Raw genomic sequence first — 57671 nt, forward strand, 5'->3', positions numbered from 1 at the left:
TCATCAGAGAATCAGTCTTCGCCGATCTTCGCAACAAAGATGTGTGCATTAGATAGCCGGTGAGACCGGGCTTGTTTGTCACCGTCCTCGCAAAGACGCGTTCGCGTCTTGCGAGGAGACACCAGCCACTGGGGCGTCAGGACCACACGACTTCGCCGTCCGCTATCCACGCGCACTCGTCAGTTGCGCGCTCAGCGTCCACCGCATCTCGACCCAACACTCGTGACGATCGCGAAGCGCCCCTCAAGCGGGTGAGACGGGCGGATTCATACACCGATTTCTGATTCCGAAAAACCGAAAAATTTTTGCCGCGACGGCTTGCGCGGTCGGGCAAATCAGTGGCAGGGGCCCGCCAGGCCGTAGGGTGGGCAAAGGCGCGTCAGCGCCGTGCCCACCATCAGCCGCTCTGCTTGTAATGGTGGGCACGCTGCGCTTTGCCCACCCTCCGGCGTCCTGCGCCTCACCACGCGTCGATGCACGGGCGCTTGCGGGTCGTGCGCGGCTCCGCCTTCGGCACCGAGCGCAGGCCCGCCATGATCCAGTGGCGGGTGTCGGCGGGGTCGATCACCTCGTCGATCTCGAGCACGGAGGCGATCGAGACCGCCTTGCCGTTGGCGTAGAGCTCGGCGACCTTGGTCTGGAAATATTTCTCGCGTTCGACCGGATCCTCGATCGCCTCCATCTCCTTGCGGAAGCCGAGCCGGACATAGCCTTCCAGCCCCATGCCGCCGAACTCGCCGGTCGGCCACGCCACCGTGAAGAACGAGGCGTGGAAGCCGCCGCCGATCATCGACTGCGCGCCGAGGCCATAGCCCTTGCGCAAGACGATGGCGAACAGCGGCACGGTGAGGCTCGCGCCGGTCACGAACATGCGCGCGACGTGGCGGACGATCGCGGTCTTCTCCGCTTCGGGGCCGACCATGAAGCCCGGCGTATCGCACAGCGACACGATCGGGATGTCGAAGGCGTCGCAGAGCTGCATGAAGCGCGCGGCCTTGTCGCCGGCCGGCGCGTCGATCGCGCCGCCAAGGTGCCGCGGATTGTTCGCGATCAGGCCGAACGGCTTGCCCTCGATGCGGATGAAGGCGGTGATCATGCCGACGCCGAAGTCGCGGCGGATCTCCAGCACCGAGCCCTCGTCGGCAATGAGATCGATGACGTTGCGGATGTCGTAGACCCGCAGGCGATTCTCCGGGATCGCGCGACGCAGCAGCCGCTGGTCCGGTGCTTTCCAGTCGGCGACGGCGCCCTGGAAATAGGACAGATATTTCTGCGCCACAGTCGTCGCCTCGGCCTCGTCCTCGACCAGGATGTCGATCACGCCGTTCGGCGACTGGAACGACACCGGCCCGACCTCGGCCGGATGATAGACGCCAAGCCCGCCGCCCTCGATCATCGCTGGGCCGCCCATGCCGATCGAGGCGTTCTTGGTCGCGATGATGACGTCGCAGACACCGAGCATCGCGGCGTTGCCGGCGAAGCAATAGCCGGAAACGATGCCGACCACGGGCACGAGGCCGGAGAGCTTTGCGAACTGTACGAAGGACGGCCCGTCGAGGCCGGTCATGCCGAGCCGATCGGTATCGCCGGGGCGGCCGCCGCCGCCTTCGGCGTAGAACACCAGCGGAAGGCGCCATTGCTCGGTCAGCGAGAGCATGCGGTCGATCTTCTTGTGGTTCATGTGGCCCTGCGTGCCGGCGAGCACGGTGTAGTCATAGGCGATCACCATGCAGCGCGCGCCTTCGGGGCCGAAATCCTTCGCATTGACGGTGGCGACACCGGTGATCAGACCGTCGGCCGGCGTGTTCCTGATGAGGTCATCGACCTTGCGGCGGCGGCGCTGGGCCGCGATCGCCAGCGAGCCGTATTCGACGAAGGAGCCCTCGTCGACGAGATGGGCGACATTCTCGCGCGCGGTGCGCTGGTTGGTCTTGCGCCTGCGCTCGACCGAGGCCGGGCGGTTCTCGTCCAGCGTGATGGCGTGGCGCTCGATCACCTCGGCGAGATCGGGCCGGATGTGATCGAGATCGACCTCGTCTTCCTCCGCGACGTGATGGCCGTCGACCTCGGCCGGCTCGATGAACAGGATGGCCTCGCCATGCATCAGCGTGACGCCGGGCGCGCCCGCAATCTTCGTCACCCGGCCGCCCTGCGCGGCGGTGACGAGGTGCTCCATCTTCATGGACTCCAGCACCGCGATCTGCTGGCCCGGGCGGACGAGATCGCCTTCACCGACGTCGATCGCAACGATGGTGCCTTGCAGCGGCGCCTGCACCGCGACCGAGCCGGCGGGCGCCGCGGCGTCCGCCGCCGGCTTCGCCGCGTCGGTCGCGCCGTTCACATCGAACAGCAGCGGCTCGTCGGCTTCCTTCGCGGCTGCCACCAGCGAACCGGCATGCGCATCGATGAACTTCGTGCTGATGCGATTGGCGACGAAATCGGGGTGCGCGAGCACCGCCGACAGGAACGGGATATTGGTGGCCACGCCGCCGATACGGAATTCGCGTAAACCGCGCAAGCCCTTCTGCACCACGTCGCCCCAGTTCGGGCTCGGCGAATGCACGATGACTTTCGCGAGCAGCGAGTCGAAAGCCGCGCTGGTCCGGTATCCGGTATAGCCGAACGTATCGACGCGGACGCCGGGGCCGGACGGCAAATCGAACACCGACAAGGTGCCGCCGGTCGGCTTGGTCTCGCCGTTCTCGTCCATCACCTCCATATTGACGCGAAGCTGCATGGCATAGCCCCGCGGCGACGGAACGGCGGCTTGCGCGAGCCCGAGCGAGGCCAGCGTCGCGCCGGCGGCGACCGCAAGCTGCGACCGCACCAGATCGACGCCGAGCGCCTCCTCGGTCACGGTGTGCTCGACCTGCAGCCGCGGATTGGCCTCGATGAAGGCGAACGCGCCCTGCTCCGACGTCGCCTCGTCATCAACCAGGAATTCGAAGGTGCCGAGATTGTCGTAGCGCGCGGCGGTCGCGAGCTGCCTCGCCGCCTCGATGATGCGGGAACGCAAGGCCTCGCTGAGCGAGGGGCTCGGCGCGACTTCGATGAGCTTCTGGTTGCGGCGCTGGATGGTGCATTCGCGCTCCCACAGATGGCTGACCGCGCCATGGCGGTCGCCGATGATCTGCACCTCGATATGGCGCGCTTTGCGGATCAGCCGCTCGACATAGACGCCGTCGCTGCCGAAGGCGGCCTTCGCCTCCGACTGGCAGCGCGCATAGGCCTCCTCGAGCTTGCCGGCATCATCGACGACGCGCATGCCGCGGCCGCCGCCGCCGGCGATCGCCTTGATCATGACGGCCGCACCGGCGCCGAGCGAGGCGAAGAACGCCTTTGTCTCCTCGAGCGTGGTCGCGCCGGAGGTGCCGGTAATGATCGGCACGCCGCATTGTTTCGCCAGCGCCTTTGCCTTCGCCTTGTCGCCGAACAGGTCCAGTGCCTCCGGCGACGGGCCGACGAAGGTGATGTTCTCCGCGGCGCAGCGCCGCGCAAGCGCCGTGTTCTCGCTGAGGAAGCCGTAACCCGGATGCAGCGCGTCGCACTCGGCCGCCTTCGCCGCCGCGATCACCGCCTCGATGTCGAGATAGGCCCGTGCGCCGCGACCCGGGATTTCGCGGCTCTCGTCGGCGGCGCGGACGTGCAGCGAGGCGGCATCGTCGGCCGGGTAGATCGCAACGGTGGCAAGGCCGGCCTCGCCGGCGGCACGCGCGATGCGGATGGCGATTTCACCACGATTGGCAATCAGCAATTTCTTGAACGACATGACTATCCCACCAAAGTTTTAGCGATCCTTCATGGTCGGATCGAGCACGATACGCAAGGATTCTCCGAGCGCGTTGAACGCCAGGGAGACGACGAGGATGGCAAGCCCAGGCGCGTACATCTGCTCCGGGGCGATTTCCATGTACTGGTAGGCGCGCGCCAGCATCGCGCCCCAGCTCGGGTTCGGCGGCTGGATGCCGAGGCCGAGGAAAGACAGGCTGGCTTCCGCCAGGAGCGCCGCGGCAAGCAGCAGCGTCACCTGCACGATGACCGGTTGCAGCGTGTTCGGCAGCACGTGGCGCAGCAGGATATGCCAGGTCGGCGCGCCAAAGCCCTTCGCGGCATCGACATAGAGCTCCTGCCGCACGATCAGCGTGCGGGCGCGGACGATGCGCGCCAGCGCCGGGAACATCACGATGCCGATCGCGATCATGCCGTTGGTCAGCCCGATGCCGAGCGCGCCGGTGACGGCGATCGCAAGCACGATCGCGGGGAATGACAGGAAGGTGTCGATGACGCGGCTGATGATGTCGTCGATCCAGCCGCCGAAATAGCCGGCGACGAGGCCGACCGGCAGCCCGATGGCAACAGCGACGGTGACCGCCAACACACTGGCATAGACGGTTGCCGGCGCGCCGTAGATCAGGCGGGAGAAGATATCGCGGCCGAGATCATCGGTGCCGAGCAGGTGCCCCGGGCCCGGCGGCACCAGCATGTTGTTGACGTCCTGCGCGGTCGGCGCGTATGGCGCGATCCACGGCGCGCCGATCGCGACGACGACGAGGACCAGCAGCACGAGGATCGACAGCGCGGCACGGAAGTCGCCGGCGAGCCAGCGCAGGAAGCGGCGCAACCGGGTCGGCTTGGCTGGGGATCTAAGCTGGGCGAGCGCGGTGTCGGTCATTGCTCGATCCTTGGATCGACGGCGGCGCAGAGCAAGTCGGTGACCAAATTCACCACGATGACGACGATGACCATGGTAAAGATGACGCCCTGCACAATCGGGAAATCGCGCTGGATCGCGCCGCGCACGATCAGGCTGCCGAGGCCGGGAATGGCGAACACGGCCTCGATCACGACGGTGGCCGCAAGCATGCGGTTGACCAGCAGGCTGATGATCGTGAGCAGGTTGACGCCGACATTCTTCAGGCCGTGCTGCCAGAGGATCCGCGACATCGAGAGGCCCTTGGCGTGCAAGGTGCGGACATATTGCGACGACAGCACCTCGAGCAGCGCGCCCCGGAGCTGGCGCGCGACCTCGGCCATGCCGTAGGCCGCGATCGCAATTCCCGGCAACAGCGCGTGCCGGATCGCCTCGACCGGCGAGACGCTGAAGGCCTTGGCCCCGGTCGCCGGCAGCCAGTTCAGCTTCAGCGAGATCTCGGCGACCAGGATCATGGCCAGCCAGAAGCCGGGAATGGCGACGCCAAGCGACGCGATCAGGCTGACCAGCCGGTCGATCCAGCCGTTCGGCTTGACCGCCGCGATCACGCCCATCGGAATTCCCGTGACGAGCGCCAGCACCAGCGCGATGATCACGATCAAGAGCGTGTTCGGGAACGCACGCCCGATCGAGTCCGCGACCTTCTCGCCGGTCAGAAGCGACTGCGAGAGGTCCCCCTGCGCCACCTTGCCGAGCCAGGCGCCGTATTGCACCAGGAACGGACGGTCGAGGCCGTAGAGTCTCCTGATCTCCTCGATGCGGGTGTCGGTGGCGTTGTCGCCCGCCAGGGTCACAGCGATGTCGCCGGGCACGAGCTTGAGCAGCGCAAACACCATGAAGGTCGCGAGCAGGATCACGGGCACCGCCTGCAACAGGCGGCTGCCGATGACCTTGACCGGGGACCGTCGCGCCATTGCTTCAGCTCTCCAGCCAGACGTCGTCGTATTTCGGCTTGCCGAGCAGGTTAGGCCTGTAGCCCTGCACCTTCTTGTTCATGGCGACCAGCTCGAACTGGAACGCCAGCGGTGCGACGAAGGCGTTCTCCATCACCAGCCGCTGCACGGTGGCGAAGGCCTTGCGCCTGACCTCGATATCCTCCGACGCGCGCGACTCCTTGATCGCGGCCTCGAGCTCCGGCGGCACCGGCGCGCGGCCGCCATTGTAATAGGCGTCCTTGGTGAACATCAGAGAATAGGTCAGGCTCGGATCGGGCCGTCCGGTCCAGGCCGCGAGGATGCCGGAGCCGCGCTTCTCGGCGCCGAAGAAGGCCGCGGAGGCTTCCGCGATCGGCGCGTTGGCGAAGCGCACGTTCATGCCGGCCTTGCGGAACTGCTCGATCAGGATCTCCTGGCGCTGCACCGAATCCTGGTCGGGATAACCGACGAGATCGATCTGCGTGCCCTCCTTGAAGCCGGCCTCGGCCAGCAGCTTGCGCGCCTTGTCGGGATTATACGGATAGAGCTTGGCGACCTCGGCGTCATAGGCCCAGTGCGCCTTCGGCAGGTTCATGTAGGCCGGTTCGGCAAGGCCGGCGAGCGCGGCCTTGACGAAGGTCTCTCGGTCGATCGCGTAATTGAAGGCCTGGCGCACCTTAGGATTGTCGAACGGCGGCTTCGCCCAGTTGAGGAAGATCTGGAACACATAGAGCGTCGGGCCGTGCACCACCTTGACGCTGGAGGCGCGCTCGAGGATCGCCTTCTGCCGCGGCGGCAATTGGTAGATCAAATCGTTCTGGCCCGCGGTGACCGAACGTGCGCCGGTGGTGAGCTCGGGGATGATCGCAAACTCGATGCCATCGGGATACGGCCGCTCCGGCTTCCAGTATTTCTCGTTGCGCTTGACCACGATCTTCTCGCCATCGGCCCAGCTCACGAACGCATAAGCACCGGCGCCGACCGGCTTGCGCGCGACATTGCCGCTCTCCGCGGCCTTCAGCGCCGTCGGCGACACCATCATGCCGGCGCGATCGGAGAGGATGCCGGGCAGCGCAGTGTCCGGCGTCGTCAGCTTCAGCGTCACCTGAAGCGGGCCCGAGACCTCGACCGACGCGACCGAAAGAAGGTCGGCCTTGATGTTGGACTTCGGATCGCTGCGGTTGCGCTCAAGATTGAACTTCACTGCCTCGGCATCGAGCGGCGTGCCGTCGTGGAAGGTGACGCCGGAGCGGATGTTGAGCACCAGCGTCGTGGGATCGGTGAACTTCCAGCTTTCGGCGAGCCCGGGCTTCGGCTTCAGCGTCTCGAACTCCCATTCGGTCAGCGTGTCGTACATCGTGAACAGGAAGGCATGGTCGGAGCCGGCGCCGCCGGTCGCGGGATCAAGGCTCGACGGATTGGCGGGGGCGGAGATCCGCAAGATACCGCCCTTCTTCGGGGCGCCTTGCGCGAACGCGCCGCCGCCGAACGTTGCGCCCGCCAGCGCGCCGGACAGCAGCGCCATGGCCTCGCGTCGCGTTGTAAGAGTCATGGCATGTCCTCCAGTACTTTTGAGCGGGATGAGGTCAGGTTGAATCAGTCCGGCAGCAGACTGGCTGCACCTCTCCCGCTTGCGGGGGAGGTCGCATCGCATCGCGATGCGGGTGGGGGCTCTCTCCACACGATGACTCGCGGCGAGACCTCCACCCCAGCCCTCCCCCGCAAGCGGGAGAGGGAGCGCGGTTCCTTCGCGGTTGTTGTTCGACCTAATCTCATCATGCTCTAGTTCGGTGAAAAGTTCGGGCGGTCAGCAAAATGGCACGCCACCCAGTGATCGGGCTTCAGCTCGCGCCAGTCCGGCGCCTTGTCGGCGCAGAGCGGCTGCGCATGCGGGCAGCGGGTGCGGAAGCGGCAGCCGGACGGCGGATCGATCGGGCTCGGCACTTCGCCCTGCAGCACGATGCGCTGCTCCTGCCGCATCGACGACGGCAGCGGCCGCGGCTCGGCCGAGAGCAGCGCCTGCGTATAGGGATGCAGCGGCCGCTCGGAAACCTCCTCGGTCGGACCGAGCTCGACGAACTGACCGAGATACATCACCGCGACGCGCTCGCTGATATGCGAGACCACGGCGAGATCGTGGGTGATGAAGACGTAAGTGAGGCCGAGATCGCGCTGCAAATCGGCAAACAAATTGAGCACGTCGCCGCGGTTCGACATGTCGAGCGCGGCCACCACCTCGTCGCAGACGATCAGCTTCGGCTTCAAGGTCAGCGCCCGCGCGATCACCACACGCTGCTTCTGGCCGCCGGAGAGCTGGTGCGGATAGCGCTCACCGATCTCGGCGGGCAGGCCGACGCGCTCCAGCGCTTCGCTTGCCTGCTGCTCGCGCGTGGCGCGGGTGCCGACGCCGGCGAGCTCCAGCGGCTCCAGCACCGAGGCCAGGATCGTCATGCGCGGGTTCAGCGCGGCGTTCGGATCCTGGAAGATGATCTGGTAGTCGCGGCGGTGATTTTGGAACTGCTTCCGCGGCAGCTCCAGCGGATCGATGCCGTCATGCAGGATGGCGCCGGCGCTGGGCTTGAGCAGGAACACCAGCGCGCGGCCGATCGTGGTCTTGCCCGATCCGGATTCCCCGATGATGCCGAACGTCTCGCCGCGGCGGACGTCGAAATTGACGCCATCAACCGCCTTCACGGTGGCGCGGCGGTCCGTGGTCTGGAAGCGGACCTGGAGGTCGCGCACCGAGACGATGGTCTCGCGGGTGAGCTCGGTCGATGCCGTCATGACGTCGCCGCCTTCGCTACGGTGGGCGCGGCTGGCGGATGCAGCGCGCCGGGCAGATTGAGCTCGGCGAAGCGCCAGCAGCGCACCTTGCGGCCGCCGCCGGCATCCTGCAGCTTCTGCTCCGTCTCACAGCCCTTGGCGGCATGCGCGCAGCGCGCGCGGAAGCGGCAACCGTTCGGCATCTCAGCGATCGACGGCACCCGGCCCGGGATCGACGGCAGCCGGCCGTGGCGCGGGCTCAGATGCGGCAGCGAGCGCAACAGGCCCGACGTGTAGGGATGCAGCGGACGCACCAGCGCTTCGTCGACCGAGGCATCCTCGATCACCTCGCCGGCATACATCGTGATCATCCGCGTGCAGGTCTCAGCGACGACGCCGAGATCGTGGGTGATCAGCATCAGCGCGGTGTGCGAGGTCTCGCTGAGGTCGCGTAGCAATTCGAGGATCTGCGCCTGCACGGTGACGTCGAGCGCCGTCGTCGGCTCGTCCGCGATCAAAAGCTGCGGCCCGCAAATCAACGCGGCCGCGATCATCACGCGCTGGCGCATGCCGCCGGAGAGCTGGTGCGGATAGTCGTCGATGCGCCGCTCCGGCGAGGCGATGCCGACGCGGCGGAGCATCTCCAGCGTCTTCGTCCGCGCTTCGTCTGCTCCGATGTCGCTGTGGACGCGCAGCGTCTCGGCGATCTGGTGGCCGACGGTGAAGACCGGATCGAGCGCGCTCATCGGCTCCTGGAAGATCATCGCGATGCGCTTGCCCCTGATGGCGCGCATCTGCCGCGCGCTGCACGAGGCGAGATCGATGCCGTCGAACAGGATCTTGCCGTCGAGGCCTGCGAAATTGCCCGGCAGCAGCCGCAGGATCGACAGCCCGGTGATGGTCTTGCCGCAGCCGCTTTCGCCGACGATGCCGACGCGCTCGCCGGTCGCGATGTCGAAATCGATTTTGCGCGTCGCCTGCCAGATGCCCTGTGCGGTCTTGAAGCGGATGCCGAGCCCGCGCACCTGTAACAGCGGCCGCGCGTCATCGCGCGCGACGTCCGGGCTACGCTCTGCCGGCTGGACTGGCATCAACCCGCCGCCCGCTTCTTCTCTTTCACGAGCTGTTCCTCCATCAGCATCTCGGTGCCGATGATGCCGTCGCGCGCGAGCGCGTCAATCTCGGCGTCGGACAGCCCGAGCTGGCCTCCGAGGATCTCGCGATTGTGCTCGCCGAGCGTCGGCGGCGCGCGGCGGATCGCAAACGGCGCCGTGCCCTCGCGGAACGGCATCGACGGCTGCGGATGCCTGCCGATGAAGGCGCGATCGACCTCCTGGATGAAGCCGCGGGCGTGGAGCTGTGGATCCTTCAGGAGATCGATCGGCAACCGCGCGACGCCAGAGGCGACACCAGCCGCTTGCAGCAAGGCCATCGCGGCGTCCGGATCGCGCGCCGAGGTCCAGGCGGTGATCGCCGCCTCGATCTCGGCCTCGATCGCGCGGCGGCCGGCGGCCGATTTCAGCTTCGCATCGGTGGCCCAATCCTCACGGCCGAGCAGCCGCGCAAGCTTCGGCCACATCGCATCACCCGATACCGCGACGACAATCCAGTTGTCCTCTCCGGCGCAGCGGAAGCAGCCATGCGGCACGAAATCCGGATGGCGGTTGCCGTACTTCACAGGCGTCTTGCCGTCGATCGAATGCGCCACGATCCAGGGTGCGGCGAACGGCATCATGCATTCGATCTGCGCGAGATCGATGAACTGGCCCTGCCCGGTGAGCCTGGCGTGGATCAGCGCGGTCAGCACCGCGGCGCAGCCATTCAACCCGCCGACGGCATCGCCAAAGGCGGTGTGGCTCATCACCGGCGGACCGTTCGCATCGCCAACGACACTCGGCAGGCCCGAGCCTTGCTCCAGCGTCGAGCCATAGGCGCGGCAGTCGCGGTTGACGCTGCCGGCGCCGAACGCCGACATCGACATCATCACGAGCTTCGGGTTGATCTTGCTGAGCACATCGTAGCCGAGGCCGAGCTTCGGCAGCACCTCGACGGAATAATTGTCGACGACGAGGTCGGCATCCGCGAGCAGCCGCTTGGCGAGTTCGAGCCCCTTCGGCCGGGTGAGGTCGAGCGTGATGCCGCGCTTGTTGCGGTTCATGATGCAGTAGCGTACCGACTTTTCGTACATCTGCTCCAGCACATAGGCCGGGCGGCGGTCGACGCCGCGCCACCAGTCCGGATACTGGATCGCCTCGATCTTGATGACGTCGGCGCCGAGATCGGCGAGCGAGCGGGTGCAGATCGGCCCGGCCCAGCCCATCGAGAAATCGACCACGCGGATACCTTCGAGCGGCAGGCGATGGCCCGCGGCAGGCTTTGACGCCGCAACGCGCGGCGCGATGTCGTCCCGCGCCTGCTGCTCGCCGACATCAGGCACCCTGCCGCCGCGGCGCGGCGGCGTTCCCGTGAGCCGTTGCATCGACCCCGCACTGAAGCCTGTTTCGCCGCCAACCGTAACCGGCACGATAGCGCCACGGGCCCGCTTCTCCTCATCCGCGATCAAGTCGGCGATCTCGGGCACCGGCACGATCGGGATCTTGCGCTTGAGCCCTTCCGCAAACCATTCCTGCGCGGTGCGCTGCCTGAGCCGCGGCAGGATCTTGCGCTCGATCTCGCCGACGTGCTGCAGCCGGTCGACACCGAGGAACAGCGTCGGATCGTCGCGCAGGTCGATGAGATCGAGCATCTCGCAAAAGGCGCGCCACTGCGCCGGCGTCACCGTGGTGACGCCGAGCCATCCCTGCTTCGTCTCGTAGATGCCTACCGGAAAGGTCGGCCAGAAGCGGTTGACGCCGATCCGGCGCATGATGTCGCCGCGCGAAAACGCCTCGAACATGATGTATTCGGTGACGGCGATGCTGGCCTCGAACAGGCTGAGGTGGCGGGTGCGCCCGCGCCCGTCCTGCAGGCGGCCGAGCACCGAGGAACTCGCCGCGATGAAGCCCCAGAGCCCGCCCAAAACACCGGTCTGGAAATCCGGCGCGTGCATCGGCGGCCCCTGTTCCGGGCCGACCATCTTCACCAGACCGGTCAGCGCACGGATCGTGGAGTCGGTCGCGGCGAAGTTCGCGTAAGGGCCGCGATCGCCGAACCAGGAGAGGTCGAGATGGATCAGGCCGGGATGCGCCCGCTTGAGCGCGTCGAGATCGATGTCGGGACAACCGGCCGCATCGATGCCGCGGCCGTCGAGCAGGATGTCGCTCTCCGCGATCATTTCGCTCAGGCGCGACGCGGAGCCGGGATCATTGCTGTCGAGCGCGACGCTCGATTTATTGAAATTCAGAAACGCAAACCACGCGCTCTGCCCTTTCGGCGTCAGCGGCGCGGCACGGCGCAACGGGTCGCCCTCTGGCGGCTCGATCTTCTGGACATCGGCGCCGAAATCGGCGAACAGCCGCGCGCAATAGCTCGTTGCGGCAGCACTTCCGATCTCGACAATCCGCAGATGCGACAACGCGCCGCCCATCACGCTTCCCCGCGAGCAATCGATCAGCAATCAACGATCGCTGATTCAGTTTCTTGTTGTCTTGAACTTGAAGCCTCGCAGGCGCGCCGATGCAAGTGGAAAATTTTCTTCCGCTTGACGGAATTCACAAGTTGCCGCTTGCAGTTAGCTGCAGGTGAGTTGCGTCTCGAACCAGTTCTGCAACGATGGCGAAAGCTGCGGCCATGCATGCAGGAAGTGCGCGTAGTTGTGCGCGCTGGTGCGATAGATCCCGCGCAGTTCCTGCTCGATCGCAGGCAGGTCAACACCAAGGCACCGGCCATTGCTGGCGATCGCGCGTCCGTCCACGACGACATCCTTGATTAGCGACGCATTGCCACGCGCGAACAGCAGATCGAGCGGATCGACCGGCATGATCTGGTCGCGCTCGAGGCGATCGAGATCGATGCTGACGAAATCCGCCGGTGCACCGCGCGCGAGCTCGCCGGTTCAAGCGAAGCTCGCTCTAAGGTCGTATCGCATCGAAGATGCGATACGGGTGGGGGCTGTCTCCACATACGACTCGCGGCGAGACCCCCACCCCACCCCTCCCCTCCCCGCAAGCGGGAGAGGGAGCGGACTTCCGACGCGGCCGCAGTTCGGCCTCATCCAACGTCAGTTCGCAGTGTACACCAACTCCCGTTCCCCGCGAGGCGGCAGAAATTCGCGGGAGAATATTTCCGCAGGCGTCGGCGCCCGCGCGAGCTGGTAGCCTTCGACGATGATGCCGATGGCGCGGGCCATGCGGTCGTCCTTGACGTCGCCGATGCCGATCTCCTTCATCTCAGGCGAGACGATCAGCTTCTCGAAGGAATATTGCAGGCGGCGCTTCTCGACGTCGACATTGATCAGATTGTCGTAGTTCAGCGCGGCCTTCATGCCGGCGTTCTGGTCCTTGGCGACCGCGATCGCCCCCTTGTTGATAGCGCGCACGAGACCGGCGACCGCCTTCGGGTTGGATGCGACGAGCTTGCGCGACACCATCACGCCGTTGGAATAGAGATCGAGCCCGTAATCGGCGAACGAGAACCATTTGAAGTCCTTGTCCGGATCCTGACGGTTCAGCACCAGGTTGAAATAGCTCGTGATGTTGAAGACCAGCGCGCCGTCGATATCGCCCTTGATCAGCATCGGCTCCTGCAGGTTCGGCGCCATGTTGGAGATCTTGATCTTCTCGCCGTCGAGCCCGTTCTTGTGCACGAATACCGGCAACAGCCGCGTGGTCGGCGTGCCCTGCGCGCCGCCGAGCGTGTGGCCCTCGAAATCCTTGATCGACTTGATGCCGCTGGAGTTCTTGGCGACGATCGCGAACGGCGGCTGGTTCCACATCATGTAGACCATCACAGGCGCATCCTGCGGCTTGGTTGCCGCGTTCTGGATGATGGCGTTGACGTCGCCGAAGCCCGCGTCATAGGCGCCCGACATGATGCGTGTCACGGTGGCGCCGGAGCCCTCGCCCTGGTCGATCACGACGTTGAGGCCTTCCTCTTTGAAGTAGCCGTTGTCCTTGGCGTAGAAAAACGCGGCGTCGCTGCCTTGGGTCTTCCAGCCCAGCGTGAACTTGATGGTGGTGTCCTCGGCACTGGCTGATCCTGCGAACAGGGCCAATCCCAACAGTGCGGCGCTCATTGTCTTCAGCATGACGACCTCCGTAAGCTTCGTTGCATGGCGGTTTTTAAGAACTCAGGTGGCGATGACATTGTCCTTGCGCGTCGCCCATCCCGTCACCTGGCCCTCGATCAGCGAGAACACGACGTAGAGCGCGACACCGAGGCCGGCGAGCACGAACAGCCCGGCGAACACCAGCGGCACGTTGAAATTGGAGGACGCGGTCATCATCACGTTGCCGATGCCGCGGTTCGACGCCACGGTCTCCGACAGCACCGCGCCGACAAAGGCGTAAGAGATCGCGACCTTCAGCGAAGCGAAGAAGAACGGCATCGTTCGGGGCAGGCCGACATTCCAGAGGATGTCAAACTTGCTGGCACCGAGCGCCTTCAAGACGTCCTCGAGCTCGGGCTCTGTGGTGGCAAGGCCCGTCGCAATATTGACGACGATCGGGAAGAAGCAGATCGACAGCGAGGTCAGCACCGCCGGCACCGTGCCGGAGCCGAACCACAAGACGAAGATCGGCACCACCGCGACCTTCGGGATCGAGGAGAAGCCGACCAAGAGCGGATAGCAGGTGTCGTAAGCCGTTTTCGATACGCCGATGACCGCGCCGAGCACGACGCCAAGCCCCACGCCGAGCACGAAGCCGACCATGGTCGTCGCCAGGGTCTGCAAAATGTGCGGCCACAGGATCGGGAACTTCTCGATCAGTGTCACGAGAATCTGCGACGGCCGCGGCAGCACGAGGTCCGACATGCCCGTCATCAGACAGAATAGCTCCCAGGCGACGAAAAACAGCACGATCAGTCCGGCGGACCACGCCTTCTGCCTGATATCGAGCTCGGGCATGCTCACCCCTCCTCTCGTGCAGTCGTGCGCGCATCGACGATGAAGGCACGGAGTTTCTGGTTGAGCGCGACGAACTCCGGCTCGAAGGTCATCGCCACGGTGCGCGGACGGGCGAAATCGACACGGCTGTCGTCGAGGATGCGACCGGGCCGCGCGCTCATCACGCAGATGCGGCTTGCGAGGAACCCGGCCTCGCGCAGATCGTGGGTGACGAGCAGCACCGTCGGCTTGTGGGTGATCCAGAGCCCCTGCAGGATCGACCACAATTCCTCGCGGGTGAACTGGTCGAGCGCGCCGAAGGGCTCGTCGAGCAGGAGCATGCGCGGCTCATGGATCAGCGCGCGGCACAGATTGGCGCGCTGGAGCATGCCGCCCGAGAGCTGCCAGGGATAGCGGCCGCCAAAACCCTTCAGCCCGACCTGCTCGAGCAGCGCATTGGCCTTGTCGCGGAATTCGGTCTTGCGCAGCTTGCGGAATTGCGAGCGGAATGGCTCGACGATCTTCAGCGGCAGCATGATGTTCTTTTCGATCGTCATCCACGGCAGCATGGTCGGGTTCTGGAACGCCATGCCGACCAGCATCGCGCGGGCCGCAACCTCGCGGCCGCCGACGATGACGACGCCGGTGGTCGGCCGCACCAGGCCCGAGACCAGCCGCAGGATAGTCGACTTGCCGCAGCCTGACGGCCCGACCAGGGCGACGAACTCGCCGTCGGCGATCCGGAGCGTGGTTTTCGACAAAGCCGGCACGGCGCGGGCGCCGCGGCCGAAAGTCACGGAGGCCTCCGACAGCTCGATCGCCGTCGGGGCAGATCCGGCGGGAACAGCCTCGCCGGCGAAATCGGAGTTTGGTTGCATGCGCATCACGAGCAAAGTGCATGCAAGCTGGATGCCAGCGGCGAGATCGTTGAAAATCAAGGAGATCGCGAAACCAGCGTCGAAAAGAGCTGACGTCTTTTAGGCAGTCCGGCCCTCAAACTGCATGCAATAGAGGCGCCCGATTGGTCGCAACTGTGATAAACAGGCTGTCGCAAGGCACTTCAGGGGATTCGCCGATGGCTGCGCAGGCCGGCAGCAAGACTGCTGAATCTTTAGACAAGGTCGGCGTGATCTGCCGCGCATTGCGGCGCGCGATCATCGAGCAGGCGCTGGAGCCCGGCGCCAAGCTGCCGGAGGACTCGCTCGGCGAACGCTTCGGCGTCAGCCGCACCATCGCGCGCCACGCGCTCGGACAGCTCGCCGCGGAAGGCCTGGTCGAGCTGCGCCGCAACCGCATCGCGGTCGTGGCCACGCCGAGCTGGCAGGAAGCGCGCGACGCCTTCGACATCCGCATCGAGCTCGAACGGCTGGTGGTGCGCCAGCTCGCGGGCAAGCTGACCAAGGCGCAGGTCGCGGAGCTCACCGCCCATGTCGACGCCGAGGATCGCGCCCGCGACGGCACCGACGCGGTCTCGATCCGGCTCGCCACCGAATTCCACATCCTGCTCGCCCATATGACGAACAGCCCGATCCTGGTGCGCTATGTCAGCGAGGTCGCCTATCGCTGCTGCCTGACGCTGTCGCTCTACAGCCGCCCGCATTCATCGGAATGCGCGATCAACGAGCACCGCGCGATCATCGCGGCGCTGGTGAAGGGCGATGTGGCCAAGGTGATGGACCTGATGCACAGCCACCTCGATTCGGTGGCGAGCCGCGCCCTGGTCGCGCCCACGCCGCAGCGCGGCCGGGATTTGCTGGATATTCTGGCGCCGTATGCGGAGGATACAGCGAGCGATCGGGTGGTGAAATTGCCGAAGACCGTGCGGGGACGGTGACTTTCTTACCTCGCCCCGCTTGCGGGGAGAGGTCGGATCGCATCACAGATGCGATCCGGGTGAGGGGCCCTCCGCGAGTCGACTGCGTGGAGAGAGGCCCCTCACCCCGCCCCTCTCCCCGCAAGAGCGGGGCGAGGGAGAACTGGCACCGCCCGCTGCGCCCTAAGCCTCGATCCCCCGCTGCACCAGAATCCGCTCGGCGCTGTCGTTCCAGACGTCCATCTTCACGATCTGCCCGTCCCTCACCACGAAGCGATCGACGTAGCGGTTGCCCTCGAACGGGGTGCCGTCGATCCATTCGCCATAGAGCGTGCCGACGCTGTAGACGACGGTTTCGCCGATCCCTGGGCAGACGTCGAAGCGGTCCATTTTCTTCTTCACCCAGCGATAGCGCTTGGCGTTGAAGCCAGTCGGGCCGCGTGGGTGGTCGAACTCGCGCCCGCCGGTGAAGGTGATCACCGTGCCCGGCTTCATGTAGGCTGCGGCCGCATCGGGATCGGGGATCATCGAGGCCGTGAGATAGGCTTCCACGATCTCGGCGTCGGACAGCTGGCGGGTATCGGCTTTGGCTGATGCGGACATGGCATGATCTCCAGGATAGGCAGAATATTACAATCTGACGGCCAGATTGTATGCACAATTTTTGTACAATTGTTGTGCGAAATTGCATACACTTTGGTGCTGGCGGATTCCCGCCATTGCGCTAGGCTCCGCCAACCCGAAGACCGCCCATGACCGCAAAACCCGCCTTCGATCTCTTGTTCCGCAACGCCGCAACCCGCGCCGCGGCCTCCCCGGTCGATATCGGCATCTCGGACGGGCGGATCGCCGCGATCGCGCCCCGCCTCGCCTGCGAGACGGTCGAGATCGACCTCGGCGGCAGGCTGGCGCTGCCGGGCTTCGTCGACACCCATATCCATCTCGACAAGGCCTTCCTGCTCGGCCGCTGCGGCCACGACCACAAGAGCCTGGGCGACGCCATCCGCGCCGTGTCGGCGATGAAGCGGGATTTCACCGTCGAGGACGTCTACGCCCGCGGCGCCAGAGTGATCGAACGTGCCATCGTGGCCGGCACGACGCGGATGCGCACCCATGTCGAGATCGACCCGCGGATCGGGCTGCGCGGATTCGCCGCGGTGAAGGCCCTGAAGCGCGACTATGCCTGGGCGCTCGATCTCTCGCTCTGCGTCTTCCCGCAGGAAGGCCTCAACAACGATCCCGGCGCCGAGGAGCTGCTGATCGCGGCGATGCGCGACGGCGGCGAGGTGATCGGCGGCTGCCCTTATGCCGACACCGACCCCAACGCGCATATCGCGCGGATCTTCGACCTCGCGCAGGAGTTCGACGTCGATGTCGACCTCCATCTCGATTTCGATCTCGATCCCTCCTGGTGGCACCTGGAGGAGGTCTGCCGGCAGACCGAGCGGCGCAATTATCACGGACGCGTCGCGATCGGGCATGCGACAAAGCTCTCCGCGCTGCCGCCGGAGCGGCTGAAGGCCGCGACCGCGCGGCTCGCCGCATCCGGCGTCGCGGTGACCGTGCTGCCCGCGACCGACCTCTATCTGATGGGCCGCGACGCCACCCATAACGCGCCGCGCGGATTGACGGCGGCGCACCGGCTCGTCGCCGACGGCGTGCTGTGTTCGGTTGCCACCAACAATGTGCAAAATCCGTTCACGCCGTTCGGCGATGCCTCGCTGGTGCGGATGGCGAACCTCTACGCCAACGCCGCGCATGCGGGGATCAACGAGTTCGACGCCTGCCTCGACCTCGTCACCGACTTGCCGGCGCGGCTGATGAACCTCAGGGATTATGGCATCGCCGTCGGCAACCCCGCCGATATCGTCGTGCTCGACACCGACAGCGGGCCGAATGCGATCGCCGAATTGCCCGACGTGCTGATGGGCTTCAAGCGCGGCCGCAAAGTGTTCGAACGGCAGCGGCCGACGCTGTTCAGGCCTTAGATTCCTCCTCCGTCATTGCGAAGAGCGAAAGCGACGAAGCAATCCATCGTTCCGTTCTGCCGAGCTATGGATTGTTTCGCTTCGCTCGCAATGGCGTGGATAGGGTTGTGCGTCCCCGCCATCCCGCCGTTGTGCGGGGGTGACGGATTACGGTTGAGCGCTACGCAGATTCTGCCTTGCCGATCTGCGTTGATGCCCTGCGCCGTCCGCAGATTGACGCTCCCCTCGATCCGTTGTTGTTATCCCCCAACACCAACAACAACCGGGCAGGAAACCATGACCAAAGCGACATCAGTCCAAAGCGTCGAGACGCTCGCCTGCGATGCCGGCTGGCGGAATTATCACTTCGTCAAGATCACGACGGAGGACGGGCTGGTCGGCTGGAGCGAGTACGACGAGGGTTTTGGCGCGCCCGGCGTCACAGCGGCGATCGAGCGGCTGTCGGCGCGAGTGGTCGGCAAGAATGCATTCCAGCATGAGCGGATCTATGCCGAACTGTTCGCCGCAACGCGTCCCGCCGCCGGCGGCGTGGTCGCGCTGGCGCTCGGCGCCATCGAGAACGCGCTGCTCGACGTCAAGGCCAAGGCGCTCGGCGTGCCCTGCTACGACCTGCTCGGCGGCAAGATCCGCGACCGCGTGCGGGTCTACTGGTCGCATTGCGCGACCTGGCGCATCAATCATCCGGACTGGTACAAGCCCGCGATCACCAATCTCGACGGCGTGAAGGCGATCGGCGCCGAGGTGCGCGAGAAGAAGTTTTCGGCGCTGAAGACCAACATCTTCGTCTACAACGACGGCAAACCACAGGGCTGGCGGCCCGGCTTCGGCTCGCCGTTCGAGCCGGAGATCAATGTCGACCGCAATGTGCTGCGCAATCTCTGCATGCATCTCGAGGCGATCCGCGACGGCGCGGGGCCGGATGTCGATCTCTTGCTCGACCTCAACTTCAACGCCAAGACCGAAGGTTATCTGAAGATCCTGCGCGCCATCGAGAAGATGGACATGTTCTGGGTCGAGATCGACACCTTCAACCCGCAGGCGCTCGGCTATATCCGCCGCCAGAGCCCGCACCCGATCTCATCCTGCGAGACGCTGCTGGGCCTGCGCGAATTCCTGCCCTACTTCACCGAGCAGGCGATGGACGTCGCGATCATCGACACGCCCTGGAACGGGGTCTGGCAGTCGATGAAGATCGCGAGTGCCGCCGAGCATTTCGAGGTCAACGTCGCGCCACATAACTTCTACGGCCACCTCTGCACCATGATGAACGCGCATTTCTGCGCCGCGGTGCCGAACCTGCGGATCATGGAAACCGACATCGACCGCCTGGCCTGGGACCACGAGCTGTTCACGCACGTGCCCGACTATGTCGACGGCCATCTCGTGATCCCGGATCGCCCGGGCTGGGGCACCGAGCCCAATGAAGAGGGCCTGCGCGCGCATCCGCCGAAGAACAAGGGCGGGCTGTTGAACTACGGGCTGAAGAAGTAGGCGCTTGGTGAGCTGGGCCTTCCACATCGTCGTCCCGGCGAAGGCCGGGACCCATAACCCCAACTGAGTGCTGCTGCACTCCGCTGGGGCCTCAGTCCACTCACAACTTGCGAAGGTGGTAATGGGTCCCGGCCTTTCGCCAGGACGACAAAAGCTAATTGTCATCCCGCACGGTGGCGAACGCGCTCTCGATCACGTCGCCGATCGGCTGCCACGCGGTGCCGTCGAACTGCACCAGCCGCATCTGCTCGATCGGGCGGAAGTCGGAAGGGCCGGTATTGATCGCAATTCCGGGAAGCACGATCGAGCTCTGGTAGTTCCTCAAGGATTCTGCCTGTAGCATGATGTTCTCGCGCGACAGGTTGTCGCCGCATTGGGTCAACACCTGAGCCAGGGTTTCAGCAGCCGCATAACCGAAGATGGCGTAGCCATCATCCTTGTCGCCGTCGGGATAATATCTGTCCATGAAGGCAAGCCAGTCCTTGATGGCCGGATCTTCCTTCCAGGTGGCGTCGTTGGCGTCCTTCAGGAACGAGGTGGAGACCACACCGACGGCATTCTGAAGTCCGGCCGGTCGCAGCGCGTTGGCGATCGAGGCCGCCGCGTTGACCAGCAACAACACCGGATGCCAACCCAGTTCGGCCGCCCTGCGGATGGCGCGCGCCGAGATCGGCGGTGCGCAATTGAGCACGAGCACCTCGGCACCGGAGCTCTTGAGGATGTCGACCTGGGTATCGATCGACATGTCCGCCTCGATGGCGATATCCGCAACGATCATGTTGGCGGTGACGCCGAGCCCCTCCTGCAATCCCCGGAACAGATCGCGGCCGAACTGGTCGTTCTGCCAGAGCACGGCGATCTTGCGGTCGGGATAGGAGGCCTGGATATAGTTGGCGTAGATCCGACCCTCCGCGCGAAACGTCGGCTGCCAGCCCATCGTCCACGGAAACTGCTTCGGATGCGCCCACTCCTCGTCGCCGGAGGCGACAAAGAGCTGCGGGATCTGCCGCTCATTGAGATAGGCCCGCGTCGCCAGATTGCCCGGCGTGCCGAACGATCCGAACATCAGGTGCACGCGCTCCTGCTCGACCAGTTCACGGGTGTGCTCGACCGCCGTCCTTGGATTGGAGCTGTCGTCGCGGGAGATGAACCTGATCTTGCGCCCATTGATGCCGCCGCGCTCGTTGATCATGTCGAAATAGGCGGCCTCCGCCCTTCCGATCGACGCAAACGCGGCCAGCGGCCCGGTATACGGCATGATGTTGCCGATGCGAATTTCTGTGTCCGTCACACCGGCGGCCTGGGCCGGCTGCCTAGCCGCTGAAACCGACGCGAATAATGCGGCGGCGAGAAAAGTTGCGATAAGCCTGGCTTCTCTTGTTCTTTGCATCGACGCGGCCTCGAAACACCAAGCCAGCACTAGCTTGCGACGCCTACCCAGCGGCCACGATGATAGCGCCGGAAACGAGGCCGTTGAAATCAAAATGTTGCAGCCGCGCAAGCGGGAGAGGGAGTGCAGTTCCCGCGCGGCCGTCAGCGCAATGTTATATCGAGCCAACCGAGCGCGTTGACCGCGACACGGTCGCCGGTGTCGACGAGTACCGTTGTGGTCTCGGCCTCGATGATCGCGGGGCCGGCGAGTGAGTGACCGGGCTTGAGATCATCGAGCGCATAGACCGGCACGTCGCGCCAGGCGCCGAGCCAGGCCTGCCGCTTCGAGCGCGGCACACACGGCGCGGCGGATGACACCGCGACAGCATCACCGCCGCGCTGCGCGACCTTGCCGACGGCGGCGACGCGGGCGTTGACGAACACCACCTCCTGCCCGCGCGAGGCGTAGGTGTAGAGCTCCTCGTGGCGACGGTGAAAACGCTCCTCGATCTGCGCGACCAGATCGGCAGCGCCGAGGTCGAGATCGCCGAGCGGCACGTCGATCTCGAACACCTGCTCGCCATAGCGCATCTCGGCGGAGCGCTCGATTGCGATGTCGCCCTTGAACCAGGAGCGCAGCCGTCCCGCCGCCTGCTCTTCGAGCCCGGCGAACAGCGCGCGCACCTCGCCAGCGGAAATCCTGCCGGTGCCGTAATGGGTGCGGCTGACCTCGTAGCGGAGATCGCTGGTCAGCATGCCCCAGGCGGACAGCACGGAAGCGACCGTCGGCACGATGATGCGCTTGATCTCGAGCTCGCGCGCGACTTCCGCCGCATGCATGCCGGCCGCGCCGCCGAAGCTCAACAGCGCGAACTTTCGCGGGTCGACGCCGCGGCGCAAGGTCATCAGGCGGATACCGTCCGCCATCTTGAGGTTGATCATCTTGTAGATGCCGGCGGCGGCTTCAATCCGCGACAGCTCCAGCGCCGCGGCGATGCGATCGACCGCGGCTTCCGAAGCCGCACGATCGAGCGGCCGCGCGCCGCCCATGAAGGCCGCGGCATCGAGGTAGCCGAGCACGACATTGGCATCGGTGACGGTCGCAGCCAGGCCGCCATTGCCATAGCACGCCGGCCCCGGCACCGAGCCGGCGCTCTCGGGCCCGACCCGAAGCGTGCGGCTGCCGTCGACACCAGCGATCGAGCCGCCGCCGGCCGCGATGCTCGCGATGTCGAGGCTGCGCAGCGCAATGCGCTGGCCGGCGAGCATGCCGTCGGCGGAGAGCGAGGCCCGCCCGTGTGCGATCAGGGAAATGTCCGTCGAGGTGCCGCCCATGTCGAACGGCACGAGATCGGGAATTCCCAGAAGATCCGCGCAGCGCCGGCTGCCGGAAATGCCACCGGCCGGGCCCGACAGCACTGTGCCCGCGGCGAGCCGCGAGGCCTCCTCGACCGGCGCCATGCCGCCATGCGACAGCACGACGAACAGCGAGCCGGCGAAGCCGGCCTCGGTCAGGCGCTGCTCCAGGTTGGTGAGATAGCGCCGCACCGCCGGCGCGACATAGGCGTTCACGATCGTGGTCGAGACGCGCTCATATTCCTTGATCTGCGGCAGCACGTCGCTCGAGCGCGACACGCTGACATCGGGCAATTCCTGCGCGAGGCGCTCGACCGCGGCGAGCTCATGCGCGGGATTGAGATAGGCATGCAGGAAGCAGACCGCGACCGAGGTCGCGCCCGATCGCTTCACCGCGGCGATTGCCTCACCAAGCGCTGTGGCATCGAGCGGGATAGCCGCGCTGCCGTCGGCCTTCAGCCGCTCGTGCACGCCGAAGCGGCGCTCGCGCGGCACCAGCGGCTCCGGCGGCGGCGTGCGGAGATCATAGCGGTCGGGCTTCAGCCCCTCGCGCATCTCGACGACGTCGCGATGGCCCTCCGTGGTCAGCAGCGCAACTTTTGCGCCCTTGCGTTCGAGCAGCGCGTTGGTCGCGACCGTCGTGCCATGCACGAGGCGGTCGGTGGCGGCCAGCATCGCCGCGCGCGTGACACCGAGACGGCGCGCCAGCTCTTCGAGGCCAGCCATGACGCCGATCGACTGGTCGGCCGGCGTGGAGGGCGATTTCGCGAAGACGGTGCGCCCGGTTTCATCCGTGGCGACCAGGTCGGTGTAGGTGCCGCCGACGTCAACTCCGATCGTGAACATGCTTACCTACACCGCCTTCGAAACCAGGCCCTGCGCGACGTCGCGCGCGCGGGCTTCCGCCGATCGTTTTTCTGGCGGCCCCCAGCCGCCGCCGCCCGACGATCGCACTTCGAGGCAATCGCCGGGGCGAAGCTCGATGCCGACCTCCTTGGTTTTGAGCACACGCGGCTCGCGGCCTTCCGACAGCAGGCGATAATGATGCGGTTCGCCGTCCTTGCCGCCGAGCATGCCGCAGGGGCCGTGGCGCGCGCCGTCGCCGGCGGTGTTGCCCTTGGCGGGCTTGGCCGTTTCCAGGATCATGTCGAGCGCGACGCCGAGGCCGCCGCGATGCTGGCCGTCGCCGCCGGAATCGGGGCGGAATTCGTGCTGACGGAAATACAAGGGAAAGCGTACCTCAGCGACCTCGATGCTGCCGAATTTCAGGCCGCCGACCGTGTGCCACTCGCCGATCGACGAATAGCCGTCGCCGCCGATCGAGGCGCCGCCGCCCGGCCGCGCCTGGAACATGTGCCAGATGAAGTTGCGCCCGTTGCGCGGGTCCTCGCCCTGGATCGCGATGCGGAAACGGCGGCCCCAACCACCCATCACGCGGTCCGGACAGGACGCCGACATCGCCTTGACGATCGCCTCGACGATCTCGTTCGACGGATGGCTGGTGCACAGGGTGACGGGGCGGCCGGGATCCGCCCACACGATGGTGCCCTGTTTCGCCACCACCTTCAGCGGCCGCAGCGCGCCGCTGTTCTTCGGGATATCGGCGCCGATCAGGTAGGCAAAGGCCATCGCGACGGCGGCCTGCATGTTGGCATGCGAGGAGTTGACGAAACTGGTCGACTGCGGATCGGAGCCGGTGAGGTCGACCTCGATGTCGCTGCCCTTTTTCGTCACCTTCGCAGCGATCTTGATGTCGGTACGGCCATGGCCGTCGTCGTCGAGGAAGGCCTCACCGTGGAACACACCGTCCTTCCAGGTCGAGACCACGGCACGGGTCTGCTGCTCGGTCGCGTCCAGAATAGCCTCGATCGCGGCCTCGACGACCTCCGCCCCGAACTCGCTGAACAATTTTGACACCCGCCGCTCGCCGAGATGCGCGGCCCCCAGCATCGCCGCGAGGTCGCCGCGGAATTCCCGGGGGTTGCGGATGTTGAGCGCCAGCAGGTCGAGCAGGTCCTCGCGCGGCTTGCCGGCCTCGTAGAGCTTGATCGGCGGGATGCGGATGCCTTCCTGATAGATCTCGGTGGCGCCGGGATTGTAGGCGCCGTGGGTGGCGCCGCCGATATCGCTCTGATGCGCGCGCACGATGGTCCAGAGTAGGCGCTTGTCCCCGTCGAACACCGGCACGAAGGCGGTGACGTCGGGCAGATGGCTGCCGCCCTGATAGGGATCGTTGAGCAGGATCACGTCGCCGGGTGCGACATCCTTGAAGCGCTCCTCGACCGCGAGCGTCGCCCAGGGCAGCGCGCCGACATGGACCGGGATGTGATCGGCCTGCGCGATCAGCCGGCCCCGCGTGTCGCAGATCGCCAGCGAGAAGTCGCGGCTGGAATTGAGGATCTGCGAATAGGAGGTGCGAAGCATGGCTTCGCCCATTTCCTTCACGATCGACGACAGACGGTGCTGGACGACGGAACGGGTGATCGGATCGATCTTGGCGGACATCTTTGCCTTGTTGGCGCATGGCGCGCGAATGAGGTCGAGGAACCGGCCGATCGGAACCGGAATCCTCCCCTTATACCCAGAGGTTTCCGGATCGCAAACCGGCGCCTCTGGCGCGGACGATTTATTCCATCATTCAGCAAGTCGTGATCGGCAGGAATCTTCGTCCCTCCGACGGAATAGAACACGCCACGCCGCGTCCCACCCATGCAAGCCAATTGCTTCAGGGCAGCTCGCGCGGACCGGCCGGTGCCGGTTCGCCCGCGCTCCCTCCCCGCCAACCTTCAGGGTGACCCGTGATGTATTTGCGATTCTTCAGACCCGGCATCGGCACCGCGCTGCTCGGCGCGCGTGTCCTGTTTGCCCTTGCGGCTTCTCCGGCGGCGCTGGCGCACGAAGCGCATCGCCCCGCCCAGAATGCGCCGATGGCCGAGGAAAGTGCGTTCCTCGCCGAGAACGATGCCGCGATGACCAAGATGATGAACGACATGGCCGCCAAGCCGAGCGGCGACATCGACCGCGATTTTGTCGCGATGATGACGCCGCATCATCAGGGCGCGATCGACATGGCCGTGATCGAGCTCCGCTACGGCAAGAACGAGCAACTCCGACGCATCGCGCAGGAGATCATCGTCGAGCAGATGCAGGAGATCGCGGCCATGAAGCTCGCGATCGGCGAACAAGTCACGGCATCCGCGCCCGCACCGACGCAAGCCAGTCCGCCGGCGGCTGCTCACGATCACATGAACATGTCCCACGAAATGAAGAAGTAGGAGCCCGCGTGATGAACCGCCAATTCCTGACGAGCCTGCTGGCCACGACCGTGGTTGCGATGTCGACCTCCGCCTTCGCCGGGCAGGCACCGGGGGCTGCGTCCTCGCCCGATGTCCCGCTCAGCCATCACGACCGCGTCTACGCCGCCGAGCAGTTCTCGAACACCGTCTCCGTCACGGATCCCGTCGACAACAAGCTGCTCGGCGTCATCCGGCTGGGCGATCCGCAGCCGGGCAATTTCAGCCCGCTGTACAAGGGGCAGGTGCTGGTCCACGGCATGGGCTACTCGCCCGACCATCGGACGCTTGCCGTCGTCTCGATCGGCTCGAACTCGGTGACCTTCATCGACACGGCCACAAACACGGTCAAGCACGTCACCTATGTCGGACGTTCACCTCATGAGGCCTTCTTTACGCCCGACGGCAAGGAGGTCTGGGTCACCGTGCGTGGCGAGAACTACATCTCGGTGATGGACGCAAAGACCTTCAAGGAAACCGCGCGCATCGAGGTGCCGCCCGGGCCCGGCATGCAAATCTTCTCTCCCGACGGCAAATACGGCTACATCTGCTCCTCGTTCAATCCGGAGACCGACGTGGTCTCGGTCGCCGACCATCAGATCGTTGCGCGCGTGAAGCAGGAGAGCCCGTTCTGCCCGAACATCGCGGCCACGCCCGATGGCGAGCAGGTCTGGTTCACGCTGAAGGATGTCGGAAGGACGCAGGTCTTCAACGCCAAACCGCCGTTCAATCCGATCAAGACAATCGATACCGGACCGATCACCAACCACGTCAACTTCGCCAAGACCGCCAAGGGGACGTTCGCCTATGTCACCATCGGCGGCACCAACGAGGTCAAGGTGTATCGAACCGACGACTTCTCAGAGGTCGCGACCATTCCCGTGGGCAATCTGCCGCATGGTATTTGGCCATCCGGCGACGGCACACGGATCTATGTCGGCCTGGAGAATGCCGACGCGCTCGCCGCGATTGACACCGCGACCAACAAGGTGATCGCCAACATCCCGATCGGCCAGGCGCCGCAGGCGATCGTCTACGTGCCGGAAGCCGCGCCCAATCCGGACGACCGCCAGAACCTGCAGGCCCTCGGCGTCGCCGGTCAGGTCGCGCATCTCACGCTCGCATCGAAAACCGCGGCAAAGGGCGACAAGCCGCCGACCAGCGTGTCCCTGTTCGATCAGGGATTGATCCAGGTCTTACAGGCCTCCGTCACCGGCCTCGAGCCGAAGCAGCGCTATGTGCTGGCGCTGGCCGAGCAGGCCGACGGCAGCGGCATGGTGCAACCGCTGGCGGCCTTCATGACGAACCCTGCGGGGTCTGCGATCGTCAACGCCGCTGGCCCAATCCGACAGATCGTGCAAAGCTCGGCGAAGGCCGAACGGCGTTACCTCGTCATCGCCCCCGGCGAGCCGTCGAAATTCGGGACGGTCGTGCAGGTGCAAACGCCATGAGCGACATGCTGCACCAGATCGAGCCGGTGATTCCAGCGCTGCGCCGCTATGCGCGGGCGCTGGTCCGCAACCATGCGGCCGCCGACGATCTGGTGCAGGACTGCCTGGAGCGCGCCGTCAGCCACTGGCATCAACGGCGCGAAAGCGGCAATCCCCGGCCATGGCTGTTCGCGATCCTGCACAACCTTGCCATCAGCCAGTTCCGCCGCGCGGCGACGCGCGGCCAACACGTCACTATCGACGAGGCGCACGAGCATGAGATCGGACAGAACGCCGTGCAGGAACAGAAACTGATGTATCGGGATGTGATTGAGAAGCTCGCCAGGCTTCCCGACGAACAACGCGCCGTGCTGCTGCTCGTCGCCGTCGAGGACCTGACCTACGCGGAGGCCGCCAAGGTGCTCAACATTCCGGTCGGCACCGTGATGTCGCGCCTGTCGCGGGCGCGCGAGCGGTTGCAGCAGGAAATCGAAGGGACCGCCACCAACTCGTCAAGGAACGTCGTGCAGTTGCGGAGCAACCCATGAGCAATCGCCCCATCACGGAAGATGATCTGCACGCCTATGTCGACCGTGTCCTCGAGCCCGAACGAGAAACCGAGGTCGCCGCCTATCTCGAGAATCATCCTGATGTGGCCAAGCGCGTCGCCGCCTTCTCCGGTCAGCGCAGCCTGTTGCGCGCGGCCCTTGCACCGATTGCGGAGGAGCCGCTGCCGCCGCAACTCAATTTGTCCAGGATCATCGAGAGCCGGCGGCGGCGCCCTGCGTCGTTCCGCTGGGCGATCGCGGCGATGCTGCTGCTCTCGATCGGCGGTCTCGGCGGATGGGTGATCCGTGGCGCGACACTGGCGTCGGCGGGCGGACTTGCCGCGCTCGGCCAGGAAGCAAGCGATTCCTACAAGGTCTATGCCTCCGATCGAACCCGGCCGGTCGAGCTGCGTGACAGCGCCGAACTCGTGCAATGGGTCTCCAGCCGGCTGCGTCAGCCGGTCAAGCTGCCGGACCTCGCGAAATCGGGATATCGTTTCATGGGCGGACGCGTGGTGCCGACTGCGCACGGTCCCGCGGCCATGTTCATGTACGACGATGATCGGGGCGATCGGCTTGTCGTCCTGACGCGTCCGATGACGTCAGATCAGAACGCGCCGATGACCCTGCATTCGGGCGACGACGTCGCCGGCTTCTCCTGGGCTGACGGTGGAATGGGCTATAGCCTCGTTGGACCGGGTGCGCCCGAGTCCTTGAGGCCGCTTGCCAACGAGGTTCGCAAGCAGGCGCGGACGATCTAGGCCTTCGTATAGATCAGAAACAACGTGGTCCCGATCAGCAGCGCCCCGGCCAGGAACAGCAGCACCGCGGGCAATCCGAACAGCGCCGCGACACCGGCGGTGGTCGACTGCAGCAGCGCTGCGCCGAGGAAGAAGGCGAGGTTGACCGCCGACAACGCCTTGCCGGTGTTCTGAGTGTCGACGAGCTGCCGCGTCATGCCGTAGATCAGCGGCTGCGCCGAGGTCGCAAACCCGATCAGGATCAATAGCACAAGATCATATCGCGACGGCATCACGGCGACGCCGAACAGGTTCGAGATCGGAAAGTGCGGCGCGCCCGCGGCCATCAGCACGAGCAACAGCGCCGCGATCAAATGGCTTGCGGCAACTGTCGTGCGGCGGTGCCCGAATCTGCGGTCGAACATGCCGATGCAGATCGGACCAAAGATCTGCGCCAGCGTGAACGCGCCGAGCACGTTACCGGTTTCGATGCGGCTCAGCGCCTTGACGTCCATCAGCCACGGGCCGCCCCAAAGCGCCCGCAACACCAGCGACGCGCCGAGCGAGACCAGCGACAGCGCGATCAACCCCCGCAGACCGCGCGACAATCCAAGCCGCAGCACTTCGGTCATCTGCGCGAGCGGCGAGGAGTCGTCGGCATGCGCCGCGGGCTGCCGCGGCACCAGCGCGAAAACGGCGACCAGCACGGCCATGCCAAACCCGGCCGAGAGCCAGAAGCCGGCACGCCAACCGAGCTGGTCGACGACAAAGGCGAGCGGGCTCGACGACAGCAGCATGCCGATGTTGCCGATCGACAGGATCATGCCGGACCACAACCCGAACTTCGCCGCCGACATCTGCTTGGCCGCCAGCGTCATCGGGCACATCAGCATGCCTGACGTGGCGACGCCGAGCATGAGCTGTCCGAGCAGGAACGTTGCTGGCCCAACGGCGAGCGCGGACACCAGCGCCCCGATCACGGTTCCACCGAGCAGTCCGAGCGCCACCGGACGGACGCCGAAACGATCCATCGCGGCGCCGACGGGCACCTGCGAGGCCGCAAAGGAGAAATGGTAGATCGAGGTGAGGCTCGCGAGCGCCTGCGGCGAGGTGCCGAAATCGGCCGCCATCAGGTCGAGGCTGATCGCCGGAATGGTGCGCAGCAGGGTCGACAGCATGTGGCCGCAGGCCAACGCCAGCAGCGCAAAAATCAGTGCGCGGAAACCAATTCCCGCGTGTCCAGTCGCCGCAGCGTCCACGAATCGCCTCTTTCCCGCGCGTGTTGTGGACGGCGTAACACTATTGTGCGGCGGGTGCCAACCTGTTGGGGACAGCCCATGCGGGTCGCAGATGGCGCTAGCGAGGGGCACGCTGAAGTTTCCACATCGTCACGGCCGGGCTCGTCCCGGCCATCCACGTCTTTCTCTCGCGCCGAAACCGAGACGTGGATGCCCGGCCCAAGGCCGGGCATGACGAAGGTCGGGCGTGTCTACGCTTTGTGGAACACCAACGTCCGGAGCTCGATGCTCTCGCGCGGCGGCGCGTCGGGTGGCGTGGTCGGATCGACGAACGCGGTGTGCGGCCCGAACCGCGTGCGGCCGTCAGTTGCCGAGTCGTAGCACTTCAGCAGGATCGCCTCGTCCGGCGTCATCTCGGGAATGTAGAACCAGCGATGGTTCGGATTGTATTTCACCGAGTAGGTCTCGCCCTGCCGGTTCGGATAGATCAAATCCGAGGGCACGAGATCGCCGGGTTCAACCGTCGTCCCGTCGACCATCGCAAGCGGCGAGTCGCGCAAGGGACCACGGATCGGCCGCCACAGGTTGATTACCTGCACGCGGCCCTTCACGAGCTCCTCGGCCTCATCGGGCAAATGCTCGAAGACGCGGTTGCGGCCGGAGAGATCGGTCTGGTCGACATGGACCCGGGTCGCCGGCTGGCGCGGCCCTGCGCCGCGGATGTCGGCTGCTCCTTCGACGCGCTTGCGCACGGTGTGATCGAAGATGAAGACGCGGTCAGCCTTGAGCGTCGCCTTCAGGAAGGCTTCGACCGCGGGATAGTAGACGCTGCGGATTTCCTTGTCGTCGTAGAAATCCTTTACGACGGTTGGATGCCTGACGAGCGTAAATCCCTCGCGGTCGAGCGAGAAACTGTCGGCGACCAGGCGCCCGTCGAAGATCGGAACGGTATGAGGCTCTGGCAGCGCGGTGGATTTCGGTTCGCCGGGCGGCGGCTCCAGCGCGTAGGTCCGAGGTTTTCCCGGCGTCGGCGCGAGGTAGTTGAGTTCGGCGGTAACGAACGGCAGCGACTCGATGCGAGTTTGTTGAAGGCCCACGGTGATCTCCCGGACTCGATTGTTCGTTCTGATCCATTTTGGTGGGAGCACCCGCACCGGCAAGGCCGCCACGAAAATAGCAATGTTGTCGTTTTGGCTGGCGAGAAACGGGGAAAATCCTTTCGGCGTCCCGCCCGCCGCGTGGATGGTTATTCCGGGATCACGGATTCGTTAGTGCGGGCGTTGGCGCTGAGGTTTCCGCATCGTCATGGCCGGGCTTGTCCCGGGCATGACGAGCTCTTGGAACGACCGGCCATATCAGGCACACAAGGCGGTTCACTCCGCCGCGACCCCGCGCTGCGCGTCGCGCGCGGCAATCAGCTGGCGGGTCAGCGGGATCAGCTCGCGGCCGTAGTCGATGGCATCAACCAGCGGATCGAAGCCGCGGATCAGGAAGTGGCTGATGCCGAGGTCGTAGTAGTCGCCGAACACCTCGGCGACCTGCTCGGGCGTGCCGACCAGCGCCGTCGTGTTGCTGTTGGCGCCAGTAAGTTTTGCGATTTCGGTCCACAGCCGCTTGTCGATGCGGGTGCCCTGGTCGGCCAGCGCCAAGAGGCGCTTGGCGCCGTCGGTTGCGTAATTGGGCCGACGATAGCCGGTCTTGTCCTGCAGCGAGGTGGCGCGCTCGAGGATCGCGTCGGCCTTCTTCCAGGCCTTCTCCTCGGTGTCGGCAAGGATCGGCCGCACCGACAGGCTAAAGCGCGGCGCCGGCCGGCCGTATTTGGCGGCTGCAGCCCGCACCCGCGCGGTGACGTCGCGCACCTGCGCATAGGATTCGCCCCACAGCGCGAAGGTGTCGGCATGCTTGCCGGCGACCTCGATCGCAGCGTCCGAGCCGCCGCCGACGAAGGTGTAGATGCCGCCCTTCTGCAACGGCTTCACCTGCGAAAAACCGTTCTCGACGTTGTAATACTTGCCGCTGTAGTTGAACGGCTTCTCGCTAGTCCATTCCAGCCGCACGACATCGAGGAACTCGTTGGTGCGTGCGTAGCGCTCGTCCTTGTCGTCGAGCGTGTTGCCGTCCTGGCGCAGCTCAATGGCGTTGCCTCCGGTAATCACGTGCAGCGACACGCGGCCGCCATAGAACTGGTCGAGTGTCGCGAGTTGCCGCGCCAGAAGCGTCGGTGCAGTAAAGCCCGGGCGCTGCGCGATCATCACCTTCAGCGATTTCGTGATCGTCAGCACATGCTGCGCAACCTGCAGCGCATCCGGAGTGGTCGAATGGAACGCCAAGAGCGCGCGGTCAAAGCCTGCCAGCTCATGCGCCTTGGCGACCGTCTCGATATAGGGCGGATCGAGCACCGGCCCCGATCGGACAACCGTCTCGGACGAATAGTTGTTGGTGATGAAGCCGATGAACTCGACCGACATTGGCAAGGCTCCGGATTTCGCTTGTTGTTATTCAGACGCCCAGCGCGAGGCGTCCGGCGGAGATACGGGTGGTGTCGTCCTGCGGGGTGTGGACGCGGCCGCACAGCACATCGCGATAGTGCCGTTCCAGCGAGTTGGTTCGCGACAGACCGTGATTGCTGGCGAGCTGCAAGGCATCCTCCACCGCTTTGACGGCATTGTTGGTCACCGTCAGCTTGACGATGTTAGACTCGATCGGACTGAGCTGGAAGCCGTTATCGAAATCGGCGGCGAAGCTGTCGATCAGGCGCGCATTGACCGCAAGCCGCGCCTCGATCCCGCCGAGCACCTCCTGGGCGCGCGGCAGCGTCGCGAGCGGCGCGCCGAGATTGGCAGGCAGCCGCTCCTTCAGGAATGTGACCAGCCAGTCGCGCGCGGCGCGGGCGATGCCGTCATAGATCGCGGCAACAAAGATGGTATGGACGGTCGCCTGCGTTGGATCCGGAGCCTTCCAGTCGTCGGGATTGCGAACGTCGACCTCGTAGTCGAGCGGAAACACGACGTCGTCGAAGATCACGGTATGGCTGCCGCTGGCGCGCAAGCCAAGATGATCCCATGTCTCGACGATCTGCGTTCCCGGCAATCCGGCCGGAACCAGGAAGATTCCAACGCGCGTCTCGGCTTCGTCGGTCTTCGCCCATACAGCGTACCACTTCAGGATCGGCGCACCGGTCGAATAGATTTTCTGACCCGTCAGCCGCCAGCCGGTTGCGGTGCGCCGCGCAATGGTTGCCGGCAGGCCACCGCGCGCGGGCGAGCCGAGTGCGGGCTCGACACGCAGCGCGTTGATCAGGGCCATGCCCTCGACCGTCTCCTTAGCGAGCTTACGCGACAGCCGGGCCGGCCAGCGCGGTCGACGGGCAGGCCTTGCCGATGATGCCAAGCACGCGCGCCGTGTCGCGGGCGCCCGCCCCCGCCCCGCCGAGCACCGCCGGCACGGTCAGCGCCAGCAGGCCGGCGCGCGCGAGATCGGAGAAATTCTCGAACGGGAAGCTCGCGTCACGATCGTGCAGAGGCGCGCGCGCCGCGAAGGTCTCGGCGAGCCGCGTGGCACGCGCGATAGTGTCGGGCTCGCTCGCCTGCGCCAGTTCCTGTGCAGCTGTGGTCACCATGTCGCTTCCAGGCCAAGCAAGCCGAGGATTTGCCTGCGCAGGTCGGCGAGGTAGGGATCGCCGCGGTGGCGCGGATAGGGCTGTTGGACGGCAATGTCGGCCTTGATCCGCGCCGGGCGGTCAGAGAGCACGATGACGCGGTTGGCGAGCACCAGCGCTTCCTCCGCGTCATGGGTGACCAGCAGCGTCGTAAAACCCTTGCGCTGCCACAGCGACACGAGCTCGGATTGCATGGTGATCCGCGTCAGCGAATCGAGCTTGCCGAGCGGCTCATCGAGCACGAGCACCTTGGGATCATTGACCAGCGCCCGCGCCAGCGCGACGCGCTGCGCCATGCCACCGGACAATTGATGCGGATAGGCGTTGCGGAACGCCGACAGGCCGACCAGATCGAGCGCGGCATCGACCCGCTGCCGCTCGCGCTTCAGGATGCCCTGCGCTTCCAGCCCCAGCGCGACATTGTCCCAGACCGTGCGCCAGGGAAACAGTGTCGGGTCCTGGAACACGACTACGCGTGAAGGGTGCGGGCCGGTGATGCGGCGCTCATCCTCCCGCAGCGCGCCGGCGCGCGGCTTCTCGAGACCGGCGACCAGCCGCAGCAAGGTCGACTTGCCGCAGCCGGACGGACCGAGCAGCGCGACGAACTCGCCGGGCGCGATCGCCAGGTTGATATTGTCGAGCACCGGCAGCTCCGCGCCATCAATGTCGAAGGCGTGGCTGACGCCCTCGATGTCAAGCGCCGCACCGACCGCAGGATAGGTGACCGCCTCGGCTATGGCCTGCGCTACCATTTGACCACGCCCTTCTGCCAGACCAGCAGGCGGTCGCGGGTGCGGAACAACAGCGTAATCGCGCCGGAGCAGAGCAGCGACATCACGATCAGCGCCGCATACATATTGGCATAGGCCGCCCAGCCCTGCGCCCATTGCAGGTACCAGCCGAGGCCGGCCTTGACGCCGATCATCTCGGCGACGACGAGCACGGCAAAGGACGAGCCGAGCCCCATGAACAGGCCAACGAACACGTGCGGCAGCGCTGCGGGGATCGCGACCTTCAGCACCAGAAACGACGGCTTGGCGCCGAGCGTGCGCGCGACATCATAATAGGCGCTGCTGACGCTGGCGACGCCCGACCAGGTCAAGACCGTCACCGGAAAGCCGGTGGCAAGTGCGATCAGGAAAGTCGAGGCGCTCAAGCTCGACGGGAAGGTGAAGAAGGCGATCGGCAGCCAGGCCGTCGCCGGCAACGGACCGATGAAGCGCAGGATTGGATGCACCCAGTAGCCGACCTTTTGCGACCAGCCGATCGAGACGCCGGTGAGGAAGCCGATGGTCGCGCCGATGACGTAGCCGCCGAGCTGCAGCTTGATCGAGGCGAATACGCTGTCGAGCAGCTTTGGCAGATCGTCGGTATAGACCTCGAGGATCGCCTGCGGCGGCGGGAAGAACGGCAGCGGCAGCCACGCGAACTTGGCGGTCGCGACCTCCCACAGCGTCACGAAGGCGCCGAACGCGACGAGCCAGGGCGCGCGCTTGCGCAAGGCCTGCCCCGCACTGCCGAGATAGTCTGCGCCGAGCGTACCGAACAGCACGAAGGCGGCAATGATAAAGGCGCCGATGCCGAGCGACTCGGTCCGCGACCAATCGCCGACATCGGGCCAGAACAGGCAGGAGACCCCGAACGCAATCCACGCGAGGCTGGCCGCGAGCCCGACACCGTAGCCACCGTGGAGATGGATCGGCGTCGCAGCGGCGCGTTGCGCCGCCGCGCCCGGTGCGTCAGACACTGAATAGGTCGACATAGATCCGCTCCGCAAATTTGGCCGTGTCCGTGCTCGGCTTGAACACCGAGACCGATTTCAGGTCGTCGGCATAGCCTTTCAGCTCGCGCTTCAGCACGTCGCCCGTGGGATGATGGTGATGGGTGTGGTAGCGCGCCATCGCCTCGAGGTCGGCAAGGCTCGCCGCCTTCGGCGCGTAGGGCTGGAACGACTTCGCCGCCTTGTCGGGATTCTGCGAGGTGAACATCGCGGCATCGAGCAGCGCCTGCGTGATGGCACGCGCCACCTGCGGCTCCTCGCGCACCAGGCTGCCGCGCAGCCCGACGATGCAGCAGCTCTTGTCGCGGTATTCGCCGTCGAGATTGGAGGCCACTTCTTTGTACTGTGGATCCTTCAGCCAGAGATAGGCAAGCGGGTCGGACGACAGGAAGGCCTGCACCTCGCCCTTCTCCACCGCGACGTTGAGGAGGTTGCCGGGATAAGCGCGCCAGTCGACGTCCTTGACCGGATCGATGCCGAGCTTGGACAGCTGGATCGAGAAGAAGTTCTTGTCGGGGCCGGCGAGATCGCCGACCGCTATGATCTTGCCCTTGAGATCGGCGAGCTTGTCGACGCCCGAATTGGCGCGGGTCAGGACGCGCATGCAGCCGCCATGGGTGCCGGCCGCGATCTTGACGTCAAAGCCCTGCTCGAGCGGCTTCAGCCAGCGCAGCGCCATGCCGAGCCCGGCGTCGCTCTTGCCGGTGGCGATCGCCTCCAGTAACTGGTCGGTCGAGCCGGAATAATTGACGAGCTCGACGTCGAGGTTCTGCTTCTGGAAGAAGCCGTAGTCGATCGCGACCGGCAGCGGCGCGAGGCAGACGGCGCCGGCGTTCCACGACAGCTTTAGCTTGCGCGGGCTGCCTGCGAGCGGCGCCGCGTCGGATGCCGTCTTGCAGATCGGAAACTCGGAGAAGTCGATCGCCGGCACCACCGCGCGCGGCGAAAAGGCCTGCGCACCATAGGCACTGATCGGCGCGGCAAGGGCTGCGGCCGCCCCACCGCGCAGCAGCGTGCGGCGATCCATCACCGCCTTCTTGTTGTCGGTCGACATATTCACTCCTGCATTCCGGCAAGGCTCCGCAGTGCACGCAACCGTCTCCGTTTGCGCGTCCTTCGTTCGGAGCCCTTGTTGTAAAAAAGCGGATTTCTCCGGCGCGATTGCAATCAAAGCAACGCACAAATGATGCGGCGCGATAGCGTCATCGTCAATGAAATGGAATTTCGAATGTTGCGCGCACGAAAGGTGTTATCTCCCCGATCGCATCGCGCGACGATGAAACGATTTCCGGCGCACTCGAGCTGCGAACGCGCGATAGATCGACATCGGATGCACGGTATTTGAGCGGCTTTCGCTCGCATGCGCGACGTCTTCTACGAATACATCGTTTGACGAGCGAGTCTTTGCCATCAGCCTCGCGAATTCAGTTTTCCGTTTCGTTGACGGCGAACACGGCGCTCATAGACTTGATCAAACGCTGGTGCGCTTCCCATGCCTTCAGCGAATGAATCAGAAAGAAATGGCTATGCGCAAACTCACCCGCTCGGGCTCTCCCTACTCTCTCACCCGCCGCACGGCACCCGCGCTGATCGCGGCCGCGATCACGCTGTCGACGTCATTTGCCGCCTTGGCGGATGAGACGATCGTGCTTCGCGTCGGCGACCAGAAAGGCGGCAACCGCTCGCTGCTCGAATTCTCCGGCCTCGCCAAGGACCTGCCGTACAGGATCGAGTGGGCCGAGTTTCCGGCCGCCGCGCCGATCCTGGAGGCGATCAACGCCGGCGCGCTCGACGTCGGCTATACCGGCGATCTCTCCTTCCTCACGGTGTACGCCTCAGGCGCGCCGATCAAAGCGATCGGCGGCACGCGGTCCGACGCACGCACGCAGGCGATCCTGGTGCGCGGGGATTCGCCGATCAAGACCGCCGCCGATCTGAAAGGCAAGCGGCTCGCCGGCACGCGCGGCGGCTGGGGGCAATTCCTGATCGACGCGACGCTGGAGAAGACGGGCTACAAAATCGACGAAGCCACCTTCGCGCCGCTCGGCCCGGTTGACGCAAAGATCGCGCTGCTCGCCGGTTCGATCGACGCCTGGGCGGTGTGGGAGCCCTACATCTCCTATGCGACGCTGAAGGACAAAGCGCGCGTGGTGGCCGACGGCGAGGGCCTGACGCCGACCATCACCTTCATCGTCGCCTCCGACAACGCGATCGCGACCAAGCGCGCCGCGGTGCAGGACCTGGTGCAGCGGCTCAACAAGGCGCGGCTGTGGTCGCTCGATCACCTCGCCGAGTATGCCAAGAACACCGCCGAATTGACAAAGCTGCCGGAGGACGTGCTGCTCGCCGCCTACACCGCGCAGAAGACCTCGCCGATCGCGATCGACGAGGCCGTCGTGAAGGAGGTGCAGGCGGCGTCCGACCGGGCCACGCGTTACGGCATCCTGTCGAAGACGCTGGATGTCGGAAAGGCGGTCGACCGCAGCTTCACAGCCGCCGCGAACTCGAACTAGCCGTAGACCTCACCTTCCCTTGCAAAGGGGAGGTCGGTTTCCGCGCAAGCGCAAACCGGGTGGGGATCCTGCCTCCACAAACGCCAGCGCTCGTGGAGAGCAACCCCCCACCCCTCCCTCCCCCTTTCAGGGGGAGGGAGCCAGACGGCGGTGCTCACCTCACCACAAAATCCGGAGACGTCCGATGTACGGCCCGCTCCATCTCGCGCTTATCGTCATGGCGCATCTGACCTGCATGGCCTTGTTGGTGATGCTCTCGCTTTGATACGTTTCTCCCAGGTCAGACCCAGGGAGAACAACAATGAACCTGACAATGAAAGACCGCGTCGCGGTGGTGACCGGCGGCAGCAAGGGGATCGGGATCGCGGTCGCGCGCCGGTTCGCCGAGTCCGGCGCGAAGGTTGCCATCCTCGCGCGTGGCGCCGCCGACCTGACGGCCGCGCGCGAGGCGCTGGCCAAGGATGGACTTGCAGTCCGCGACTATGTCTGCGACGTCTCGAAGGTTGCCGATATCACCAGGGCCCATGACAGGATCGTCGCCGATTTCGGCAAGATCGACGTGCTGGTCAACAACGCCGGGACGGCGCGCACGCTGGCGTTCGAGAACATCAGCGACGAGGCCTGGCAGGAAGACCTTGATCTGAAACTGTTCGCGGCGATCCGATTCAGCCGGCTAGTCTGGGACGGCATGAAGCAGCGCAAATGGGGCCGCATCATCAACGTGCTCAACACCTTCGCCAAGGCACCCGCCGGCCATTCCGCCCCGACCTCGGTGTCCCGCGCCGCCGGCATGGCGCTGACCAAGGTGATGGCCAATGAAGGCGGCGAGCACAACATCCTGGTGAATGCGCTGCTGGTCGGCCTGATCATGAGCGACCAGTGGGTCAAGCGCCACGCCGCCCAAGCGCCGAACATGGATTTCAGCGAATTCGCCAAGGGACTGGCCAAGGGCACGCCGCTCGGCCGCATCGGCACGGCGGAGGAGTTCGCCAACCTCGCCTGCTTCCTCGCCTCCGAGCAGGGCTCCTACATCACCGGCACCGCCATCAATGTCGATGGCGGCCGATCGCCGGTGGTTTAGCAATCCACCACTAAGGCAGGCTCAAAAGCAAAAGGCCTCCGTCACCGGAGGCCTTTCTTTCTTAAACCGCGTCCTTGGCGGCCTTGACCGGCCGTGCGCGGACGATCTTCCTGGCCGGCTTGGCCTTGAACATCATCTCTTCGCCCGTGAAGGGGTTGGTGCCCTTGCGCGCCTTGGTCGCAGGCTTCTTGACCACGACGAACTTGGCGAAGCCGGGGACGAGGAACACCCCGTTCTTCTTCAGCTCCTTGTGGCCGACATCGACGAGCGTGTCCAACACGTTCTTGACGTCGCGCTTGGAAAGTTCGGTGGTGGTCGCGATCTTCTCGATCACTTGCGACTTCGACAATTGGGTAGCCATGGTTGCTCCATTGATTCTGGAGTGGGCACGATATGGCGGAAAATGCCGAAAAAGACAGGGTTTTCTGCACTCTTCACAGCAATATCGCTGTGGACAGCACCCGAATCAGCGATTTTTCCGGGGTTTTTTCAAGTCAAGGTGCTTCCGACCCCTAAAATAACAGGGTTTGCGCGCTTCCAAACGGCGGCGGGACGGGCGTCGGCGAGAATCACGGCCTGCCCTTCAGACCCGCCAAGACGCGACGCACGCAGGCCGGACTCAAGTTGTCGACCGGCACGGCATGCCACTTCAGGTTTCGGAAACGATCTTCCGAAAGGCCAAGACATTAGAAAATGACTTAAGTTCGCTTTCCATCGTAACATTGGTCAAACCCCGCCATGAGCCCATGGCGGGGCAAAAGATGTGAGCCTTGAGTGACCCTTGGAGACCCGCGTATGGACTTGACCCGCCTTGAGATCAACCGCCGCACGGCACTTCTGACCTCGGCCGCGATTGCGGCCAATGTCATCAACCCGATGCGGGCTTTTGCGCAGGAGACCCCGCGCAAGGGCGGCGTGTTCAACGTCCACTACGGCGCCGAGCAGCGCCAACTCAACCCGAGCATCCAGGCCTCGACCGGCGTCTACATCATCGGCGGCAAGATCCAGGAGAATCTGGTCGACCTCGACGCCAACGGCCAGCCGGTCGGCGTGCTCGCCGAGAGCTGGGAGGCGACGCCTGACGGCAAGACCATCACCTTCAAGCTACGCAAGGGCGTCACCTGGCACGACGGCAAGCCGTTCACCTCAGAAGACGTCGCATTCACCGCGATGAACATGTGGAAGAAGATCCTCAATTATGGGTCGACGCTGCAGCTCTTCCTGACCGCGGTCGATACGCCGGACCCGCAGACCGCGATCTTCCGGTACGAGCGGCCGATGCCGCTCAACCTCTTGCTGCGGGCCCTGCCCGACCTCGGCTACGTCTCCGCCAAGCACCTCTACGAGAGCGGCGATATCAGGCAGAACCCGACCAACCTGGCGCCGGTCGGCACCGGCCCATTCAAATTCGTCAAATATGAACGCGGGCAATACATCATCGCCGACCGCAACCCGGACTACTGGCGGCCGAACGCCCCCTATCTCGACCGCATCGTCTGGAAGGTGATCACCGACCGCGCCGCCGCGGCCGCGCAGATGGAGGCCGGCGAGCTGCACTACAGCCCGTTCTCGGGCCTGACCATCTCCGACATGGCGCGGCTCGGCAAGGACAAGCGCTTCATCGTCTCGACCAAGGGCAATGAAGGCAACGCCCGCACCAACACCATCGAGTTCAATTTCCGCCGCAAGGAGCTGTCCGACATCCGCGTTCGCCGCGCTGTCGCGCATGCGATCAACGTGCCGTTCTTTATCGACAACTTCCTCGGCGATTTTGCAAAACTCGGCACCGGGCCGATCCCCTCGACCTCGACCGACTTCTATCCGGGTGCCGGCACGCCGCAATACCCTTACGACAAGGCCAAGGCGATCGCGCTGCTCGACGAGGCCGGCTTCAAGGCGAGCGGCGGCAGCCGCTTCTCGCTCAAGCTCCTGCCGGCGCCATGGGGCGAGGACATCTCGCTGTGGTCGACCTTCATCCAGCAGTCGCTGTCGGAGGTCGGCATCCAGGTCGACATCGTGCGCAATGACGGCGGCGGCTTCCTCAAGCAGGTCTATGACGACCACGCCTTCGATCTCGCCACCGGCTGGCACCAGTACCGCAACGACCCGGCGGTCTCGACCACGGTCTGGTATCGCTCCGGCCAGCCCAAGGGCGCGCCCTGGACCAACCAGTGGGGCTGGGAGGACAAGACCGTCGACGCCACCATCGACAATGCCCTGACCGAGCTCGATCCGGCCAAGCGCAAGGCGCTCTATGCCGAGTTCGTCAAGGAGGTGAACACCGAGTTGCCGGTCTGGATGCCGATCGAGCAGATCTTCGTCACCGTGATCACCGCCAAGGCGCGCAACCACTCCAACACCCCGCGCTGGGGCTCGGCGAGCTGGCACGATCTTTGGCTTTCGGCCTGACCTCATATCCGTCAGAATGAAAGCATGCGTATCCTGAGCCTTGCGGGGCGGCGGCTCGTCGCCTCGATCCCGACCCTTGTCCTGATCCTGATCGGCGTGTTCCTGCTCTTGCAGCTCGCGCCGGGCGACACCGTCGATGGGCTGATGGCGCAGATGGGCGGCGGCGACGCCGCGACCGCCCGGGAGCTGCGCAAATTCTACGGGCTCGACCTCTCGATTCCCGCGCAGCTTGCCAACTACCTGTGGCGGCTGGTGCGGCTCGATCTCGGCTTCTCCTCGATCTACGGCAAGCCGGTCGCGACCGTGATCCTGGAGAGGCTGCCGCCAACCATTCTTCTGATGACCGCGTCGCTGTCGTTTGCGTTCTTCTTCGGCCTCGTGTTCGGGGTGATCGCCGCGCGCGGCGTCAACCGCTGGCCGGATACGCTGATCTCCACCCTCGGCCTGATCTTCTACGCCACGCCCTCGTTCTGGTTCGGGCTGATGGCGATCGTGGTGTTCTCGGTCTACCTGCAATGGCTGCCGCCGGGCGGCTTCGAGGACATCGGCACGGTGCAGACCGGTGTCTGGCGCATGCTCGACATCGCCTCGCACCTGGTGCTGCCGACCTTGACGCTCGGGCTGATCTTCCTTGCGGTGTATTTGCGGATCATGCGCGCCTCGATGCTGGAGGTCTTGAACCTCGATTTCGTGCGCACGGCGCGCGCCAAGGGGCTGGACGAGACCCATGTCGTCACCCGCCACGTGCTGCGCAACGCGCTGTTACCGATGGTGACGCTGATCGGCCTGCAGGCCGGCACCATGCTCGGCGGCTCTGTCGTGGTCGAGAGCGTGTTCTCGCTGCCCGGCCTCGGGCGCCTCGCCTATGAATCGGTCGTGCAGCGCGACCTCAACACGCTGCTCGGCATCGTGTTCGTCTCCGCGCTGCTGGTTATCGTCGTGAACTTCATCGTCGACCTGCTCTACGCGCGGCTCGACCCGCGCATCGCGGCGGAGGGCTGACCATGGACGCGGTAAAACGCTACTTCCGCAGCCCCGCCGCCGTGATCGGCCTGATCCTGTTGCTGTTGGTTATCGCGATGGCGATCAGCGCGGGCTTCCTCTATCCGCGCGACCCGTTGGCGCTCGCCGGCCGGCCGCTAGTCTGGCCGTTCTCCAACCCGCGCTTCCTGCTCGGCACCGACAATTCGGGGCGCGACATCGCCGCCCAGATCTTCTACGGCGCGCGGATTTCGCTCCTGATCGGTGGCGTCGCCACCGTCATTGCGATCCTGATCGGTATCCTGGTCGGTGCCTTTGCCGGCTACTACGGCGGCTGGGTCGACAATGTGCTGATGCGGATCACGGAGGCGTTCCAGACCCTGCCGAATTTCGTGCTGCTCCTGGTGCTGGTCGCGGTGTTCGGCTCGACGCTCACCACCGTGACGATCGCGGTCGGCGTGGTGTCGTGGCCCGCGCCGGCGCGGCTGACCCGCGCTGAATTCCTGTCGCTGCGCAACCGCGAGTTCGTGCAGGCCGGCAAGACCCTCGGCATGAAGGATATCCAGCTCATCCTCGGCGAGATCCTGCCGAACGCGCTGCCGCCGGTCATCGTCTATGCCAGCGTGGTGATGGCGGTCGCGATCCTGCTCGAAAGCGCACTCGCTTTCTTGCGGCTCTCCGACCCCAACGTCGCCTCCTGGGGCAATCTGATCGGGCTTGGCCGCGACGTGCTGCGGGTGCAGTGGTACGTCTCGGCGATCCCGGGGATTGCGATCCTCGTCACCGTGCTCGCGGTGTCGCTGGTCGGCCAGGGCCTCAACGACGCGCTCAATCCGAGGCTGAAGAGCCGATGAGCGAGGCGGTCCTTTCCCTCGACGGGGTGACGGTCACCCTGCCCAAAGGCGCGGACCGACCGAACGCGCTGTCCGACGTCTCGCTGTCGATCGCGTCGAACGAGATCCTCTGCGTGGTCGGCGAGTCCGGCTCCGGCAAGTCGATGATGGCCAATGCCATCATGCGGCTGTTGCCGAACGAGGTCGGAATCGAGCAGGGACGGATGATGTTCGACGGCCGCGACCTCTGCGCCGCCGACCCAGCCGAGATGCGCGAGGTGCGCGGTGCCGGGATCGCGATGATCTTCCAGGAGCCGATGACCGCGCTCAATCCGCTCCGCACCATCGGCGACCAGATCGCCGAGATGTTCTCGATCCACACCACATTGTCGAAAGCCGACATCACCGCGCGGGTGCTGGCATTGCTCGAGGACGTCCGGATTCCCGATCCGAAGGCAGCGGCAAAGGCCTACCCGCACGAGCTCTCCGGCGGACAGCGCCAGCGTGCCATGATCGCGATGGCGCTGGCGCTCGACCCCAAGCTTTTGATCGCGGATGAACCGACCACCGCGCTCGACGTCACGACGCAAGCGCAGATCCTGAAGCTGATCCGCGACCTGCAGCAGCGCAAGAAGACCGCGGTGCTGTTCATCACCCATGATTTCGGCGTCGTCGCCGAGATCGCCGACCACGTGGTGGTGATGCAGCACGGCGTGATCGTCGAGCACGGCGCCGCCGACAAGGTGCTGAACACCCCGCAGCACGCCTACACCAAGAAGTTGATCGCCGCCGTGCCGCCGCTGAAGGCGCCGCCGCCGCGAATCCTGTCCGGCAAGGATGTCCTGACCATCAACAACGTCTCCAAGACCTACCGCACCGGCGGCTTCCTCGGCCGCGGCGCACGGGTCACGGAAGCCGTGAAGAATGTTTCGCTCAGCCTGCCGCGCGGCGCGACGCTCGGCATCGTCGGCGAATCCGGCTCGGGCAAATCGACGCTCGCCCGCTGCATCGTGCGCCTGATCGATCCGGCTGCGGGATCAATCCTGCTCGACGGCAAGGATTGGGCGAAGCTTCCGCGCGATGACGTCAGGCGCGAAACGCGTCACATCCAGATGGTGTTCCAGGATCCCTTCGCCTCGCTCAATCCGCGGCGCAAGGCGGCCGAGCTGGTGGCACAGGGACCGATCGTGCACGGCGCGGATCGCGCCACCGCGATCGAGGAGGCGAAGAAGCTATTCGCGCTCGTCGGCCTCGACCCGTCCGCCGGCGACCGCTTTCCGCACGAATTCTCCGGCGGCCAGCGCCAGCGCATCGGCCTTGCGCGCGCGCTCGCACTGAGGCCGGACGTGCTGGTCGCCGACGAGCCGGTCTCGGCGCTCGACGTCTCGGTGCAGGCGCAGGTGCTGAAGCTGTTGGCCGAGCTACGCCAGCAGCTTGGGCTCTCCATTATCTTCATCACCCACGATCTGCGCGTGGCCGCGCAAATCTCCGACCTCGTCGCCGTGATGAAGGATGGCGCCGTGGTCGAGCACGGGCTGACCGCCGACGTGTTCGGCAACCCGCAGGATCCCTACACCCAGGCGCTGCTTGCCGCGATCCCCGGAGGCCAGTTCGCGCGCGAGCACGACACGGCGGCCGTGTAGCCGGGCACGCGCGGTACGCCGCGCTCCCTACTCCGCCGCCTCCGGCCTGCGCTCCTCGCGCAGCCGAAAGCGCTTCAGCAGTGCGGATACCGTATCGCGGAAGCCACCATACTCCAGCTCGGAATAGGGCAGCATCGCGGCGCCGGACCAGCCTTGGCTGCGCATCTCGATTGCCTTGCGCTGGGCGCGCTGGCGGACCTCGTCCCAGGCCGGGTTGTCGAAGAAATCGGTATACGACTCCGCGAATTTTCCGTCCCTGTCGATCGAGAAGCCGACGCAAGAGACGATCGGCAAGCAATACATGCCTGTCACCGGTGTGTTGAGCGGCACAGGCATGAGCGGCATCACGTGCGAGCCGCGTGCATCGCCACCGACGAAATGCGCCTTGGCGAACGGCGAGATGATCTCTTCAGGCGCGGGGAAAATCCCCTGGTTCCTGACGATTGCGACCGGATCATCCTTGCCGGTGTACTTGCCGGCGATCGAGTGAAGACGCTGCGCCGAGACGGCGACGGCGACCTCGCCATAGGTTTGGGAAATGATACGATCGATGCCAAAGCGTTCGTTGTCGCGGAGCAGCGCGGCAATGTGGTAGCCGTCTGCGGGCGCATCGAGCTCGATCACGCTGTCGCCGGCCGTGTTATCCATGTCGATGACGTGGAAACGGAATCCCTTGATCATCGGGGGCAGCATCAGCCCTGCGCAATACATGGGATCGGCAAAAGCGAGATAGATCGGCAAGTTGTAGGCGCCGGGGCCGCATTTGTCGGCGGCGAACACCAGGAAGGACTCCGCGGGTCTCGCGCCCGAGAGATTGTGGTCGAAACTGAGCTCGGCGACGGCCGGGCCTGCGCCGCGAACGTTTCCGGAAGGAGCGTCGACGAGAAGGTCCTGGCCGGCGCCGTAGAGCCCGGCGGTCTTCGCAACCGCAGTGGCCGCGAGAAACGTCTTCCAGGCGAATTGATGAACTTCGGCGCTCCCTTCGCCCCGCGTGTGCGTCATGATGATCGCAATGTCGTCGCCGGTATGGCGGACGAAACCGTCGATCAAGAGGCGATCGTCGATCGCTTTCGCGACCGCCTGTTCGACAGTCGCCATCATGCGTGCAGATGGTTTCGTATGGCCGCCAACAGAGCCAATGTCAGCTTTGATGACTGAAATGGTGAGTCTCATGAGCATCCCTCCGACCGCAGCTCAGCGCCTTCGCCTCGGCGCTCGCTGCGCCGGGGGCGACGGCGCTGCTCATTCGAGAAAATAACCTATGGTGTTAAGATAAGTTCCACGTCGGATTATGGCCTCTCTCTGGAACCGGTGTCGATACGCGCCAACGGCGCACCCGGATTAGCCAATATGCGCGATTGGATTACCACCCGCCGCCCTATGAAGCGCGGTTGAGAAAAATCGGCAGCCCCCGCTTGTTGGAATAGAGAGGACGGTAGCGCTCCGTGTTGTACGCGCTGGCGACGTCCAATTTGCACGGCCTAAGCCTGGCATCAGGGATGAGAAGCTGCGCGTTCGATTCCGCTCATCGAGGCGGGTTGCGAATTCGAATCGAAACCGCGCCATAGGTGCAAACAGCATATGGCACGAAGTAAGTCAGAATGACCTTGAACCAATTGATCGGCATTGCGCCGAACAGTGCGTCACCCTGATTGATGAGGTTCAACACCGTCCCCACGACAACGGCAACAAGGAACGACCGGCGCGGCACGCCATCGGAGAACGCGTAACGACATCCGAGCCTAAACGTCGACATCTGTCTCCCGAACCGGCGTCACATGCTAAGAGCCGCACCGACCAAGAGGCTGGCGCCTACAAGACGGATTGGAGCCCATCAGCTCGCGCACCTCAATTTGGATACTGCCTTTCTTCAGGCAAAACAACGCAGCCTGCCTCGAGCCCATTCACTCTTGCCTGACCGAAGGTTACGCCGATGTAGCTAGATTCAATAGTGGCATCACTCTCGTCTTTGGCGGATCGGATTGAGCCGCGTCTTTTCCGGTTCAGGCGAGCGGGCATCGCGGCTTGCTCCAATTAGCTTCCGGTCGGTCAGAAGTTCCGCCCCACGTCAATGTCCCGTTGCAGGCTTCGATACGCCTGCACGCCTCTGTTTGCTGTTGCGGCCTTGCACCGCGAGCCGTCGAGAGAGCGCTAATACGCTCTCGCTGCCGGGCTCGGCAGCGAGAGCTCGTTAGGATTGATGTCGCATCATGCACTTGGACCGATACCGACGTCGATCATGACCCGTGCCTGGGTCGGGCTGCGCGCGTGGCGTGCCGCCCGATCTGTGCGTGTGCGGCATAAGCCTGGCTCTTGCCGAATGAACCAGATACCCTCGCGCTCAGGACATTTGCATTGGGGTAGGTACTCGCGAACGCCGCCGGCTCCTGCTGAGCAAAACTGTCTGCGAACACCGGCGTTGCCGCAATCATCGACAGAACCGCCGCCGCACTGACAATTCCGAGTTTGGTCATGGCTGTCTCCTCTATGTATCAACAAATGACGAGACGTCGCAACTCATCGAACCAGCACAGGTACAGATGTCCGACCGTTGAAGAGGCGAGGGCTCTCGTGCCCTGTTCCTCGACGCTCAAGTAGGGCTGGCTAGGACAGTTGAGAATCTCAAACGCTTGAAGCGCGTTGATGTGCGCCTCCACTCAACAGTTCGTAGCCACCCCTGTGGCAGTTACTCGCTCACGGCAACGTGAAATCGCGCCAACCATTTCTTACCCGCGCAACAGCCGCACCTCGTAAGCCGCGTGGCTGAAGCCAAGGACAAGCTCGTTCCATACTGAGAAAGCGTCGCGCAGGTTGCGGGCCGATCGTAGCCGAAGGCGCTGGCTTCCCCGGAGTCACGCGGCACTGCACGAATCGTCTCATTGGCCAGCCACCCGGTCTTCGGAATTGGGGAGTCCCCGTCCCGATTCCGGCCGCGTAACTTTTCTATCCCCCGCGACGAATTTTTGTAGACAGGCCGGTTCATTCGGCTGGTGGTACCGGAAGGTTGGACGGACTTTCATCTGCCGAGGGCTGCTCTTGCGTTGGCCATGATCGCCCTTGGCCATGGAGGCTGCCCTCGACCATTGGCTTGAAGAGCTGCCACAGCCTCGGAAGCAGGGAGGCGCCTGATGACGGCATTCGATGCGAGGCTTGCCGCTATGGGTATGCGTGCCCCAGCCGTCAATGGAGCTTTCGCCAATGGCGCATGACCCACGCGGCAGCGGACCGGCGCTGAAGCTCGTCGTGAAGGACGGGGGCAGCGGCGTGCAAGGATCGGCATCGGCTACCAGGGACGTCGATTGGTCCATCCTCATGGCCCGCGCTCAAGAGGGCGACCGAACCGCTTATCATCGGCTTCTGTTGGAGATCACGCCGTATTTGCGCTCGCTTGGCGCACGGCGGCTCTGGAACCCCAGCGATGTCGAGGACGCGGTCCAGGACGTCCTGCTGACGGTCCATTCAATTCGGCAGACCTACGATCCGGCCCGGCCGTTTGCACCATGGCTGGTCGCTATCGCCACACGACGCTTCGTTGATCGGCTGCGCCGTCAAGGCCGCGCCAGAGGCCGGGAAATACCTTTGACCGGCGAGCATGAAACCTTTTGGGAGCCCCCAGCGAACTTAGAGGAGAGCACGGACCGGCATAAACTGGAGGAGGCAGTCAACAATCTCCCCCCTGCGCAGCGACGTGCCCTCCGGCTACTCAAGCTTAAGGAGATGTCATTGAAAGAGGCCAACATGGCGAGCGGCATGTCCGTCACCTCGCTCAAGGTCAATGTTCACCGTGCGCTGAAGAGCCTTCGGAAAATGCTCGTCGATCCGAGTGAACCGTCATGAAAACGCCCGATCTCATTGCGTCGCTTGCGGCGAACGTCACGCCGGTGCGGCGGCTGCGGCCGCCCGTGGTCCGGGCAGCCTGCTGGCTCCTGCTGGCGGCCGTCGTCTTGACGCTGCTGGCGATCAATCAGGGAATTCGCCCCGACTTCATTCAGCGGCTGCGCGAGCCGGCCTTTGCGGTCAGCATGGCAACCTCGCTTTTGACCGGGGTGCTGGCAGCCACTGCGGCGTTCCTGGTCAGCCTCCCTGACCGATCTCGCCTCTGGCTTCTTCTGCCAGGGCCGGCGCTGGTCGTGTGGCTCTCGAATGCTGGCTACCAGTGCCTGGTTCAGTGGGTCGCGATTGGTCCTGACGGTATCAGCCTGGGAGAGTCGGCACGCTGCTTTGCGACCCTGGTGCTGACCAGCTTACCGTTGTCGCTCGCGATGCTTGTGATGCTGCGCTATGCCGCTCCGCTCCGCCCGACTGCCGCAACCTTCACGGGCAGCTTGGCTGTGGCTGCGATCACAGCGACAGCGTTGTCGCTGTTCCACACCATCGACGCGACCTTGATGATCCTGATGTGGAACCTCGGAACAGCGGTTCTGTTTGTGGGCCTTGCGAGCGTGTTCGGCCGGAGAATGTTTCGATGGGTCGCACCACGAACATTCTATGCGGAATACTGAGCCTCAACATCGCAGGAGCAGCAACCCCAACCGGTTGTCGGCAACAGGCCCAATAAGCCGCCTCCCCCAAGGAGAGCATCAAGCGAAGACGTCAGTCCGGATACGAGTCTCAAAGCCCAATTCTGATCGATGAAAAATGCTGAAAGGATGACACACATGACCGATCTCGTACCGCTGTTTCCACGGCAGCCCGTCCCGCCGCTCAAAGTCAACCTCGCCGGCGGCGGCTTGTTTGATCTTAGAAGCGAGAAGCCAGAGCATTTCACGCTTGTCGTGTTTTATCGCGGCCTGCACTGCCCCATCTGCAAGAGCCAGCTCAGAGACCTGGAATCGAAGCTCGACGAGTTCGATAGACGCGGCGTTGCAGTGGTCGCCATATCGTCCGACTCGGAGCAACGAGCAAAGCAGACCAGGGAAACCTGGGAATTGTCCCGACTACGCATCGGCTATGGCCTCGACCTCGCCGCCGCGCAGAGCTGGGGATTGTTCATCTCGTCGGGTCGCGGAATGACGTCCGCAGGAGTGGAAGAACCAGCGCGCTTCTCCGAGCCGGCGCTGTATCTAATACGGCCGGACGGCACGCTCTACTTTGGCAGCGTCCAGACGATGCCGTTCGCACGCCCGCATTTCTCCGACATTCTTACGGCGATCGACTTTGTCTTGAAAAACAACTATCCGGCACGCGGCGAAGTGAGAGACCTGTAACACGCCGATCCGCGCAACATGCGTAATGCACGCGCTTGCCACTATGATGCGCGGTTGAGAAAAATCGGCAGCCCCCGCTTGTTGGAATAGAGAGGGCGGTAGCGCTCTGTGTTGTACGCGCTGGCGACGTCCAATTTGCGCGGCCCAAGCTTGGCGTCAGGGATGGGCACGAGGTCGTAGCGGCCCTCGACCAGCGCCGACATGAGGCCGGTCCTGCCTTCCAGGATGGCATCGTAGGCCATGTTGCCGAAAGTCAGGGCGACAAGCTTGTCGATGAAGTCGGGATCGCCCGATCGCAGATCGTAAGTCAAGTCGGAGACGATGGTCTCCTCGCCGGCGCGCCGCTTGATCTCGTCGGCAAGCGCTTCGGCCACGCTGGCCTTCTTGCGGTGACCATAGGCGTCGGGCTCGCCGTATTCCTGCACCTTGTAGCCTTCCCACTCGGCGCCCTCGCTGAGCACGATCAGCGCGTAGTTGCTTGGGTTGCCGTGCTTGTCTTGGAGGAGAAGCTGGATCAGCTTGTCGAGGTTGACCTTGTACTCCGGTATGGCGCATCGGATCGAGGTCGCGTATGCGGTGTAGAGCGCCGTGAATCCGGCATCACGGCCAAAGACCCGGAAAATGCCAATGCGTTCGTGCGAGCCGACGGTGGTGCGCTGCCGCTGGATGGCGTCGCTGGCGCGGGTAATCGCAGTCGAGAAGCCGATGCAGTACTCGGTGTTGCGGACGTCGTTGTCCATCGTCTTGGGGATCGCGATGATCTTGACGCCGAGCCCATTGAGCTTGTCCGCATAGCTGAGCGTATCGTCGCCGCCGATGGCGATCAGATGTTCGATGCCGAGCCCCGCGAGGTTCGCCATCACCTGGCCGGTGAGGTCCCACGTCGTGGTTGCGATGCCTCCTTTTGTGCTTTGGGAAACTGGAAAGTCGTGGCCCGCGAGATGATTGGGCAGCTTTTTCATTTTGGAGGGATTGGTGCGGCTCGAGTGCAGCACGGTGCCGCCGCGCCGGTCGATGACGCGCGTGTTTTCGCGGTTCAGCGGGATCACGTAGTGCGACTTGCTGGCCGGGTCGTCGAGGTTCAGGTGCGTGAGAGCCTCCCAACCGCGGCGGAGACCGACGACCTCGATGTCGTCCTCGCTTCCGCGATAAGTCACGCTCTTGATCACCGCGTTGAGGCCGGGGACGTCACCGCCGCCCGTGAGAATACCAATGCGCTTCCTTGCCATGCCCACCTCCCAGGATCGGTATGTGGCAATAACGCCGGCGTCGCGTCGGGGTTTCCACAACGCCATCCGCCGGCGGCGGAATCCTCGTGAACACGGCGCTCCGCCGGACCTGATTGGCTGCCATTCTTCGGAGCGCGACGTTGCCTGACCAGCCCCCACCTCGCGCGGCTGGCCCCTCCATGCGCTATATCTCCCGCGCGTCGCGGCGGCGATAGACCAGCAGCATCAACGGCGCGAGCTTGCGCAGCAGGCCGTGCGCCGGGATCGTGACCGGCTCGGTGAAGGGCAGCGCCAGCTCATTATCCGGCGCGCCACGGACAGCCTTCGCGAGCTCGCGGCCAAGCGGCATGGTCAGCGCCACCGCGCGGCCGTTGCAGCCGGTCCAGCCATAGGCATTGGGCCCGAGCTTGTGGATGCGCGGCAGGAAATCGGTGGTCATGCCGACATAGCCGTTCCAGACATAGTCGAAGGAGACGTCACCGATCTGCGGCCACAGCCGCTGCAGCCGCTCGGTCACCCGCGCCTTCAGCCGCTCGGCCTTGTTGCCCGGACCGATCACGGCGCCGCCGGTGACGAGGCGGTTGCGGGCGTCGTAACGCGCGAAATAGAGCTCACCATGGGTATCCGACATCGCCTGTCGGCCGGGGATGATGGTCTTGCGGACGTTGTCGGACAGTGGCTGCGTCGCCATCTGCCAGGACAAGACCGGCATCACCTCATTGGCGATGTCGGGCGCCAGCGATTTCGAGAACTCGCCGCTATAGGCATTGGTTGCGACCACCAGCGCGCGGCCCGAGATCTCGCCCTTTTCGGTCTTCACCACCCATCTGTCGCCGCGGCGCTCGAAACTTACCGCCGGCGAACGCGCGTAGATGCGTGCGCCGAGGCCGAGCACGACGCGCGCCAGTCCCCGCGCAAGCGCCAGCGGATTGACGTGGCCGCCCGTCCTGTTCCAGAACCCGCCGTGCCATGCCTCCGAGCCGAGCATGTCCCTGACCTGCTCACGCGACAGCAGTTCGACCGGCGCGCCGAATTTCGACCATTGCCGCACGCGCCGCTCCGCGATCTTGATGCGGCCCGGCGAGTGCACCGGCTGCACCCAGCCGGCCTGCTCGTGCTCGGCCTCGATCTTGTAACGATTGACGATGTCGAACAGCGTCGACGCACTGTCGCGCAACATCGCAACGAAGCGTTCGCCGGCCGCGCCATGCCTGGCGACGATGTCCTCGGGATCGGGACGCGACAGCGTCGGGATCACCTGCCCGTTGTTGCGGCCCGAAGCGCCCCAGCCGGGCTCGGCCGCCTCGACGATCGCGACGTTGATATTGGCCTCGCGCAGATGCAGGGCCGTCGACAGCCCGGTAAAGCCGCCGCCGATGATGACGACGTCGGCCTCTTGCGCGCCGGTCAATTCGGGACAATCAGGGCCGGCCGGCGTTGCCGAGGCCCAGAGCGAATTGGGCCAACGGACTGCATTGCTGTTCATCGTGATCCTTTCTTGCGGGCGCCTGATCGTTCTGGTTAGCTTTAGTACCTCATTCCAGCCCGGGAAAGACAAGAAGTGGCACTCAAAAACGTCATCGGAATCGATCACGCCGTGGTCATGGTGAAGGACCTCGACCAGGCCGCCGCGAACTACAAGCGGCTCGGCTTCACCGTGTCGCCGCGCGGCACCCACAGCGCGCACATGGGATCGGGCAACTACACCATCATGTTCGACCCCGACTACATGGAATTGCTCGGCGTGCTGACGCCGACCGAACACAATGCACCGGCCCGCGCCTTCCTCGAGAAGCGCGGCGAAGGCATCGAACGCATCGCCTTCACGGCGGTGGATTCGGCTGCCGGCGCCGAAGAGATCCGTGCGCGCGGCTATGCGCCCATAGGCCCCACCGATTTTGAGCGCCCGGTGACGATGCCCAACGGCACGATCTCGTCCGCGAAATTCCGTACCTTCCAGTGGCCGACCGCGGAAGCGCCCGGCGGCGTGCGCATCTTCGCCTGCCAGCACAAGACGCGCGAGACGGTGTGGATTCCCGAGTTGATGACGCACGCCAACGGGGCAAAATGTCTCAAGCAGGTGTTGATCGTCTCGCCCGAACCCGCGGCCGATGCGGCGCATCTTTCCAGGATGATCGACATCGCGGCGAGGAACGACGCGGACGGCGCCGTTGCGGTGCCCTCGGGCGGCGATCGCGCAGACTTCGTATTCCTGACGAGAGACCAGCTCGGCAAGCGTTACCCCGGCGTCTCGCTCGACGGTCTGCCCGAGCGCGGCGGCGCCGGTCTCGCGATCGCGGCCGATCTCGCGGCGACCGAGACGGCGCTTGGTGCCACCGCGGTGCGCAGCGGCGGCAGCATCTGCGTGCCGCCGGCTGCTGCCAACGGCACCCTGCTCGCTTTCGTCAAGGCATAAGTACGTCCCAATGGCGCGGCATCACGGTGCCGCGCACATTAGGGCTAGGCATTCAATCCGCGCGCGCTAGTATCTCCCAAAATCAAGACGAACAATCGGGAGAGAAACATGACAAGTCACCTGATCTCGCGGCGCGCCATGCTCGCCGGCACGGCGGCCGCAGGCGCGCTCGCCCTGACCGGCTTGCCCGCCCGCGCCGAGGTCAACTGGAAGAAATATGCCGGCACCAAGCTCGAGGTCATCCTCGCCAAGGGTCCGCGCGGCGACAACCTGCAAAAGTACATCAAGGAATTCACCGAGCTCACCGGCATCCAGGTCGAGTCGGAGCAGATCCCCGAGCAGCAGCAGCGCCAGAAGGCCGTGATCGAGCTCGCCTCGGGCAGACCGAGCTTCGACGTCATCCATCTGAGCTACCATGTGCAGAAACGGCAATTCGAGAAGGCCGGCTGGCTCGCCGACATCACGCCTTACATGAAGGACCCGACGCTGACCGCGCCCGATCTGGTCGAAAGCGATTTCTCCGCGGCCGGCCTGCAATACGCCAAGAACGACAAGGGGCAGATGCTGTCGCTGCCGTGGTCGGTCGACTACTTCATCCTCTATTACAACAAGGAGCTGTTCCAGAAGAAGGGCGTCGCGGTACCGAAGACCCTCGACGAGATGGTCGCGGCCGCGGAAAAGCTCACCGATCCCAAGGACGGCACCTTCGGCTTTGTCGGACGCGGCCTGCGCAACGCCAACATGACGTTGTGGACCAACTTCTATCTCAACTACGGCGGTGAATTCCTCGACGACAAGGGTAACATCCTGACCGACGGGCCCGAGGCGGTCGCGGCGACCAAGCTCTATCAGACGCTGCTGACCAAGGTCGCGCCGCCCGGCGTCGCCGGCTTCAATTGGATGGAATCGATGGCGTCCTTCACGCAGGGGCGATCGGCGATGTGGATCGACGGCGTCGGCTGGGCGCCGCCGCTGGAAGACCCGGCGGCCTCGCGCGTGGTCGGCAAGGTCGGCTACACCGTGGTGCCCGCCGGACCGAAGGGACAATATTCGGCGACCTACGGAGACGGCATCGGCATCGCCGCGGCGAGCAAGAACAAGGAAGCTGCCTACCTGCTCTGCCAATGGGTCGTCTCGAAGAAGCAAGGCGCGCGGCTGCTGCAGGCCGGCGGCGGCGTGCCGTTCCGCAACTCTATCCTGAACGATCCCGAGATCCAGCAGGGCGTGAAGATGCCGAAGGAATGGCTGCAATCGGTGATCGATTCCGCCAAGATCTCGAAGCTCGGACTACCCGTTGTGATCCCGGTCGCCGAATTCCGCGACATCGTCGGCGCGGCGATCACATCAACCCTGTCCGGCGCCGATCCGGCAACCGAGCTGAAGAAGGCGCACGAGCAATTCCGGCCGATCCTGGAGCGTAGCGAAAAAGCGTGAGTGTGGTGACACAAGCCTCCCCGGCTGCGGCTGAGGATGCCGCGCCGGAACGTGAATGGCGTCCGCCGTCCTATTGGCCGTTCGTGATCCCGGCACTCGTCGTGGTTCTGGCGGTGATCGTCTTTCCGTGGGCGTTCACGATCTGGATGAGCCTGAACGAATGGAAAGTCGGCTCGCCGACTACCTTCGTCGGGCTCGCCAACTATCTGCGGCTGCCAAACGATCCACGCTTCATCGAGGCGGTCGGGCACACCATCTTCTACACTGCGCTCTCCGTGCTGCTGCCGCTGGTGTTCGGCACGCTGGCGGCCGTGGTGTTTCACCAGAAATTCGCCGCGCGCGGCTTCCTGCGCGGCATCTTCATCATGCCGATGATGGCCACGCCCGTGGCGATCGCGCTGGTGTGGACCATGATGTTCCACCCGCAGCTCGGCGTCCTCAACTACGTGCTCTCGCTGGTCGGCCTGCCGCCGCAGCTCTGGGTGTTCAATCCGAGCACCGTGATTCCGTCATTGGTGCTGGTCGAGACCTGGCAGTGGACGCCGCTGGTGATGCTGATCGTGCTCGGAGGCCTCGCCGCGATCCCGACCGAGCCCTATGAGAGCGCGCAGATCGACGGCGCCAATTTCTGGCAGATGTTCCGCTTCATCACCTTGCCGCTGATCACCCCGTTCCTGTTCATCGCCGGCATGATCCGGATGATCGACGCGGTCAAGAGTTTCGACATCATCTTCGCCATTACCCAGGGCGGGCCCGGCTCGGCATCGGAGACCATCAACGTCTATCTCTACAGCGTCGCCTTCGTCTATTACGACCTCGGCTACGGCTCGGCGATCGCGGTGGTGTTCTTCCTCTTGATCATCGCGCTCGCCGCGCTGATGCTGTATGCGCGCAAGCGCATGCTGTGGACCGAGATCGCGAGCGGCGCATGACCCCACGGCATATTCTCGGCAAGATCGGCCTCTGGCTGTCGGTGTTCGTCATCGTCTCGCCGGCCATCCTGTTCTTCCTCTGGATGGCGTCGCTGTCGCTGAAGTTCGAGGTCGACAACGCCGCCTATCCGCCGGTGTTCATCCCCGAGCATGTCGCCTGGAAGAACTATACCGACGTGCTCGCCTCCAACCGGTTCCTGACCTACTTCGTCAACAGCCTGATCGTGACAGGCTGCGCCACGGGCCTGGCGATGCTGGTCGGCGTGCCCGCGGGCTACGGCATCGCACGGATGGCCGCCCATAAATCGGCGGTCGTGATCCTGATCGCGCGCATCACGCCGGGCCTGTCTTACCTGATCCCGCTTTTCCTTTTGTTCCAGTGGCTCGGCCTACTCGGCACGCTGGTGCCGCAGATCATCATCCATCTCGTGGTGACGGTGCCGATCGTGATCTGGATCATGATCGGCTATTTCGAGACCACCCCGCTGGAGCTCGAGGAAGCCGCGCTGATCGACGGCGCGACGCGCTGGCAGGTGTTCCGCCACGTCGCGCTGCCGATCGCAAAGCCAGGGCTTGCGGTCGCCTTCATCCTCGCGGTGATCTTCTCCTGGAACAATTTCGTGTTCGGCATCGTGCTGGCCGGGCGCGAGACGCGCACGCTGCCGGTCGCCGTCTACAACATGATCTCGTTCGACCAATTGAGTTGGGGACCGCTCGCGGCCGCCGCATTGATCGTGACGGCCCCGGTGCTGCTGCTGACCGTGATGGCGCAACGGCAGATCGTCGCCGGTCTCACCGCGGGCGCGGTGAAGGGCGGATGAACAGCCGGCCCCTCACCATGAGGGCCTGAAAGTGCCCTCACTCCGCTGGCGCCGCGACCGGGATTTCCGGATGCGAGCTGAAGCTCTCGCTGCCGGCGGAGCGGCCGAGTGCGAACAGCCCGGCAGCCATCACCACATAGGCAAGCGCGACACCCGGCGTCACGCCAAGCCCGCCGCCGACGCCGACCGCCTCGCCATGCATGAAGCCGAAATAGGTCAGCACGGCGCCGGCAAGCGCAAACGCCGAAGCTTTCAGGAAATCGCGCTCGATCACGAACACGCCGATCGCACCCAGCACGAGGCCGGCGAGGATCGAGCCGCCGCCCATCACCTCGAGCCCGTGATAGAGCACGCCCTGCTGCGGCAGCGCCGCGACGGCCGCGGTCTTTACCGCAGCAACCTTGTCGGGCGCCAGCCCGCCGACCGCCTGCGCGGCCACCAGCGTGGAGCCCAGCATGGTGTCGATCTGCAGTTTCGCCCAGGCCGCAAGATGCGGCGTCAGGGCGAGCACGATCGCCGGCGCATGCTTGATCGGCGTGGTCTGGAACGCCTGCGCGCCGATCAGCATGCCGATATAGAGCAGGATCAGTGAGATCGCGACCACAGGCACCAGCGCAAGCAGCACAGAGATGATGCCGAACCAGGACAGCACCACCACCATCACGCCGGTCGCGGCCGAATAGCCGATCCGCCCACCCATCGCCTTCCAGCCGGGATGACCGATATAGACGGCGTTGATGAACGGATTGCCCATCAGGCAGCCGATCAGGCTGACGACTCCGTCGGCGGTCAATACGCGCGTGGTCGGATACGCGTCGCCGGCAGCCTCCGCGCTTTCGACGTTGTCCATCGCCTCGACGAGATCGTAGATGCCGAACGGGATCGCGGTGACCAGGATGATGCCGAGGAATTCGAAGCCGGAGAACACGTGGTTCACCGTCGGGATCGGCACCGAGAAGCCGAAGTTCGCAAAGGCGTCGCCGACGCCCTTCAGGCTGAGGCCGCCAAGGCCGAGGCCGAACAGGTTCGAGCCCCAGGCGATAATCATGCCGGCAGCGATGGCGACGAGGCCCGCCGGAATCCCACGCGGATATC

Annotated in this window: 48 protein-coding genes and 1 pseudogene (1 of these 49 running past the window's edge); 20 read left to right on the forward strand and 29 right to left on the reverse strand. The window is 64.9% G+C overall.

Translation table 11 applies throughout. The features are described from left to right. Positions 1-460: 460 nt before the first annotated feature. The 11 genes from ACFFWD_RS40290 to ACFFWD_RS40340 all read right to left on the reverse strand — a co-directional run bounded on the left by ACFFWD_RS40290 (position 461) and on the right by ACFFWD_RS40340 (position 15249). Positions 461-3769 carry a carboxyl transferase domain-containing protein gene (locus tag ACFFWD_RS40290; RefSeq protein ID WP_376974950.1) on the reverse strand — a complete coding sequence of 1103 codons (3309 nt, stop codon included), beginning with the start codon at positions 3767-3769 and terminating at the stop codon, positions 461-463. 18 nt (positions 3770-3787) lie between these two features. After that, positions 3788-4672, reverse strand: a complete 885-nt coding sequence (locus tag ACFFWD_RS40295; RefSeq protein ID WP_376974951.1) for an ABC transporter permease — start codon at positions 4670-4672, stop codon at positions 3788-3790. After that, positions 4669-5625 carry an ABC transporter permease gene (locus ACFFWD_RS40300; RefSeq protein ID WP_376974952.1) on the reverse strand — a complete coding sequence of 319 codons (957 nt, stop codon included), beginning with the start codon at positions 5623-5625 and terminating at the stop codon, positions 4669-4671. Before ACFFWD_RS40300 ends, ACFFWD_RS40295 begins: the two co-directional genes overlap by 4 nt. Positions 5626-5629: 4 nt before the next feature. After that, positions 5630-7177, reverse strand: coding sequence for an ABC transporter substrate-binding protein (locus ACFFWD_RS40305; RefSeq protein WP_376974953.1), 1548 nt, complete (start codon positions 7175-7177; stop codon positions 5630-5632). 230 nt (positions 7178-7407) lie between these two features. Further along, entirely contained in the window at positions 7408-8409 is a 1002-nt protein-coding gene (locus tag ACFFWD_RS40310) for an ABC transporter ATP-binding protein (protein ID WP_376974954.1), read from the reverse strand. Then, entirely contained in the window at positions 8406-9479 is a 1074-nt protein-coding gene (locus tag ACFFWD_RS40315) for an ABC transporter ATP-binding protein (RefSeq protein ID WP_376974955.1), read from the reverse strand. Before ACFFWD_RS40315 ends, ACFFWD_RS40310 begins: the two co-directional genes overlap by 4 nt. After that, the gene (locus ACFFWD_RS40320; protein WP_376974956.1) at positions 9479-11944 is read right to left on the reverse strand and encodes a CaiB/BaiF CoA transferase family protein; all 2466 of its coding nucleotides are present in this window, start codon (positions 11942-11944) and stop codon (positions 9479-9481) included. Before ACFFWD_RS40320 ends, ACFFWD_RS40315 begins: the two co-directional genes overlap by 1 nt. 114 nt (positions 11945-12058) lie before the next feature. Then, positions 12059-12307: a hypothetical protein gene (locus ACFFWD_RS40325; protein ID WP_376974957.1), complete on the reverse strand. Its 249-nt coding sequence runs from the start codon at positions 12305-12307 to the stop codon at positions 12059-12061. Between the two features lie 240 nt (positions 12308-12547). Continuing rightward, on the reverse strand, positions 12548-13573 hold the full coding sequence (locus ACFFWD_RS40330) for an ABC transporter substrate-binding protein (protein WP_376974958.1): 1026 nt from the start codon (positions 13571-13573) through the stop codon (positions 12548-12550). Positions 13574-13615: 42 nt separating this feature from the next. Continuing rightward, complete coding sequence (locus tag ACFFWD_RS40335; RefSeq protein WP_376974959.1) at positions 13616-14392, reverse strand: ABC transporter permease; 777 nt, start codon at positions 14390-14392, stop codon at positions 13616-13618. A gap of 2 nt (positions 14393-14394) precedes the next feature. Next, on the reverse strand, positions 14395-15249 hold the full coding sequence (locus tag ACFFWD_RS40340; protein WP_376974960.1) for an ABC transporter ATP-binding protein: 855 nt from the start codon (positions 15247-15249) through the stop codon (positions 14395-14397). A gap of 197 nt (positions 15250-15446) precedes the next feature. Here ACFFWD_RS40340 and ACFFWD_RS40345 point away from each other — a divergent pair, with 197 nt between their 5' ends. Further along, complete coding sequence (locus tag ACFFWD_RS40345; protein WP_376974961.1) at positions 15447-16205, forward strand: GntR family transcriptional regulator; 759 nt, start codon at positions 15447-15449, stop codon at positions 16203-16205. A gap of 162 nt (positions 16206-16367) precedes the next feature. Here ACFFWD_RS40345 and ACFFWD_RS40350 read toward each other — a convergent pair whose 3' ends face one another. Then, the gene (locus ACFFWD_RS40350) at positions 16368-16787 is read right to left on the reverse strand and encodes a nuclear transport factor 2-like protein (RefSeq protein ID WP_376974962.1); all 420 of its coding nucleotides are present in this window, start codon (positions 16785-16787) and stop codon (positions 16368-16370) included. A 149-nt stretch (positions 16788-16936) separates the two neighbouring features. Here ACFFWD_RS40350 and ACFFWD_RS40355 point away from each other — a divergent pair, with 149 nt between their 5' ends. Both ACFFWD_RS40355 and ACFFWD_RS40360 read left to right on the forward strand, forming a co-directional pair. Further along, entirely contained in the window at positions 16937-18172 is a 1236-nt protein-coding gene (locus ACFFWD_RS40355) for an amidohydrolase family protein (RefSeq protein WP_376974963.1), read from the forward strand. Positions 18173-18448: 276 nt separating this feature from the next. Next, positions 18449-19663, forward strand: coding sequence for a mandelate racemase/muconate lactonizing enzyme family protein (locus ACFFWD_RS40360; protein WP_376974964.1), 1215 nt, complete (start codon positions 18449-18451; stop codon positions 19661-19663). Positions 19664-19817: 154 nt separating this feature from the next. On the opposite strand, the gene ACFFWD_RS40365 is transcribed toward ACFFWD_RS40360, so the two are convergent. The 3 genes from ACFFWD_RS40365 to ACFFWD_RS40375 all read right to left on the reverse strand — a co-directional run bounded on the left by ACFFWD_RS40365 (position 19818) and on the right by ACFFWD_RS40375 (position 24895). Beyond that, positions 19818-21053, reverse strand: coding sequence for an ABC transporter substrate-binding protein (locus tag ACFFWD_RS40365; RefSeq protein WP_376974965.1), 1236 nt, complete (start codon positions 21051-21053; stop codon positions 19818-19820). A gap of 143 nt (positions 21054-21196) precedes the next feature. Beyond that, positions 21197-23236, reverse strand: a complete 2040-nt coding sequence (locus tag ACFFWD_RS40370; protein ID WP_376974966.1) for a hydantoinase/oxoprolinase family protein — start codon at positions 23234-23236, stop codon at positions 21197-21199. Positions 23237-23242: 6 nt separating this feature from the next. After that, entirely contained in the window at positions 23243-24895 is a 1653-nt protein-coding gene (locus tag ACFFWD_RS40375; protein ID WP_376974967.1) for a hydantoinase B/oxoprolinase family protein, read from the reverse strand. Positions 24896-25191: 296 nt separating this feature from the next. On the opposite strand from ACFFWD_RS40375, the gene ACFFWD_RS40380 reads away from it, so the two are divergent. Genes ACFFWD_RS40380 through ACFFWD_RS40395 form a run of 4 tightly spaced genes read left to right on the forward strand, consistent with a single transcriptional unit; the run spans position 25192 to position 28422 of the window. Beyond that, positions 25192-25665, forward strand: a complete 474-nt coding sequence (locus tag ACFFWD_RS40380) for a DUF305 domain-containing protein (protein ID WP_376974968.1) — start codon at positions 25192-25194, stop codon at positions 25663-25665. Positions 25666-25676: 11 nt separating this feature from the next. Further along, entirely contained in the window at positions 25677-27134 is a 1458-nt protein-coding gene (locus ACFFWD_RS40385; protein WP_376974969.1) for a YncE family protein, read from the forward strand. Then, positions 27131-27661, forward strand: coding sequence for an RNA polymerase sigma factor (locus ACFFWD_RS40390; protein WP_376974970.1), 531 nt, complete (start codon positions 27131-27133; stop codon positions 27659-27661). Before ACFFWD_RS40385 ends, ACFFWD_RS40390 begins: the two co-directional genes overlap by 4 nt. Beyond that, positions 27658-28422, forward strand: a complete 765-nt coding sequence (locus ACFFWD_RS40395; protein ID WP_376974971.1) for an anti-sigma factor family protein — start codon at positions 27658-27660, stop codon at positions 28420-28422. The genes ACFFWD_RS40390 and ACFFWD_RS40395 overlap by 4 nt, the downstream gene beginning before the upstream one ends. Here the strand turns inward: ACFFWD_RS40395 and ACFFWD_RS40400 are convergent. From ACFFWD_RS40400 to ACFFWD_RS40430, 7 genes and pseudogenes are all read right to left on the reverse strand, one after another. Further along, a complete protein-coding gene (locus ACFFWD_RS40400; RefSeq protein WP_376974972.1) occupies positions 28419-29660 on the reverse strand; it encodes an MFS transporter in 1242 nt (413 codons plus the stop codon). The genes ACFFWD_RS40395 and ACFFWD_RS40400 overlap by 4 nt on opposite strands. Positions 29661-29890: 230 nt before the next feature. Then, complete coding sequence (locus tag ACFFWD_RS40405) at positions 29891-30736, reverse strand: CmcJ/NvfI family oxidoreductase (protein ID WP_376974973.1); 846 nt, start codon at positions 30734-30736, stop codon at positions 29891-29893. Positions 30737-31012: 276 nt separating this feature from the next. Beyond that, the gene (locus ACFFWD_RS40410; RefSeq protein WP_376974974.1) at positions 31013-32107 is read right to left on the reverse strand and encodes an LLM class flavin-dependent oxidoreductase; all 1095 of its coding nucleotides are present in this window, start codon (positions 32105-32107) and stop codon (positions 31013-31015) included. 31 nt (positions 32108-32138) lie between these two features. Beyond that, a pseudogene (locus ACFFWD_RS40415) lies at positions 32139-33258 on the reverse strand (acyl-CoA dehydrogenase family protein). After that, positions 33252-34049: an ABC transporter ATP-binding protein gene (locus ACFFWD_RS40420; protein ID WP_376974975.1), complete on the reverse strand. Its 798-nt coding sequence runs from the start codon at positions 34047-34049 to the stop codon at positions 33252-33254. Before ACFFWD_RS40420 ends, ACFFWD_RS40415 begins: the two are co-directional and overlap by 7 nt. Beyond that, positions 34043-35059 (reverse strand): ABC transporter permease, encoded by a 1017-nt coding sequence (locus tag ACFFWD_RS40425; protein ID WP_376974976.1) that lies wholly within the window; start codon positions 35057-35059, stop codon positions 34043-34045. Before ACFFWD_RS40425 ends, ACFFWD_RS40420 begins: the two co-directional genes overlap by 7 nt. Then, entirely contained in the window at positions 35037-36131 is a 1095-nt protein-coding gene (locus ACFFWD_RS40430; protein ID WP_376974977.1) for an ABC transporter substrate-binding protein, read from the reverse strand. Before ACFFWD_RS40430 ends, ACFFWD_RS40425 begins: the two co-directional genes overlap by 23 nt. A gap of 472 nt (positions 36132-36603) precedes the next feature. Between ACFFWD_RS40430 and ACFFWD_RS40435 the strand changes: the two genes are divergently transcribed. After that, the gene (locus ACFFWD_RS40435) at positions 36604-37590 is read left to right on the forward strand and encodes an ABC transporter substrate-binding protein (protein ID WP_376974978.1); all 987 of its coding nucleotides are present in this window, start codon (positions 36604-36606) and stop codon (positions 37588-37590) included. 301 nt (positions 37591-37891) lie between these two features. Then, on the forward strand, positions 37892-38671 hold the full coding sequence (locus tag ACFFWD_RS40440) for an SDR family oxidoreductase (RefSeq protein ID WP_376974979.1): 780 nt from the start codon (positions 37892-37894) through the stop codon (positions 38669-38671). Between the two features lie 61 nt (positions 38672-38732). Here the strand turns inward: ACFFWD_RS40440 and ACFFWD_RS40445 are convergent, their stop codons facing one another. Then, entirely contained in the window at positions 38733-39032 is a 300-nt protein-coding gene (locus ACFFWD_RS40445) for an HU family DNA-binding protein (RefSeq protein WP_280976603.1), read from the reverse strand. A gap of 434 nt (positions 39033-39466) precedes the next feature. Between ACFFWD_RS40445 and ACFFWD_RS40450 the strand changes: the two genes are divergently transcribed. Genes ACFFWD_RS40450 through ACFFWD_RS40465 form a run of 4 tightly spaced genes read left to right on the forward strand, consistent with a single transcriptional unit; the run spans position 39467 to position 44537 of the window. Then, positions 39467-41080: an ABC transporter substrate-binding protein gene (locus tag ACFFWD_RS40450; RefSeq protein WP_376974980.1), complete on the forward strand. Its 1614-nt coding sequence runs from the start codon at positions 39467-39469 to the stop codon at positions 41078-41080. A 24-nt stretch (positions 41081-41104) separates the two neighbouring features. Then, on the forward strand, positions 41105-42082 hold the full coding sequence (locus ACFFWD_RS40455) for an ABC transporter permease (protein WP_376974981.1): 978 nt from the start codon (positions 41105-41107) through the stop codon (positions 42080-42082). 2 nt (positions 42083-42084) lie between these two features. Then, a complete protein-coding gene (locus tag ACFFWD_RS40460; RefSeq protein ID WP_376974982.1) occupies positions 42085-42915 on the forward strand; it encodes an ABC transporter permease in 831 nt (276 codons plus the stop codon). Further along, on the forward strand, positions 42912-44537 hold the full coding sequence (locus ACFFWD_RS40465; RefSeq protein ID WP_376974983.1) for an ABC transporter ATP-binding protein: 1626 nt from the start codon (positions 42912-42914) through the stop codon (positions 44535-44537). Before ACFFWD_RS40460 ends, ACFFWD_RS40465 begins: the two co-directional genes overlap by 4 nt. 27 nt (positions 44538-44564) lie before the next feature. On the opposite strand, the gene ACFFWD_RS40470 is transcribed toward ACFFWD_RS40465, so the two are convergent. The 3 genes from ACFFWD_RS40470 to ACFFWD_RS40480 all read right to left on the reverse strand — a co-directional run bounded on the left by ACFFWD_RS40470 (position 44565) and on the right by ACFFWD_RS40480 (position 47011). Then, positions 44565-45716 carry a fructose-1,6-bisphosphatase gene (locus tag ACFFWD_RS40470; RefSeq protein WP_376974984.1) on the reverse strand — a complete coding sequence of 384 codons (1152 nt, stop codon included), beginning with the start codon at positions 45714-45716 and terminating at the stop codon, positions 44565-44567. A 346-nt stretch (positions 45717-46062) separates the two neighbouring features. Beyond that, entirely contained in the window at positions 46063-46293 is a 231-nt protein-coding gene (nrtS, locus tag ACFFWD_RS40475; protein ID WP_376974985.1) for a nitrate/nitrite transporter NrtS, read from the reverse strand. A 481-nt stretch (positions 46294-46774) separates the two neighbouring features. Next, positions 46775-47011, reverse strand: coding sequence for a hypothetical protein (locus tag ACFFWD_RS40480; protein ID WP_376974986.1), 237 nt, complete (start codon positions 47009-47011; stop codon positions 46775-46777). A 724-nt stretch (positions 47012-47735) separates the two neighbouring features. Between ACFFWD_RS40480 and ACFFWD_RS40485 the strand changes: the two genes are divergently transcribed. The 3 genes from ACFFWD_RS40485 to ACFFWD_RS40495 all read left to right on the forward strand — a co-directional run bounded on the left by ACFFWD_RS40485 (position 47736) and on the right by ACFFWD_RS40495 (position 49744). Further along, complete coding sequence (locus tag ACFFWD_RS40485) at positions 47736-48374, forward strand: sigma-70 family RNA polymerase sigma factor (protein WP_376974987.1); 639 nt, start codon at positions 47736-47738, stop codon at positions 48372-48374. Then, positions 48371-49039 (forward strand): NrsF family protein, encoded by a 669-nt coding sequence (locus ACFFWD_RS40490; protein ID WP_376974988.1) that lies wholly within the window; start codon positions 48371-48373, stop codon positions 49037-49039. Before ACFFWD_RS40485 ends, ACFFWD_RS40490 begins: the two co-directional genes overlap by 4 nt. Before the next feature lie 156 nt (positions 49040-49195). Continuing rightward, on the forward strand, positions 49196-49744 hold the full coding sequence (locus tag ACFFWD_RS40495; protein WP_376974989.1) for a peroxiredoxin-like family protein: 549 nt from the start codon (positions 49196-49198) through the stop codon (positions 49742-49744). 41 nt (positions 49745-49785) lie between these two features. Here the strand turns inward: ACFFWD_RS40495 and ACFFWD_RS40500 are convergent, their stop codons facing one another. Together ACFFWD_RS40500 and ACFFWD_RS40505 are read right to left on the reverse strand one after the other, a co-directional pair. Beyond that, on the reverse strand, positions 49786-50973 hold the full coding sequence (locus ACFFWD_RS40500) for a 6-phosphofructokinase (protein WP_376974990.1): 1188 nt from the start codon (positions 50971-50973) through the stop codon (positions 49786-49788). Positions 50974-51157: 184 nt separating this feature from the next. Beyond that, positions 51158-52459 carry an NAD(P)/FAD-dependent oxidoreductase gene (locus ACFFWD_RS40505; protein WP_376974991.1) on the reverse strand — a complete coding sequence of 434 codons (1302 nt, stop codon included), beginning with the start codon at positions 52457-52459 and terminating at the stop codon, positions 51158-51160. 75 nt (positions 52460-52534) lie between these two features. Here ACFFWD_RS40505 and ACFFWD_RS40510 point away from each other — a divergent pair, with 75 nt between their 5' ends. The 4 genes from ACFFWD_RS40510 (at position 52535) to ACFFWD_RS40525 (ending at position 56576) form a co-directional block, all read left to right on the forward strand. Then, positions 52535-53389 (forward strand): VOC family protein, encoded by an 855-nt coding sequence (locus ACFFWD_RS40510; protein ID WP_376974992.1) that lies wholly within the window; start codon positions 52535-52537, stop codon positions 53387-53389. 108 nt (positions 53390-53497) lie between these two features. Beyond that, complete coding sequence (locus tag ACFFWD_RS40515) at positions 53498-54823, forward strand: ABC transporter substrate-binding protein (RefSeq protein ID WP_376974993.1); 1326 nt, start codon at positions 53498-53500, stop codon at positions 54821-54823. Then, on the forward strand, positions 54820-55755 hold the full coding sequence (locus ACFFWD_RS40520; protein ID WP_376974994.1) for a carbohydrate ABC transporter permease: 936 nt from the start codon (positions 54820-54822) through the stop codon (positions 55753-55755). Before ACFFWD_RS40515 ends, ACFFWD_RS40520 begins: the two co-directional genes overlap by 4 nt. Further along, positions 55752-56576, forward strand: coding sequence for a carbohydrate ABC transporter permease (locus tag ACFFWD_RS40525; protein ID WP_376974995.1), 825 nt, complete (start codon positions 55752-55754; stop codon positions 56574-56576). The genes ACFFWD_RS40520 and ACFFWD_RS40525 overlap by 4 nt, the downstream gene beginning before the upstream one ends. 37 nt (positions 56577-56613) lie before the next feature. Here the strand turns inward: ACFFWD_RS40525 and ACFFWD_RS40530 are convergent, their stop codons facing one another. Further along, positions 56614-57671, reverse strand: partial view of a regulator gene (locus ACFFWD_RS40530; RefSeq protein ID WP_376974996.1) — the 3' portion only. 601 nt of this gene lie beyond the right edge of the window; the window shows 1058 of its 1659 coding nt (coding positions 602-1659); its start codon lies off the right edge, out of view; it ends in the stop codon at positions 56614-56616.

This window comes from Bradyrhizobium erythrophlei, assembly GCF_042430365.1.
Taxonomy (GTDB): Bacteria; Pseudomonadota; Alphaproteobacteria; order Rhizobiales; family Xanthobacteraceae; genus Bradyrhizobium; species Bradyrhizobium erythrophlei.

Bases quoted from the DNA above. Each gene is read 5' to 3' on its own strand.
- ACFFWD_RS40290 (WP_376974950.1), bottom strand. From the start codon at position 3,769: ATGTCGTTCAAGAAATTGCTGATTGCCAATCGTGGTGAAATCGCCATC.
- ACFFWD_RS40295 (WP_376974951.1), bottom strand. From the start codon at position 4,672: ATGACCGACACCGCGCTCGCCCAGCTTAGATCCCCAGCCAAGCCGACC.
- ACFFWD_RS40300 (WP_376974952.1), bottom strand. From the start codon at position 5,625: ATGGCGCGACGGTCCCCGGTCAAGGTCATCGGCAGCCGCCTGTTGCAG.
- ACFFWD_RS40305 (WP_376974953.1), bottom strand. From the start codon at position 7,177: ATGACTCTTACAACGCGACGCGAGGCCATGGCGCTGCTGTCCGGCGCG.
- ACFFWD_RS40310 (WP_376974954.1), bottom strand. From the start codon at position 8,409: ATGACGGCATCGACCGAGCTCACCCGCGAGACCATCGTCTCGGTGCGC.
- ACFFWD_RS40315 (WP_376974955.1), bottom strand. From the start codon at position 9,479: ATGCCAGTCCAGCCGGCAGAGCGTAGCCCGGACGTCGCGCGCGATGAC.
- ACFFWD_RS40325 (WP_376974957.1), bottom strand. From the start codon at position 12,307: ATGCCGGTCGATCCGCTCGATCTGCTGTTCGCGCGTGGCAATGCGTCG.
- ACFFWD_RS40330 (WP_376974958.1), bottom strand. From the start codon at position 13,573: ATGCTGAAGACAATGAGCGCCGCACTGTTGGGATTGGCCCTGTTCGCA.
- ACFFWD_RS40335 (WP_376974959.1), bottom strand. From the start codon at position 14,392: ATGCCCGAGCTCGATATCAGGCAGAAGGCGTGGTCCGCCGGACTGATC.
- ACFFWD_RS40340 (WP_376974960.1), bottom strand. From the start codon at position 15,249: ATGCAACCAAACTCCGATTTCGCCGGCGAGGCTGTTCCCGCCGGATCT.
- ACFFWD_RS40345 (WP_376974961.1), top strand. From the start codon at position 15,447: ATGGCTGCGCAGGCCGGCAGCAAGACTGCTGAATCTTTAGACAAGGTC.
- ACFFWD_RS40350 (WP_376974962.1), bottom strand. From the start codon at position 16,787: ATGTCCGCATCAGCCAAAGCCGATACCCGCCAGCTGTCCGACGCCGAG.
- ACFFWD_RS40355 (WP_376974963.1), top strand. From the start codon at position 16,937: ATGACCGCAAAACCCGCCTTCGATCTCTTGTTCCGCAACGCCGCAACC.
- ACFFWD_RS40360 (WP_376974964.1), top strand. From the start codon at position 18,449: ATGACCAAAGCGACATCAGTCCAAAGCGTCGAGACGCTCGCCTGCGAT.
- ACFFWD_RS40365 (WP_376974965.1), bottom strand. From the start codon at position 21,053: ATGCAAAGAACAAGAGAAGCCAGGCTTATCGCAACTTTTCTCGCCGCC.
- ACFFWD_RS40370 (WP_376974966.1), bottom strand. From the start codon at position 23,236: ATGTTCACGATCGGAGTTGACGTCGGCGGCACCTACACCGACCTGGTC.
- ACFFWD_RS40375 (WP_376974967.1), bottom strand. From the start codon at position 24,895: ATGTCCGCCAAGATCGATCCGATCACCCGTTCCGTCGTCCAGCACCGT.
- ACFFWD_RS40380 (WP_376974968.1), top strand. From the start codon at position 25,192: ATGTATTTGCGATTCTTCAGACCCGGCATCGGCACCGCGCTGCTCGGC.
- ACFFWD_RS40385 (WP_376974969.1), top strand. From the start codon at position 25,677: ATGAACCGCCAATTCCTGACGAGCCTGCTGGCCACGACCGTGGTTGCG.
- ACFFWD_RS40390 (WP_376974970.1), top strand. From the start codon at position 27,131: ATGAGCGACATGCTGCACCAGATCGAGCCGGTGATTCCAGCGCTGCGC.
- ACFFWD_RS40395 (WP_376974971.1), top strand. From the start codon at position 27,658: ATGAGCAATCGCCCCATCACGGAAGATGATCTGCACGCCTATGTCGAC.
- ACFFWD_RS40410 (WP_376974974.1), bottom strand. From the start codon at position 32,107: ATGTCGGTCGAGTTCATCGGCTTCATCACCAACAACTATTCGTCCGAG.
- ACFFWD_RS40420 (WP_376974975.1), bottom strand. From the start codon at position 34,049: ATGGTAGCGCAGGCCATAGCCGAGGCGGTCACCTATCCTGCGGTCGGT.
- ACFFWD_RS40425 (WP_376974976.1), bottom strand. From the start codon at position 35,059: ATGTCGACCTATTCAGTGTCTGACGCACCGGGCGCGGCGGCGCAACGC.
- ACFFWD_RS40430 (WP_376974977.1), bottom strand. From the start codon at position 36,131: ATGTCGACCGACAACAAGAAGGCGGTGATGGATCGCCGCACGCTGCTG.
- ACFFWD_RS40435 (WP_376974978.1), top strand. From the start codon at position 36,604: ATGCGCAAACTCACCCGCTCGGGCTCTCCCTACTCTCTCACCCGCCGC.
- ACFFWD_RS40440 (WP_376974979.1), top strand. From the start codon at position 37,892: ATGAACCTGACAATGAAAGACCGCGTCGCGGTGGTGACCGGCGGCAGC.
- ACFFWD_RS40445 (WP_280976603.1), bottom strand. From the start codon at position 39,032: ATGGCTACCCAATTGTCGAAGTCGCAAGTGATCGAGAAGATCGCGACC.
- ACFFWD_RS40450 (WP_376974980.1), top strand. From the start codon at position 39,467: ATGGACTTGACCCGCCTTGAGATCAACCGCCGCACGGCACTTCTGACC.
- ACFFWD_RS40455 (WP_376974981.1), top strand. From the start codon at position 41,105: ATGCGTATCCTGAGCCTTGCGGGGCGGCGGCTCGTCGCCTCGATCCCG.
- ACFFWD_RS40460 (WP_376974982.1), top strand. From the start codon at position 42,085: ATGGACGCGGTAAAACGCTACTTCCGCAGCCCCGCCGCCGTGATCGGC.
- ACFFWD_RS40465 (WP_376974983.1), top strand. From the start codon at position 42,912: ATGAGCGAGGCGGTCCTTTCCCTCGACGGGGTGACGGTCACCCTGCCC.
- ACFFWD_RS40470 (WP_376974984.1), bottom strand. From the start codon at position 45,716: ATGCTCATGAGACTCACCATTTCAGTCATCAAAGCTGACATTGGCTCT.
- nrtS (WP_376974985.1), bottom strand. From the start codon at position 46,293: ATGTCGACGTTTAGGCTCGGATGTCGTTACGCGTTCTCCGATGGCGTG.
- ACFFWD_RS40480 (WP_376974986.1), bottom strand. From the start codon at position 47,011: ATGACCAAACTCGGAATTGTCAGTGCGGCGGCGGTTCTGTCGATGATT.
- ACFFWD_RS40485 (WP_376974987.1), top strand. From the start codon at position 47,736: ATGGCGCATGACCCACGCGGCAGCGGACCGGCGCTGAAGCTCGTCGTG.
- ACFFWD_RS40490 (WP_376974988.1), top strand. From the start codon at position 48,371: ATGAAAACGCCCGATCTCATTGCGTCGCTTGCGGCGAACGTCACGCCG.
- ACFFWD_RS40495 (WP_376974989.1), top strand. From the start codon at position 49,196: ATGACCGATCTCGTACCGCTGTTTCCACGGCAGCCCGTCCCGCCGCTC.
- ACFFWD_RS40500 (WP_376974990.1), bottom strand. From the start codon at position 50,973: ATGGCAAGGAAGCGCATTGGTATTCTCACGGGCGGCGGTGACGTCCCC.
- ACFFWD_RS40505 (WP_376974991.1), bottom strand. From the start codon at position 52,459: ATGAACAGCAATGCAGTCCGTTGGCCCAATTCGCTCTGGGCCTCGGCA.
- ACFFWD_RS40515 (WP_376974993.1), top strand. From the start codon at position 53,498: ATGACAAGTCACCTGATCTCGCGGCGCGCCATGCTCGCCGGCACGGCG.
- ACFFWD_RS40525 (WP_376974995.1), top strand. From the start codon at position 55,752: ATGACCCCACGGCATATTCTCGGCAAGATCGGCCTCTGGCTGTCGGTG.